Source organism: Rufibacter glacialis, assembly GCF_008271745.1.
Classification (GTDB): Bacteria; Bacteroidota; Bacteroidia; order Cytophagales; family Hymenobacteraceae; genus Nibribacter; species Nibribacter glacialis.
This window is the reverse complement of record NZ_VKKZ01000019.1, coordinates 403,701-461,371: the sequence shown is the minus strand read 5'-3', so window position 1 is coordinate 461,371 and position 57,671 is coordinate 403,701. Positions and strand designations below refer to the sequence as shown.

The 57,671-nt window shown below is 53.6% G+C and carries 42 protein-coding genes (1 of these 42 only partly in view); 18 read left to right on the top strand and 24 right to left on the bottom strand.

From position 1 onward, the window contains the following. The 6 genes from galB to FOE74_RS06560 form a co-directional block, all read right to left on the bottom strand. Positions 1–318, bottom strand: the 5' portion of a protein-coding gene (gene galB, locus FOE74_RS06585; protein WP_149097797.1) for a beta-galactosidase GalB. The gene continues 2,145 nt to the left of window position 1, outside the view; only the first 318 of its 2,463 coding nucleotides appear in the window; the start codon lies at positions 316–318; the stop codon falls past the left edge of the window. 303 nt (positions 319–621) lie between these two features. Continuing rightward, positions 622–2,001 carry a hypothetical protein gene (locus tag FOE74_RS06580; protein WP_149097796.1) on the bottom strand — a complete coding sequence of 460 codons (1,380 nt, stop codon included), beginning with the start codon at positions 1,999–2,001 and terminating at the stop codon, positions 622–624. Positions 2,002–2,102: 101 nt separating this feature from the next. Then, positions 2,103–3,698, bottom strand: coding sequence for a RagB/SusD family nutrient uptake outer membrane protein (locus FOE74_RS06575; protein WP_149097795.1), 1,596 nt, complete (start codon positions 3,696–3,698; stop codon positions 2,103–2,105). Between the two features lie 20 nt (positions 3,699–3,718). Beyond that, positions 3,719–6,790: a SusC/RagA family TonB-linked outer membrane protein gene (locus FOE74_RS06570; protein ID WP_149097794.1), complete on the bottom strand. Its 3,072-nt coding sequence runs from the start codon at positions 6,788–6,790 to the stop codon at positions 3,719–3,721. 57 nt (positions 6,791–6,847) lie between these two features. After that, the gene (locus tag FOE74_RS06565) at positions 6,848–9,703 is read right to left on the bottom strand and encodes a TIM-barrel domain-containing protein (protein ID WP_149097793.1); all 2,856 of its coding nucleotides are present in this window, start codon (positions 9,701–9,703) and stop codon (positions 6,848–6,850) included. Between the two features lie 772 nt (positions 9,704–10,475). Beyond that, positions 10,476–14,618, bottom strand: coding sequence for a hybrid sensor histidine kinase/response regulator transcription factor (locus tag FOE74_RS06560; RefSeq protein ID WP_149097792.1), 4,143 nt, complete (start codon positions 14,616–14,618; stop codon positions 10,476–10,478). A gap of 564 nt (positions 14,619–15,182) precedes the next feature. On the opposite strand from FOE74_RS06560, the gene lpxD reads away from it, so the two are divergent. The 4 genes from lpxD to FOE74_RS06540 are packed head-to-tail and all read left to right on the top strand — an operon-like array spanning position 15,183 to position 19,050. Beyond that, on the top strand, positions 15,183–16,205 hold the full coding sequence (gene lpxD, locus FOE74_RS06555) for a UDP-3-O-(3-hydroxymyristoyl)glucosamine N-acyltransferase (protein WP_149097791.1): 1,023 nt from the start codon (positions 15,183–15,185) through the stop codon (positions 16,203–16,205). A 31-nt stretch (positions 16,206–16,236) separates the two neighbouring features. Next, positions 16,237–17,631: a bifunctional UDP-3-O-[3-hydroxymyristoyl] N-acetylglucosamine deacetylase/3-hydroxyacyl-ACP dehydratase gene (locus tag FOE74_RS06550; RefSeq protein ID WP_149097790.1), complete on the top strand. Its 1,395-nt coding sequence runs from the start codon at positions 16,237–16,239 to the stop codon at positions 17,629–17,631. After that, positions 17,628–18,419 carry an acyl-ACP--UDP-N-acetylglucosamine O-acyltransferase gene (gene lpxA, locus FOE74_RS06545; protein ID WP_149097789.1) on the top strand — a complete coding sequence of 264 codons (792 nt, stop codon included), beginning with the start codon at positions 17,628–17,630 and terminating at the stop codon, positions 18,417–18,419. The genes FOE74_RS06550 and lpxA overlap by 4 nt, the downstream gene beginning before the upstream one ends. Further along, positions 18,409–19,050 (top strand): ABC transporter ATP-binding protein, encoded by a 642-nt coding sequence (locus FOE74_RS06540; protein ID WP_149097788.1) that lies wholly within the window; start codon positions 18,409–18,411, stop codon positions 19,048–19,050. Before lpxA ends, FOE74_RS06540 begins: the two co-directional genes overlap by 11 nt. Positions 19,051–19,323: 273 nt before the next feature. On the opposite strand, the gene FOE74_RS06535 is transcribed toward FOE74_RS06540, so the two are convergent. The 3 genes from FOE74_RS06535 to FOE74_RS06525 form a co-directional block, all read right to left on the bottom strand. Further along, the gene (locus FOE74_RS06535) at positions 19,324–19,668 is read right to left on the bottom strand and encodes an endonuclease domain-containing protein (RefSeq protein ID WP_149097787.1); all 345 of its coding nucleotides are present in this window, start codon (positions 19,666–19,668) and stop codon (positions 19,324–19,326) included. A 363-nt stretch (positions 19,669–20,031) separates the two neighbouring features. Further along, on the bottom strand, positions 20,032–21,312 hold the full coding sequence (locus FOE74_RS06530; RefSeq protein ID WP_149097786.1) for an erythromycin esterase family protein: 1,281 nt from the start codon (positions 21,310–21,312) through the stop codon (positions 20,032–20,034). 386 nt (positions 21,313–21,698) lie between these two features. Then, positions 21,699–22,442, bottom strand: coding sequence for a DUF4197 domain-containing protein (locus FOE74_RS06525; protein ID WP_149097785.1), 744 nt, complete (start codon positions 22,440–22,442; stop codon positions 21,699–21,701). Between the two features lie 69 nt (positions 22,443–22,511). Here FOE74_RS06525 and FOE74_RS06520 point away from each other — a divergent pair, with 69 nt between their 5' ends. The 3 genes from FOE74_RS06520 (at position 22,512) to FOE74_RS06510 (ending at position 26,070) form a co-directional block, all read left to right on the top strand. After that, on the top strand, positions 22,512–23,774 hold the full coding sequence (locus FOE74_RS06520; protein ID WP_149097784.1) for a competence/damage-inducible protein A: 1,263 nt from the start codon (positions 22,512–22,514) through the stop codon (positions 23,772–23,774). A 164-nt stretch (positions 23,775–23,938) separates the two neighbouring features. After that, positions 23,939–25,318: a dihydrolipoamide acetyltransferase family protein gene (locus FOE74_RS06515; protein WP_149097783.1), complete on the top strand. Its 1,380-nt coding sequence runs from the start codon at positions 23,939–23,941 to the stop codon at positions 25,316–25,318. A 209-nt stretch (positions 25,319–25,527) separates the two neighbouring features. After that, positions 25,528–26,070, top strand: coding sequence for a hypothetical protein (locus FOE74_RS06510; RefSeq protein WP_149097782.1), 543 nt, complete (start codon positions 25,528–25,530; stop codon positions 26,068–26,070). A 424-nt stretch (positions 26,071–26,494) separates the two neighbouring features. Here the strand turns inward: FOE74_RS06510 and FOE74_RS06505 are convergent, their stop codons facing one another. Both FOE74_RS06505 and FOE74_RS06500 read right to left on the bottom strand, forming a co-directional pair. Further along, positions 26,495–29,128 (bottom strand): valine--tRNA ligase, encoded by a 2,634-nt coding sequence (locus tag FOE74_RS06505; RefSeq protein ID WP_149097781.1) that lies wholly within the window; start codon positions 29,126–29,128, stop codon positions 26,495–26,497. Positions 29,129–29,876: 748 nt separating this feature from the next. Further along, positions 29,877–30,227 (bottom strand): 4Fe-4S binding protein, encoded by a 351-nt coding sequence (locus FOE74_RS06500; protein ID WP_149089117.1) that lies wholly within the window; start codon positions 30,225–30,227, stop codon positions 29,877–29,879. Positions 30,228–30,352: 125 nt separating this feature from the next. On the opposite strand from FOE74_RS06500, the gene FOE74_RS06495 reads away from it, so the two are divergent. Beyond that, entirely contained in the window at positions 30,353–31,372 is a 1,020-nt protein-coding gene (locus FOE74_RS06495) for an acyl-CoA reductase (RefSeq protein WP_149097780.1), read from the top strand. Between the two features lie 153 nt (positions 31,373–31,525). Next, positions 31,526–31,825: a hypothetical protein gene (locus FOE74_RS06490; RefSeq protein WP_149097779.1), complete on the top strand. Its 300-nt coding sequence runs from the start codon at positions 31,526–31,528 to the stop codon at positions 31,823–31,825. 110 nt (positions 31,826–31,935) lie between these two features. Here FOE74_RS06490 and FOE74_RS06485 read toward each other — a convergent pair whose 3' ends face one another. From FOE74_RS06485 to FOE74_RS06440, 10 genes are all read right to left on the bottom strand, one after another. Then, complete coding sequence (locus FOE74_RS06485; RefSeq protein ID WP_149097778.1) at positions 31,936–32,799, bottom strand: nucleoside phosphorylase; 864 nt, start codon at positions 32,797–32,799, stop codon at positions 31,936–31,938. A 159-nt stretch (positions 32,800–32,958) separates the two neighbouring features. Next, positions 32,959–33,927, bottom strand: coding sequence for an oxygen-dependent tRNA uridine(34) hydroxylase TrhO (gene trhO, locus FOE74_RS06480; RefSeq protein WP_149097777.1), 969 nt, complete (start codon positions 33,925–33,927; stop codon positions 32,959–32,961). A gap of 180 nt (positions 33,928–34,107) precedes the next feature. Beyond that, positions 34,108–34,740 carry a NeuD/PglB/VioB family sugar acetyltransferase gene (locus tag FOE74_RS06475; protein WP_149097776.1) on the bottom strand — a complete coding sequence of 211 codons (633 nt, stop codon included), beginning with the start codon at positions 34,738–34,740 and terminating at the stop codon, positions 34,108–34,110. A 150-nt stretch (positions 34,741–34,890) separates the two neighbouring features. Next, positions 34,891–36,009, bottom strand: coding sequence for a hypothetical protein (locus FOE74_RS06470; protein WP_149097775.1), 1,119 nt, complete (start codon positions 36,007–36,009; stop codon positions 34,891–34,893). Positions 36,010–36,191: 182 nt separating this feature from the next. Continuing rightward, on the bottom strand, positions 36,192–37,493 hold the full coding sequence (locus FOE74_RS06465; protein ID WP_149097774.1) for a DUF2851 family protein: 1,302 nt from the start codon (positions 37,491–37,493) through the stop codon (positions 36,192–36,194). Between the two features lie 95 nt (positions 37,494–37,588). Then, a complete protein-coding gene (gene pyrF / locus FOE74_RS06460) occupies positions 37,589–38,419 on the bottom strand; it encodes an orotidine-5'-phosphate decarboxylase (protein ID WP_149097773.1) in 831 nt (276 codons plus the stop codon). Between the two features lie 761 nt (positions 38,420–39,180). Beyond that, a complete protein-coding gene (locus FOE74_RS06455; RefSeq protein ID WP_149097772.1) occupies positions 39,181–39,834 on the bottom strand; it encodes a LolA family protein in 654 nt (217 codons plus the stop codon). Between the two features lie 37 nt (positions 39,835–39,871). Then, a complete protein-coding gene (locus tag FOE74_RS06450) occupies positions 39,872–42,562 on the bottom strand; it encodes an FtsK/SpoIIIE family DNA translocase (protein ID WP_149097771.1) in 2,691 nt (896 codons plus the stop codon). Between the two features lie 84 nt (positions 42,563–42,646). Beyond that, the gene (locus FOE74_RS06445; protein WP_149097770.1) at positions 42,647–43,675 is read right to left on the bottom strand and encodes a quinone-dependent dihydroorotate dehydrogenase; all 1,029 of its coding nucleotides are present in this window, start codon (positions 43,673–43,675) and stop codon (positions 42,647–42,649) included. Positions 43,676–43,746: 71 nt separating this feature from the next. Continuing rightward, on the bottom strand, positions 43,747–44,406 hold the full coding sequence (locus tag FOE74_RS06440; RefSeq protein WP_149097769.1) for a TetR/AcrR family transcriptional regulator: 660 nt from the start codon (positions 44,404–44,406) through the stop codon (positions 43,747–43,749). A gap of 125 nt (positions 44,407–44,531) precedes the next feature. On the opposite strand from FOE74_RS06440, the gene FOE74_RS06435 reads away from it, so the two are divergent. The 4 genes from FOE74_RS06435 (at position 44,532) to FOE74_RS06420 (ending at position 48,887) form a co-directional block, all read left to right on the top strand. Further along, a complete protein-coding gene (locus FOE74_RS06435; protein WP_149097768.1) occupies positions 44,532–44,828 on the top strand; it encodes a hypothetical protein in 297 nt (98 codons plus the stop codon). Beyond that, complete coding sequence (locus FOE74_RS06430; RefSeq protein WP_149097767.1) at positions 44,801–45,172, top strand: hypothetical protein; 372 nt, start codon at positions 44,801–44,803, stop codon at positions 45,170–45,172. Before FOE74_RS06435 ends, FOE74_RS06430 begins: the two co-directional genes overlap by 28 nt. Positions 45,173–45,257: 85 nt before the next feature. Next, positions 45,258–46,010, top strand: a complete 753-nt coding sequence (locus tag FOE74_RS06425; protein ID WP_149097766.1) for a DUF72 domain-containing protein — start codon at positions 45,258–45,260, stop codon at positions 46,008–46,010. A 369-nt stretch (positions 46,011–46,379) separates the two neighbouring features. Next, on the top strand, positions 46,380–48,887 hold the full coding sequence (locus tag FOE74_RS06420; protein ID WP_149097765.1) for a penicillin-binding protein 1A: 2,508 nt from the start codon (positions 46,380–46,382) through the stop codon (positions 48,885–48,887). 908 nt (positions 48,888–49,795) lie between these two features. On the opposite strand, the gene folB is transcribed toward FOE74_RS06420, so the two are convergent. The 3 genes from folB to FOE74_RS06405 are packed head-to-tail and all read right to left on the bottom strand — an operon-like array spanning position 49,796 to position 52,130. Then, a complete protein-coding gene (folB, locus tag FOE74_RS06415) occupies positions 49,796–50,155 on the bottom strand; it encodes a dihydroneopterin aldolase (protein WP_149097764.1) in 360 nt (119 codons plus the stop codon). Positions 50,156–50,166: 11 nt separating this feature from the next. After that, entirely contained in the window at positions 50,167–51,204 is a 1,038-nt protein-coding gene (locus FOE74_RS06410) for a DivIVA domain-containing protein (protein WP_149097763.1), read from the bottom strand. After that, on the bottom strand, positions 51,201–52,130 hold the full coding sequence (locus FOE74_RS06405; RefSeq protein WP_149097762.1) for a WD40 repeat domain-containing protein: 930 nt from the start codon (positions 52,128–52,130) through the stop codon (positions 51,201–51,203). The genes FOE74_RS06410 and FOE74_RS06405 overlap by 4 nt, the downstream gene beginning before the upstream one ends. An 82-nt stretch (positions 52,131–52,212) precedes the next feature. On the opposite strand from FOE74_RS06405, the gene FOE74_RS06400 reads away from it, so the two are divergent. The 5 genes from FOE74_RS06400 to FOE74_RS06380 all read left to right on the top strand — a co-directional run bounded on the left by FOE74_RS06400 (position 52,213) and on the right by FOE74_RS06380 (position 57,301). Then, entirely contained in the window at positions 52,213–52,854 is a 642-nt protein-coding gene (locus FOE74_RS06400) for a 4'-phosphopantetheinyl transferase superfamily protein (protein ID WP_149097761.1), read from the top strand. 108 nt (positions 52,855–52,962) lie between these two features. Then, positions 52,963–53,556, top strand: coding sequence for a redoxin domain-containing protein (locus tag FOE74_RS06395; RefSeq protein ID WP_149097760.1), 594 nt, complete (start codon positions 52,963–52,965; stop codon positions 53,554–53,556). A gap of 362 nt (positions 53,557–53,918) precedes the next feature. Beyond that, positions 53,919–54,563: an O-methyltransferase gene (locus FOE74_RS06390; RefSeq protein ID WP_149097759.1), complete on the top strand. Its 645-nt coding sequence runs from the start codon at positions 53,919–53,921 to the stop codon at positions 54,561–54,563. Positions 54,564–54,768: 205 nt separating this feature from the next. Beyond that, complete coding sequence (locus FOE74_RS06385; protein WP_149097758.1) at positions 54,769–56,952, top strand: LysM peptidoglycan-binding domain-containing protein; 2,184 nt, start codon at positions 54,769–54,771, stop codon at positions 56,950–56,952. Beyond that, positions 56,918–57,301 (top strand): hypothetical protein, encoded by a 384-nt coding sequence (locus FOE74_RS06380; protein ID WP_149097757.1) that lies wholly within the window; start codon positions 56,918–56,920, stop codon positions 57,299–57,301. Before FOE74_RS06385 ends, FOE74_RS06380 begins: the two co-directional genes overlap by 35 nt. The last annotated feature ends 370 nt before the right edge of the window (positions 57,302–57,671 follow it).

Below are 57,671 nucleotides of genomic sequence, written 5' to 3'. Positions count from 1 at the left end.
CGTGAAGGCTTTGCGGTACCAACCGGTGCCGCCGGGCAAAGCGCCTCCGTTATAGCTGGCCGGGTGTTTCTCATCAAACTTCCCTTCAATGCTCCAGTCATGCGGCAGGTTTAGTTTGCGCCATTGCGTGTCATTGAAATTGGCAACTTTGGCTCCGGCATTTTCGCCCAGGGCGAAGGACCAGTTCTTGGTGAAATCGGTACGTTCCCGCACGGCTGATTTTTCCGTGGTTTTACAGGAAGAAGCACTTAAAAGCAAAAGGAAAGCAAAGGCCCATGAAAAGCCAATGGGGAGAAAAGGAGTAGTAGTTTTTTGCATGTTTTCCTAAAAAGGCATTAAAAACAGACCTTGGTTGAGGTGCTGGAAGTGGAGGTGAAGCGTGCGCTACACTTGACCAGGCCACAGGCAAATTGTCCCCGGCTCCGGGAATATGTGTGCAGACAAGACCTGATATTTCCGTGCGATTTTCTAAAAAGAAATTCAAAACAAGCCATTCCTTCCTGTCAAGTCAGGTACAGGAGTATCAGACCTAAATGGAGTAGGAAAGGGTTGCAAGCCGACTTTCTGCCTATAAAAACCGGTAGCCCCAGACATCAGCTGCGGCTACCGGTTTTTAGCAAATTAGTTTCCTAGCACATAGTGGAACGCGAACCACTCATCTTTGGCGGCATCATAGCTGGTGCCAAACCAGATTCCTTTTGATTGGAAATCCGAAGGGAATGCTTTCACCACTTTGAGTTTGTTCCCGGCAGGGTTCATCCAGGAACCTGGGTTTTGGATCAGGGTATTGCCTACTAACGTAATTTCATTCGTGGCCTCGTCTATGGTGAAGGTACCGGTGGTTTGCACGCCGTTTTGGGAACGGGTGTAGTTCTGGCCGCCAAAGCGGTCGAAACGGATCCAGGAGTTCGTGGCGGCGGCATCCCAAGAGTTATTCCAACCCCAGTCGCGGGAAGAAGCATGTCCGGTGGTCCAGCCATTCCCTTTGCCAATCCAGTCAATCGGGTTACCGGTGGCATCCAGCCTCCATACCCGGCCGGAAGAAGGACCACCGGTCAGCATGTTCAGCAACTCGCCTGGCTTGAACGTGGGGTCAAACCCTTCATCTTTCGGCCTTGGACCCGCATCTACGGGTACGTAATTATCGGCGTATTCTTTGGAGATGTAGTTCCAGACGTAGAGGTAGTCGCCTTCATTGTTGGTTCTTCTTACCCCAATCTGCAGTGATTTTTCGGTCAGTGATAACACCACCAGGTTGCTGGTCCAGTTAGAGGCGTTGGCTATAAAGCCGGGAGACCTCAGAATAGTACCCCCAGAGGTACTGATGGTATGTTCTTTGGCATTGAAGGAATAGGTACCGGTTTCATCCTTCGCCTCTGAAACCTTATGCGTTCTGAAGAAGGGACCGCCTTTCAAGCTGAAGGTCATGGTGCTGGCCATGTCTGCAGCCGGAATAATCCAGCTATTGTCTGCGTACGCCGGGGCCCAGCCTAACTTGGCGGTGCCGTCCTGCATGTTTTGCCAGGTGGTAAGGGGCTCATAGAAATACAAAGGCCCATCAAACACACCGTGCTTGCCATAATCCAGGATCCAGGTTTTCTCTTTGCCCACGCCTCCGGTCAGGAACGTCCAGAGCGGGTCATTCACGTAGTTCAGGTTATCTTCGGTTACCTGTATGGTCACCGGGTCCAAGTCTACTTTTCCGCCCGCGGTCAACACCGAGAGTTGGATGGTGTATTGCCCTTTGAAGGCGTAGCGCACCGTGTCTACCATGCGGGTAGAGGTACCGGTCTCAAAATCCCACATAGAGATGGTGCCCGGCGTTTCATTGATCAGGACCACGGTGTTTCCGCCGGCGTCTGCAGACCGGTCTTGCATCACCCTGAACTTCACATCAGACTTGTTGAGCAGGGCTCCCAGCTCATGGTCATCGTCCTGGCAAGATGCCAGGAAAAGCATCGGGAGGAAGAGGAGGGTAAAGAAGGTTAGTATTTTTTTCATTTCATATAAGGTTATTGGTCAGAGGAAGCTTCCGCGGCCTTTGGTGCTCTACCGGAGGCCTGGAAACGTCAGTTTACTTCTCAAGGAATGTTTGGCCATTATTACCAACCTGCATTTTGCTTCAGCACCCCGTTAGACAGGGTAATCTGGGTGTAAGGAATTTGCTGGAGGCCCCGGGTCTGGGTGATTTTTGCTGCTGAGATGGTTTTGGTGGCCGTTGCCCCGCCGTTCAACACAGTGGTGGTCTCTGCGATGGCGCTGGCGGCAACCTCCACTCCTTGCCGGAGCAGATCCCAGTACCGGATGCCCTCATAGGCGAATTCCAGGTAGCGTTCCTGTAAGAGGCTGCTCTTAGACACGGCCAGGGAAGTGAATTTATCTTTATAGGCGCGCCTCCTCACTTGGTCAAAGTAAGCCTGGGCATTCGGGCTTCCCAGTTCGGCCGCCATCAGCAGGACATCAGCGTACCGGATGGCCGTGTAATCCTGGAACTGCCCAATCATGAAGTTGGTGGCCCCAAAGCTCACGGCAATGCTTTTACCGGTTTCATCTACCAGCGGAGTGTATTTCTTGTTGTAATAGCCGGTGTATTCGCGTTGTTTGCTTTGGTTCACAAACTTGATTTTCTCCTCTGCAATAGAAATGATGGAAGCTCCTCTGCGGGTATCATTGGCGGAATAGGCTTGCCAAAGCTCTGGGTTCACAGTAGCCCCACCCCAGCCGTTGCCATACGGGAAGCTGTACTGTTCCCGCATGCCCAGCATCACCAACCAGTGGTTTCCGTCGGTATTGCCGTTGTAATCACTGGTGTAGGTGTATTTGATGGCAAAAACGGTCTCCTTGTTATCTTCGCCGGCATACTTGGCCAGGGAAGCCGGCCATAAAGAAGCGAAGTCCTCTACCAGGCCATGGCCGCTTTTTGAGACTACGTCTTCCAGGTAAGCCAGGGCTTGGGCCTGGGTCACTACGCCGGCCAGGTCAGGTTTGCCATAATACCCGGTGTAATACAAATACACCCGACCAATCAGTGCCTGGGCGGCCCATTTGGTTACCCTGCCCCGGGTGTTGGCCTGTTGAGCGGCATAAGAAGTAGCCGGCAGGTTATCAGCGGCAAATTTCAGGTCTTGGGCAATCACTTTGTACACTTCTTCTGGACTGGCCTGGGGCACGTTCCCAGAGGAAGGCTCTGTGAGCAACGGAATATTACCCCATAGCCTCACCATGTCAAAGTACAGGAAAGCGCGGAGGTAGCGGGCCTCTGCCTCATAGGTTTTCCTTAGCGCTTCATTGCCGGTCCAGTTGATCTGGTCTATTTTGCCAATCAGCACATTGCACCGGTACACGGCCCGGTAATACGCGTCCCAGTTGGCGCCAAAAAGATCCTGGTCGGCTGGGGAACGGTTTTTGTCAAACTCATCTAGCATCTGGTAGCCAAAGCCGTCTGAGGCTCCGGTACCGCCAAAGGCATTGTCTGACAGTATTTCTGAGGCAACAGGAAAGCTTACCCCGTCTGCCCAGATGATCTGCAGACCGTCATAACACCCAACCAAGGCTTTGTAGGCATCATCAGGAGTCCTGTAGAAATTGCTCTCGGTTAAATCCGTGATGGGCTCCGTATCCAGAAAACTGTCTGTACAGGCACCCAAAGTAAGGGATGACACGCTAAAGGCCAGAATGATCTTATGTATATTTCTCATGTGAAAAGCTTCAAGAAAGGTTAGAATTTGATATTGGCTCCTACTAACATGGTTCTGGGCCGCGGGTAATACCCAAGATCAATCCCAGAGGCGAACCCATTGCTATACCCTATCTCGGGGTCCATGCCTTCATAGGTAGTGAAGGTGTACAGGTTCTGCACAGAGGCATATATTCTCACCTGGTTTATGAAGCTCTTTGGCACCAGGCGCCCCAGGTCATAGCCAAGGGTGACATTGCTGATCCTCAGGAAATCACCGTCATGCAAATACAGATCAGAGAAGTTGGTCCAGTTCCGGTTGTCTGTGGTGACCCGGGGCATGGTGGTGGAAGACCCCGGCCCGTGCCAGCGGTCCAACATGGCGCTGGTATAGTTGGCGTACTGGTTGGCCTGGTTGCGGTAAGACTGCACAATCTGGTTTCCGGCTACGCCCGATGCTAGCATGGAGAAATCAAACCCTTTGTAGTTGGCAGACAGCGTTACCCCAAACGTCACATCTGGGTTAGGATTCCCTATATTGGCCCTGTCTAAGTTATCAATGGTGCCGTCTCCGTTCACATCCACATAGCGCACGTCACCGGGCTGGGCGTTGGGCTGAATAACTTTTTCCTGGGCGTTCCGGTACGCGGCTACCTCTGCTTCCGTCTGGAAGATGCCATTGGTCTTCAATCCCCAGAAGTATCCGATCGGGTAGCCGTTCTGGGCTCTGTAGAACTCCAGCGAGTTATCAAACAACACGTTTTTGTCGCCGTGGATGATACCGTCTGCGGTTGGGATCTTCCCTACTCTGTTTTTATTGTAGGCACCGTTCACCCCAACAGAGTAGTTGAACGCACCAATGTTATCATTAAAGGTGATTCCCAGTTCCACGCCGGAGTTTTTCACGTTTCCGCCGTTGATGAAAGGAGGCCTGGCCCCTGCCGTAGCCAGGATGGGTGCCTCAAGAAGCCAGTCTTTGGTGGTTTTCTTGTACCAGTCAAAGGTAACGGCCATTTTCCCGTTCATCAGGTTGGCATCAAAGCCCAGGTTGGTTTGCTCAGAGGTTTCCCAGATCAGGTCTGGATTGCCCAATCGGCTTGGATACGCCCCAGACACCAATGCTTTCCCGCCTTCTTCCGGGCCAAAAATGTAGTTGGTGTTTTCAAACGTGACCGGAGCCAGGTACTGAAAGAAGTTTATGTTCTGGTTCCCCACCTGCCCCCAGCTGGCGCGCAGCTTAAAGTAATCCATCCAGGGAAGGGTGTTTTCCATGAAGCTTTCATTGCTGACTACCCAACCCACTGAGACAGAAGGGAAATACCCCCAACGGTTACTCTCAAAGAAACGGGAAGAGCCATCTGCCCTGAAAGTGGCGTTTAACAGGTAGGTTTCCTTGAAGTTATAGTTAAAACGGCCGAAGTAAGACATTCTCCGGTCGGCCGGAGAAGGCTCACCAGTCACCGACATGTAAGGAGCCCCGGTTTTATTGGTGGCATTCGCCAACCAGGCGTGCTCCAGGTCCCCTATCACTAGGTTGGCGTTACTGCCATAGAAAGAAGAGCCATCTCGCTGGAATGCTGAAGAACCCACCATCACTTCCACGTTATGGTCTTCTGCCGCCTTGAAATTATACGTAACCAGGTTGTCCCAGATAAGGGATCTGCCTTTGCCCATGGACTGGTTCACGTAGGTAACCGAGTCATTGAAGGAATAGATGGAAAGGGTGTACAAGGGGGTGTAGCCGCGGCTTTCATTCGCGTAATAATCCATTCCTAGGCTAGTCCTGACCTTCAAGTTCTTTATGGGCTCTACCTGCAGGTAGACATCGCCCAGCAACCGTTGGTGGTTTCTTTTGTTCTGGTTGTTGAACACCATTTGGTAATACGGGTTGGCTTCGCCGTTATACCAGGTAGAGGCGCTGTTGTCTATTACCTCTACCCCCAGCAGAGGGCTGGTGTTGAACGCGTTCCGGAGGGTATTGTCATATTGGTTCCCTACCCTGATGCCCTGGTTGTTGGTGTAGGCAAAAGTGAGGTGCTGGCCCAGTTTCACCTTGTTTTGGTAGAAACTGTGCTCTGTGTTGATTCTGAAATTGTAGCGTTCATAATTGGAGAAATCCTTTCCCCCCACAATTCCTTCCTGGTTGGTGTAGGACAAAGCCGTGGAGAAAGTGGAGGTTTCTGACCCGCCCTGCGCGCCCAAAGAATAGTTTTGCGTAAGGGCATCTTTCACCAGCAACCGGTCTAACCAGTCAGTTCCCTCACCCAAGGCCGCCACTTCTTCATTCGTGAACCGGAGCGTTTCTCCTGAATTCACCAAGGCCTCGTTTCTGAGGATGGCGTATTCCCGGGCGTTGAGCAGGTCTACTTTTCTGCCCACGTTCTGCACCCCGAAATACGTGTCAAAGGTAATCTGGGCCGGCTGCCCGGATTTGCCTTGCCGCGTGGTCACCAAGACCACCCCATTGGCGGCCTGTGACCCGTAAATGGCGGCAGAGGCCGCATCTTTCAGCACGTCAATGGATTGGATGTCAGCGGGGTTCAGGTAAGAGATATCTCCCGTTAAAACGCCATCCACCACATAAAGCGGCCCGGCGTTGCCTACGGTACCCAGTCCCCTGATCACCACCCGCATGCCTTCGCCCGGTTGCCCGGAGGTGGAGGTGATCTGCACGCCAGGAGCCTGCCCCTGCAAAGCCTGCAACGGATCTGTCGTGCTCTGTTTCTGCAGGTCTTCCCCTTTCACCTGCACGGTGGCACCGGTCACCAGCTTTTTCTGCTGCACGCCGTACCCTACCACCACTACTTCTTCCAGGGCTTTGGCATCGGTACGCAAGACGAGGTCTACCTGCGACCGGCCGTTGACAGCTACTTCCTGGGTTACGTAACCAATGTAGGTAACCACCAGGGTTTCCTGGCCGGTAGGGAGGTTCAACTGGTAATTCCCGTTGGCGTCTGTGCCGGTGGCCAGGGTAGCGTTGCCTTTCACACTAACGGTAGCCCCAATGATGGCGGAGCCGTCTTCCTGAGCCGTGATCCGACCCTTGACGGTCTGCTGGGCGAAAGCTATTCCGCAGAAACAGAGCAGCCAGATAAGCAGTAGGTATTTTCTCATAGATATGGTTTAAAGTGCTTTACACAAAAAGAGCCCGTAAATAGGAAGGGATCACGGTTAATTGAGTTTCAGGCTTTTCTCACTCCCTGAGTAAGCAATAGTAGCGTCTGGTTTGGCATCATATTGCAGGGGTTTTGCCTTGGTTGGCTGCACGTACACCACCTGGAAGGTTCGGTTCCTCAGCATGCCGTCAAATTCGCCCTGGCGCTTGCCTATCGTTACCGTTTTCTTGGCCTCATTGTAGGTGATGGGAATGGTGGCGAACTTGCCTTTCTCGTAGTTATAGTTCGTGTTCTCGTCTTCATACAGCTCAAAAGAAGCGTCTTTGCCGCCATAGACATACAAGGTGATGGTCTCAGCCGGCTTCTCAGTGGTGTATTGCAGTTCTGGGCCAAACGGCAGAATAGAGCCTTCTTTCACGAACAGGGGCATGCGCTCATACGGGGCATCTGCCTCAATCTGCCGACCACCTTGCTGGTAAGTACCGTCATAGAGGTTGTACCACCCTGTATTGGCGGGCAGGTAAAGGCGGCGCTTGGTGGCGTTTTTGGCGTAAACCGGGTTTACCAGCAAGCTTGGCCCAAACATGAACTGGTCTCCTATGTTGAGCACGTTTTTATCTGTCCCAAAGTCCATGACCAAGGGGCGCATGATGGTGGCGTTCTGGTGGTACACCTGCCCGGTTAAAGAATAGATGTATGGCATGAGGCGGTAGCGCAGCTTGTTGTAGTACACAATGGACTGGTACGCCTTGTGGTTTTCAGGGGCGATGTTGTAGACTTCCCGGAACGGGTATTGCCCGTGCGCGCGGTACAGGGGCGTAAACGTGCCGTACTGGTACCAGCGGGTGTTCAATTCACGCCACTCTTCCTGAGCCTCCGGGGTCATGGGGCCCCGGTCATATTTGTTCTCCACGAAGAAGCCGCCAATATCAGTGGTCCAGTACGGCAAGCCAGACAAGGAAAAGTTTAACCCGGCGGGAATCTGGCGGCCCATCTCCTCAAAAGTAGAGGCAATGTCACCGCTCCAGGTGGCGGCTCCGTAGCGCTGCAACCCTCCAAAGGCGGATCGGGTTAAAATGAACACGCGGTCATTGGGGTTGGTGCCCCGCTGGCCTTCATAAATGCCTTTGTTGTGTTGCAGTACATAGGCATTGAAGTATTTTTCGGCGGAGCCGAGGTACGTGGGGTTCATGAGCGCCTTGCGGTGCGCAATAGAGGAGTTGGATAGGATGTCTGGTTCAGAGGCATCTTGCCACCAGGCGTCAATGCCCATCTTATAGAGCTTCTGGTTGATAAGGTCCCAGAACATATTGCGGCCTTCGGGGTGAAAGGCGTCATAGAAGGTAGACACGTACCCTTTGCCAATCCAGTCTCTGATCTGTTCGTTGATGCTGGTTTTGTAGAGCAGGCCTTTCTGGTCAAACTGTTTGTAGGCGTCAATTCCTTCATAGAACTTGGGCCAGGTGGAAATCATGATCTTGGCATTGTGGGCGTGCACCTCTTTGACCATGCCTTGGGGGTCTGGGAAACGGGTTTCATCAAATTCCTGGCTTCCCCACTGGTCTTCTTTCCAGTAAGACCAGTCCTGCACAATGTTGTCCAGGGGAATCTGGCGCTTCCTGAATTCCCTCACCACCCCCAGCAGTTCCTCCTGGGTTTTGTAGCGCTCGCGGCTCTGCCAGAAGCCCATGGCCCATTTGGGCATCACCTGCGCCGCACCGGTCAAGTGGCGGTAGCCGCCCACCACGCCGTCCAGGTTCTGGCCGTACACAAAGTAGTAATCCATTTTATCCCCGGCCTCAGAAGCGAACGCGATCTTGTTTTGGTCCTGGGCCGGAATAGGCGACAAATACCGCAGGGCCAGGTAAGACACCCCGCCGTCTGGGTTCCATTCCATCTTGAAGGTGTGCTTCTTGCCTTTCTGCAAAGGTGCCTTGAACACCGACAGGCCCGGGTTCCAGGCTTCGCGCCAGCGGTCCAGGAGCAGTTTGTTGTCTATCCAGACTTTTACGTACCCACTGGAGGGCATCTCAAAACGGTGTTCGCCGGTGGCGTCTGACTCCAGGAAACCTTCCCAAGTCATGAGGCCGCCCTCTAACGCATAACCGGCAGGGAAACGCTTCTGGTCTTGCAGAAACTCATAGCTGATCTCAGATTCCTGTCGGGTAATGGGCGTTTTCCCGGTCTTTTTATCAAAAGCATAGGTAGCGGTAAGGCCGCCGGGCTTCTGGTCTTTGCCGTACAGTCTCAGCTTGGAAAGGGGCTGGTACGGCCGCACATCACCGAACTTGGTAATGGAGTTGTTGTCCCAGAGAATGCCGTAGTTTTTGCTGGACACCAGAAACGGCACCACTGCCACCGAGTTATATTGGGTAAGGTCAATCTGCCAGCCACGGTAGTTCATGAGTCCGGTCTGGTGCTGGCCTAAGCCGTAAAACGCTTCGTCTTTGTCTACCGCGAACGCCTTCTGCAGCCGGTAGCTTTGTTCTTGGCCCAAGGTGACCGGTGTAAAGGCTTGGCGGCCCTGGTTACTCTCCTGCAACAGCAACTTACCGTTCTTGTCAAAGAAGGAAACAGCGCCGGTAGCGGCACCTACTTCTACCCGCAGGTCTTTGGTATTCAACACCAGCGTCTCCCCTTTCTCCTGGAACTTCCAGTCGGTTTTGCCTCTCTGATTTTCCAGTACCATCAAACTGGGCTCAGGGGAGAATTTCTCTACCGGGGTAGCCGATACCTGGATGATGTTATCAGTCACTACGCGCAACTTCACATACTGCGGGTCTCCGCTGGCTGGCTTCTCCAGTTTCACAAGAACCCCGTCTTTCAGCTTCTGGTACTTTTTCCCTCCCGGTTGCTGGAAGGAAAAAAGCGTGGCGACAAGGGCCAAACAAAGGGTGTTTCTAATCTTCATTAGACAGTAACGTAAGGGTGGTTTGGGTGCTTTCTGGTAGAGGCCCTGGCTTGGTTACAAGCGTCGCCGAGGCCCAGAAATTGACAGGTTGAAGGTAAGGAGAGCCTCAGGAGGGCATGTGTATCAAATGTTTCCTAAGTATGATGGATCCGTTAACAAATGAAAAAACCGCATTTTTTACCCAAATTGACCGGTTTATTTTTACAAAATGTTAACAAGACTAAGACTGTCCTCCGTTTCAGGGCTATTTTCTTGGAAACAGCCTTGAAACGGAGGGCGGCCACAACGCAGACTCTTGCTTGAGCGGCAAATACAAGAAACCAAGGCGACTCACCCTGCCTTTTGCCAGATTGTGAACCCTGGCGGCCTTCCAGAGGCAGTGGTGCCTGGCTGTTGGTTTCAGCTTGGATTTTTGGCCTTGTTTCTTAGGGGAACCGCAAAAGCAGAGAGGTTTTGAGGGGCAACCGCCCTATACCTTTTGGCCAGTGCGGGCAAATCCCAAAAGGGCAGCGGCACGGCAGCTCCATTTTGAGCGCCGTTCGCTCCCTTGAAAAAGAAGGCAGAAGAATAAGTAAGTTAAGGTGACTGGGTTCACCCGGTGACGCAGGACGCGTGGGTTTGGCACAAATGCCAGAACAGGTTGGAGCATCAACCAAGAGCTTTTCAAGAGAGGGCTGATGTCCTTTTTAACAGGAGGGAAAAAAGCCCGCCTGGTTTTAGCCTCATTTATAGAAAACGAGGCTAAAACCAGGCGGGCTCCAGGAAGCAACTTCTAGGTTATAGGTATTGACTGCCGGCTCTCTGCATAGACCGAGGGCAACATGCCATACTGCTCTTTGAAGTATTTAGAGAAGTAACGGGGGTTGTTGAAGCCAACAGCGTAGGCCACCTCCGCTACTGTCAACTGGCTTTTCTCCAGGAGCTGCGTGGCCCGCTCTAATCTGATTTTCCGGATGAACTCCACGGGTGACTGGCCCGTGAGGGCGACAATCTTTTTGTAGAGGTACACGCGGCTCATGCCCAGCTCTTTGCTCATTAGCTCCACGGAGAACTCTGTACTGTCTATGTTTCGTTCTACCAGCGCAATGGCCCGCTGGATAAGCTTATCATCTAAGGAGACAATATCTATGGCACTGGTCTGGACACTTATTTTCCGTTCATAGGTTTTCTGCAGCAGCTGGCATTGCGTGATAAGGTTAGACATGCGCGAGAGCAGCAACTCAAAGTTGAACGGCTTGGTGATGTAATCATTCGCCCCAATACCCAGGCCTTTTAATTTCTGCTCCTCAGAGGTTTGGGCCGTGAGCAAGATAAACGGGATGTGCGAGGTGCGGGCATCAGCCTTGATCTTCTTGCAGAAATCTATGCCGTTCAGCTCTGGCATCATAAGGTCACTCACAATCAGGTCTGGCCTGCAGGAAAGGGCCTTCTGCCAGCCTTCTTTCCCGTTTTTGCCTTCCAGCACCTGAAAATGCGTGCTCAGGTTGTCTTTGAGGTAGGCCCTGAAATCTTCGCTGTCTTCCACCAGCAACACTACCAGCGGGTGTTCCTGGGCTTCTACGGGGGCACGTTTTACCACTTCTGTCTCTTGGGCCACCAAGATAGCCTCTTCCCCTTCTGTGGTCTCCACCACCGCCCCGGTTACCTGGACAGGCAAGGTCACCGTGAAACAACTGCCTTTTCCTGGCTCGCTCTGCACCCCAATAAGCCCGCCGTGGATCTTGACGAACTCCTTAGTAAGGCATAAGCCAATGCCACTGCCTTGGTTCACCAGGTTATTGGGCACGTCTTCGCGGAAGAACCGGTCAAAGATCTTCTCCTGGTTTTCCGGGGAAATGCCTATGCCTGTGTCAGAAACCTTGATCTCCAGCAAATGTAGTTTGGGGGCGGCTGAGTCATTCGCCTGGCAGTTCACCTCTACTTTGATGGTACCGTCCTCCGGCGTGAATTTGAAGGCGTTGGAAAGCAGGTTGAACAGGATCTTGCCCAATTTGTCCATGTCAAAGACCGTGTGCAGTTCCTGGGTGCCGGATTCAAAGGAGAGCCGGACGTTGTTTTTCTCAGAGAGGTCTGAGAAAGAATACACCGCTTCTTTGATGAATTTGATGATGTTGCCATGGGAGGGCGTGAAAGCCACTTCTTCCACCTCCAGCTTTCTGAAATCCAGCAGTTGATTGACCAGGTGCAGCAGGCGTTTGGCGTTGCGGTTGATCATCTGGAATTGCTTTTGCTGCTCTGGCTCCTGGGTAGTCGCCAGCAGACGCTCCAGGGGCGCCAGAATCAAGGTAAGCGGTGTCCTGAACTCATGGCTGATGTTGGTAAAGAACTTTATTTTCATGAGGTGCAGCTCCCTCACGTGCTTTACCTGGTGGCGCTCCCGCTCCAGCTCAAATCTGGCCTTGGCTTTCTGTTGCTCTACCTGGCGCACCAGCAGCAGCAGCAGGAAGGCCAACAGCACGTAGGCCACATAAGCCCCATCAGTGCGCCAGAAAGGCACCTCCACTTCAATCGCCAGGCTGATGCCCTTCTTGTTCCAGACGCCGTCATTGTTGGCGGCCCTTACCTGGAGCTGGTAACGGCCAGGGTCTAAGTTAGTGTAGGTAATGCGGCGGTTATTCGCGTCAGTTGTATGCCACTCCTTATCAAAGCCTTCCAGCTTGTACTGGTACCGGTTTTTCTCTGAATGGAAGAAGTTAAGGGCGGCAAACTCAACGGTGAACATGTTCTGGTCATGCTGGAGCGTGATCTGCCGGGTATTGGACAGCGCCTGATCAAGGATTACCCGGCCATCTACCTTCTCGCCCACCTTCAGGCTTTTACTGAACAGCTGAAAGTCAGTAAACACAATGGAGGGCACTTCCTGGTTGGTGGATAAGTTATCAGGCTGAAAAAGATTGAACCCGTTGGGACCGCCAAACACCAGCTCCCCTTTTCTGGTCAGATAGGCGGCGTTTTCATTGAAGGCCTTGCCCTGCAACCCATCAAACTCATCATAGGTGCGGGTGACAAAGGAGATTTCGCGGGCCGACCGGCCGCTGATCTCCAGCTTTGAGATGCCGCTGGGGGTACTCACCCACAGGTCATGGTGCCGGTCTTCCAGAATGTTCAGGATGATGTTGTCTGCCAGCCCGTTTTCTTTGGTGAATAACCTGAACGAGTTGCTCTTAAGATCATAGAGGTTCAGGCCTTCGGTGGTGCCTACCCACATGTTCTGCCGGCTGTCTCTGAAGATACTGATGATGCCGTTGCTGCTCAGGCTTTCAGGGTTTTCCGGGTCATTTTGAAAATGCACCACCTTATTAGACGCCACATGCAGTACCTCTACGCCTAAGTCTCCGCCTATCCACAGGTTGCCTTGCTGGTCTTGGGCAATGGCCGCCACATACGCGGTGGTGGTTCCGGGCCTGGTAGCCGTGCGGCGGAAAGACTGAAACGCCCCCGAGGCAGGATTGAATTGCTGTAAGCCTTCCCGCATGGTGCCCACCCATAACCGGCCCTGGTGGTCCTGGAACAGCTCCCAGATATTGTCATCGCCTAAAACCACCCCGTTCTGCGTCTGCCGGCCGAAGCGGGTGAAGCGTTTGCCATCAAATTTGTTCAGCCCACCCAGGTACGTGCCAATCCACAGGTTCTGTTCTTTGTCCAGGAGCAGGCTGACAATCACGTTGCTGCTGAGACTGGCCGGGTCTTGGGGGTTATGCTGGTACCGGGTATATTGACCGGTGGCGCGGTTCCAGTACAGCAGGCCACCCCCGTTGGTGCCCATCCATAGATTTCCCTGGCGGTCTTCCACAAAGCGGTTAATGTCATCATAGGGCAGGCTTCCCTTCACCAGCAACTGGTTCTGGTGGTGCTGGAAACGGAGCAGGTTCTTGTGGTAGTAATTGACGCCTTTTTTATAGGTACCCAGCCAGATGATGCCTTCGCGGTCTTTGTAGATAGAGATAAGGCTGTTGTGCGAGAGGCTGTTCTTCACTTCAGGGTAGTTCAGGACGTACTGCACCGAAAAGTCCTTTTTACTCACAATGTTGATGCCCCCGTGGTCAGTGGCCAACCATAGGGTTCCGTCTTCGTTTTCCACTATCCCACGCACCAAATTAGAATTGAGCCGGGCCTGCGCCGAATTCTCATGAAACTGCCTGAACGTTTTCAAGGCCGGAGAATAAAGGAAAGCGCCAATGCTCTCATAAAGGGAATAAAGCCAAAGCTCATCATCGCGGTCAATGGTGAAGGCATACCCCATGGCCCGTCCTTTGAACTTCTTTTGTAAGCCGGTTTCCCGGGCTTCCACCTGCAACGTCTGCGGGTTTAGTTTTTCCAGCAATCCAGAGGCAAACAGCACCCAAAGGTCACCCTTCCTGCTAAAGGCAATAGAATTTATCTGGCCAGCCTCAGGCGAAGCAGCTTTCACCTGGGTAGAGGTTTTTGTTTTAGGGGTGTATCTTGAAAGTCCCTGCCCCGTCTGCAAAAACCAGTAGTTCCCGGTTTTGTCCTGCACAATATTCTCTACGGGCGCCTGAGGAAGGGAATACTTCTTCAAAAGGGAGGCATACTCCCGGTTAAACCGGTCTTGTCCCGGATAATAGACTGTGATTCCTTTCTGGGAGACAATCCAGATATTGCCCTCCGGGTCTTCAAAAAGCCTGGAGATATTGTTGTCCCGCAGGGAGGCCTTGGAACGGGAATTGTGCCGATAGACTTTCAGGCCGTAGCCATCAAACCGGTTGAGGCCATAGGAGGTACCTACCCAGATATACCCCTGCCGATCTTTCATGAAGCAATTGGCCTGGTTATGGGAGAGGCCGTTATTTACATCTAGGTGCAGAAAACGGCGCTGGTCTGGCAAATTGGCAAACGCTTGCTCCTGGTTCATTCCCAAGATTAGGGCAAGGGCAATAGTTAAAAGAAAGCGCATGACATACGTTGAAATCACCTGTGGAAATACCTTCGCCGTTTGATTTAGTGGCCTGGCGCCTGCTTTTACGGGCTGCCTTTCCTTGCGTACCGGCACCGGCCTTCTGGGCTCACCCTACTCTGTAGCGTTTAAGGAGCAGTTTTGAAAAATCTCTACGCAAGGTAGCCTATTTCGCAAAATAATCCTGCCGTGTCTCCAAAAACCTTAACCAGCTTCAAGAATACCACTCTCATTTTATAAAAAAGGCAAAAAACCAAAGAGTAGCCCCAAACACAGCAGGCCAGTTTGTCACCGCTTTTTCTACTAGTTGACACCGCACGTTGCTTCTGACTTTTGGTGGAGAGAGGCAGGAAAAGCCTTGGTAGAGACATTACACAAAGCCCCTATTGCTGAGAAGAACTGCTAGCAATGAAGCCTCTGTTTTACCGTTCTTTTCAGGAAACAACGTCGAAACGAACCCCTCCCCGTACCAGGCAGCGAGCCCCAGTCCCAGCCTAGGCTCGTCTGGCAGATTGAGTCTGGGCGGCATGCCTCCGTTAAAAATTGTTTCCTTAACTTTGCCTTATGGAATTCACGGTACAACAGATTGCTGATTTACTCCAGGGCCAGGTGCAGGGAGACGGTAACGCCACGGTCAACCAATTGGCGAAAATTGAAGAAGGCACCCCGGGCGCTCTTTCCTTTCTGTCTAACGCGAAATACGAGCCTTTCCTCTATACCACCGGCGCCACGGCCGTGATCGTCTCCAAGACCTTGCAACTCAAAGCACCGGTGGCCGCCAGCCTGATTCTGGTAGAAGACCCCTATTCGGCTTTCTCCACCTTGTTAGAAGTCTACCAACAGGCGGTGGCCGCCGCCCGCCAAGGCGTAGAAGAGCCCTGCTTTTTAGGCGAGAATTCCACCATTGGGGAGCGGCATTACCGCGGTGCTTTCTCCTATATCGGTAAAAACTGCAAGATTGGCCAGGGCGTACATATTTACCCCAATGCCTACATTGGTGACAACGTGACCATAGGCGATAACACCGTGATTTACGCAGGCGTGAAAATCTACCCTGATACCGTGATTGGCAGCCACTGTACCCTAAATGCCGGTTGCGTGATCGGGAGTGACGGGTTCGGGTTTGCGCCGCAGAAAGACGGCACCTACAAAGCTATTCCGCAGACGGGCAATGTGGTACTGGGAGACCATGTGCGCATTGGCGCCAACACCACTGTAGACTGCGCCACCATGGGTTCTACCCTTATTGGAACCGGCACCAAGATAGACAACCTGGTGCAGGTAGCCCATAATGTGGAAATTGGCAAACATACGGTTGTAGCTGCCCAAACTGCTTTTGCAGGTTCCTCCAAGGTAGGCAACTACTGCACCATTGCCGGTCAGGTAGGGGTGGTGGGCCACGTGAGCATTGCAGACAGAACCATTGTAGGCGCTAAATCAGGCATTTCCAAGAACATCAAAGAAGAAGGCACCTTTGTACAGGGCGCCCCCGCTTTTGACTATAAACAAAACCTGAGGGCCATGGCGGTCTTCCGGAAACTACCCGAGTTACAGAAACAGGTAGACGAACTCAGAGAAAAGCTTTAACTTTAGCCCCTCTTTACCTATTTAGTGCTTCATGAACGATAAACAGCATACCATAAAGGCACCGGTAACGGTCTCTGGGATTGGATTGCATACGGGGGTGGTGTCAAATATGACCTTCATGCCTGCTCCTATCAACCACGGGTATAAATTCCAACGCATTGACCTGCCCGAGCAGCCCATAGTAGAAGCCGACGTAGACAATGTGGTGGACCTTTCCCGAGGCACTACCATTGAGCAGAATGGCGCCCGCGTAAACACCGTGGAGCACGTACTGGCCGCTTTGGTGGGGTTAGAGATTGACAACGTGCTCATCCAGATAGACGGACCCGAGCCCCCTATCATGGACGGTTCTTCCATCCTGTTTGTGAGACCCCTGCTGGAGGTAGGCCTGGAAGAACAGAATGCCCTGCGTAACTTCTTTGAGGTACCAGAGGAAATCATGTTCCGCGACGGCTCCCGTGAGACCGAGATCGCGATTCTGCCCCTGGATGACTACCGCGTGACCGTGATGGTGGATTATCACTCTCCGGTATTGGGTTCCCAGCACGCCTCCCTGACAGACCTGAGCCAGTTTAAAGACGAAATTGCCTCTTGCCGCACGTTCTGCTTCCTGCACGAGATTGAAATGCTCTACAAGCAAAACCTGATCAAAGGGGGCGACTTGAGCAATGCCATTGTAGTGGTAGACCGCGTGGTGGAAGACAATGAACTGGATTATCTCTCTGACCTTTTGAAGAAGCCCAAAGTGGCCGTGAAGAAGGAAGGAATCCTGAATAATGTAGACCTGCGCTACAAAAACGAACCCGCCCGGCACAAGCTCCTGGACCTGATTGGTGACCTGGCCTTGGTGGGGCGTCCGTTGAAAGGCCAGATTCTGGCGGCCCGTCCGGGCCATGCGTCTAACGTGGCCTTTGCCAAGAAAATCAAGAAATATATCAAGGAAACGTCTGTGAAGAACGTACCGGTGTATGATCCTAAGAAGACCCCGGTCATGGACATCAACCGCATCATGCAGACGTTGCCGCACCAGTATCCCTTCGTTCTCATTGACAAGATCATCCACCTGGATGCCACCACCGTGACGGGCGTTAAGAACGTCACCATGAACGAGTCTTTCTTCCAGGGGCATTTTCCGGGCAACCCGGTCATGCCGGGCGTGATCCTGATTGAGGCCATGGCCCAAACTGGCGGCATCTACGTATTAAGCACCGTGCCAGACCCTGAGAACTACTGGACTTACTTTATGGGCGTAGACAAGTGCCGTTTCCGCCGGAAAGTGGTACCCGGTGATACTATTATTTTTAAATGCGAACTGTTGGCGCCTATTAAACGCGGCATTGCCAGAATGCAAGGTCAGGCTTACGTGGCCGGACAATTAGTGATGGAAGCCGAGATGTTAGCAAGTATCGTAAGAAAAGACGCATGAACCAGCCCCTAGCTTACATCCACCCGGAAGCCAAGATCGCCACGAACGTGGTGGTAGAGCCGTTCACCACCATCTCTAAGAACGTGGAGATTGGCGAAGGTACCTGGATTGGCCCCAACGTCACCATCATGGAAGGCGCCCGCATTGGCAAGAACTGCCAGATTTTCCCGGGTGCCGTGATCTCGGCCCCGCCGCAGGACCTCAAGTACAAGGGCGAGCCCTCTACCGTCTCTATTGGTGACAACACCATCATCAGGGAATGCGTGACGTTGAACAGGGGTACGGCCTTAGATAAGAACACCACCGCCATCGGCAAAAACTGCCTGGTGATGGCCTACGTGCACGTGGCCCACGACTGCATCATTGGGGACAATGTAATCCTGGCCAACGGGGTGCAGTTGGCCGGGCATATCGTGATCCATGACCACGTGTTCATTGGCGGTACCTCAGCGGTACACCAGTTTGTGAGCATCGGGGCGCATGCCATGGTGTCTGGCGGTTCGCTGGTCCGCAAAGATGTGCCTCCGTTCATAAAAGCCGCCCGTGAGCCTTTGTCCTATGCCGGCGTGAACTCCATCGGCTTGCGCCGCAGAGGGTTCACCAATGAGCAAATCACCGACATCCAACAGATCTACCGCATCCTGTTCATGAGCGGCCTGAACACGGCCTCGGCGGTAGAGAAAATAGAGATTGACCTGGCTCCCAGCTCAGAGCGTGACGAGATCGTGAATTTCGTACGCAACTCTGGCCGGGGTATTATCAAAGGCTATCAAAGAGATGCAGATTAAGCTTTCCTCTTTAGGCAAGCGTTTCAATTACGAGTGGATTTTCCGGAATCTGTCCTTTGAGTTTGTTTCTGGCAAGGCCTACGCCGTGCTGGGGCACAACGGATCCGGGAAATCCACTTTGCTTTCCATCCTGAGCGGTTTCCAATTACCCTCTGAAGGCTCAGTTTCCTATTCTTCAGGAGGAAAGGAGATTCCCGTTGATGAGTTGTACCGCTTTCTCTCGCTGGCGGCTCCTTACCAGGATTTACTGGAGGAATTCACACTGGAGGAGATGATTCAATTCCACACCCGTTTCAAGCCCTTGCGCGGCATCTCCCCTTCCCAACTGCCTGACCTTCTCCAACTACAGGCAGCCAGGCACAAACTGGTACGGGATTTCTCCTCGGGCATGCGCCAGCGCCTAAAACTGGGGCTGGCCCTTTACTCAGAGACCCCGCTCCTGCTGCTAGACGAGCCCACCACCAACCTGGACCAAGCCGGCGTGGCCTGGTACCTGGAGCACCTGGACCGCAACCGGCAGAACCGTCTGGTCCTCATCGGCTCCAACGTACCCCATGAATACAGCTTCTGCGACGAGCAACTACCCATCAACGAATTCCACTACAAAGCCCCGGAACGGAAAAAGCATTAACTAAACCAGCGTTTAGAGGCTGATTTTCTCAAAAAGGCCTGAAATTGCCAGAAAAGGAGTTCCCTCTCCCCCTGGGAGAGGGCTAGGGTGAGGGGGCTGCCTCGCTCCAAGGCTAAAGGCTTCTCTTTATCTGGCAGACGCATTTCCCTCAGCTAGCTGGTGTTGCATAGCAAAGATCCATCATACCGAAAACCTTTTCCCCCTCATCCTAACCTTCTCCCTGAGGGAGAAGGAACAACGTGAAATATTTACTTAAGGGAAATGGCAATGGAATTAATTTCTCTGCCCAAAAGCATCTTCAATGGCCCATAAGACCCGTTCCACGTTCTGATAAATTTCTTCATTGGTAAACCTGAGAACGGTGAAGCCTTGCTCCTTGAGCCATTGGTCGCGGGCCTCATCGGCTAGTTGAGTACCGGTATTATGGTGACTGCCTCCGTCCACTTCTATGACCAATTTCTCTTCTAGACAAAAGTAATCTACAATGAAGTTGCCAAGGGAATGCTGCCTTCTGAATTTCCTGTTGCCAAGGCTCCTATTTCTCAGTCCTTGCCACAAGATAACCTCTGCCGCAGTGGAGTTTCTCCGTAACTCTTTCCTGAAATTCCTTTTGTCCATTTATTGCATTACGTAAGGTAATTTACCATAGTAACGCAATAGTTCCTTCTCCCTCTGGGAGAAGGTTAGGATGAGGGGAAGAAGTCTCTAGTTAGAAAAGCAGTAACTATAGAACAAACAAATGTAGGGACAGGTCGCGACCTGTCCGAAACGGTTCCAGCCTTGATGCCGTCTCCCCTAGAGCGCCGCCGCCCCCTCACCCTACCCCTCTCCCAGGGGAGAGGGAACTCCTGCTTTGCCATTCTGCGGCTGGTTTCTCTAAATCAGCCTCTAAAAGGCAAAAAGCCACCCGAAGGTGGCTTTCCTATATATGTAGTAAGATGGCGCAGATACATCTATAGAACAGCCAACCAGCTGGATTGTTTACTCGTTGGCCGGATACATTTCTGGTGGTTCTTTCTCTTTGGTTTTAACAATGAAGGGCCTCAAGGCTTCGGTTTCGTCCAGGTACAGGAAGGCATCATAGCGCTCTGGGATTATGGTGGGCACGTAGTTGCCGTACTTTTCGCGGTTGGGGTCATAGACCACGCCAATGGCCCGGTGGGCAATCTGCTGCTGTACCTCATTGATTTCCCTCAGTTCGCGGGAAAGGAGAAGCTTATCGGTGGCACCCAGGCTGTGGAGCCAATGCTCCCAGGAGCCTTCGCGGGCGGGCGGTACTTCCATCTTCTTCATAGGCGCTCCCCAGGAGTCGCCGGCAATCACAGAGCCCGAGTATGACCCGAAACCAGCCAGGTATACGTTCTCGCGCCCATACTGCTCGCGGGCCAGCTGGCCAATGTTTACCATGCCGGCGCGGGCCATGTCTGTGAAGCGGGCATCGCCTATGTGGGTGTTGTGCTCCCAGATGATGGCTTTGGCGTTTGGTCCGTGGAATTCCAGCAGGCGGTTCAGGGTTTCCATCATGTGCTCGTCGCGCACGTTCCAGGAACTGCCGCCACCCCGTACCATGGCTTTGTAATAGCGCTCCGCGTTCACCGCCACCAAGGCATTCTGCTCCGCGTTAAAGACGGCCTCAGGATTGGCAGGTTCGCCCTGTTCACGTTTGCCCAGTTCCTGCAGCATAGAGATCACCTCGTTTTCACAGTCTTCAGAGACGTAGGCCACCGCGCGGGCGTATTCCTGCGGGTCTGAGCTGTAGGGCTCAAAGCATTTGAAGGCTTCCTTGGCGGCTTTCACCGCTTGGCCATCCTTCTTCTCCAGGTACTTCATGATCTGCTGCAGGGAGTCCCAAAGGCTGTAAACGTCCAATCCGTAGAAGCCCACTTTATTGGTGTTGGGCCGGTCATTGTTTTCCTTGAGCCATTCTACCAAGGCTGCCACTTCCCAGTTGCCCCACATCCAGGTGGGCCAGCGGTTGAAGTGCTTGAGTACATCAGACACTTTGGTGCCCGGTTTGCCATAACCCCGTATGAACTTGTTGATTTGGTAGCAATCGGGCCAGTCTCCTTCCACCGCAATTAACGTGAAGCCTTTTTCCTCTATGAGGCGTTTGGAAATGGCGGTGCGCCAGGCATAGTATTCTGAAGTTCCGTGGGAGGCTTCTCCCAGCATTACAATACGGGCATCTCCAATATCATCCAGCAGAACGTCTAAATCTGCTTTGTTCTCCAGCCGGTGGTACGGCAGTTTTGTATATGTCATGGAATAAGAGGCAAAAATGAACTCCCTGCCTTTTACCCTTCCTCCCTTTTAAAAGTTGGCCCGTTTTTGCCCTATTTTTTCAGAAAAAGGCCCATAATCCGCCGGCTCCCTTTCTGGTTCTTAGAATAACAAAATTCTGCCTTTACCCTTTGGCCCACCTGTTTCTAAGTGTGATTATTCTGCCCTAACCAAGGGCTTTCCCGGTCCAACCTTCACCATAAAGCCCATCCATTGGCACCTCCTCCTTCCCTTGAGGCATCTTATCAGATTCTCCTCCAGACGAACAGGCGCCACCATATTGGGGAATGGCTCTTTCACTCAACTACCATAAAAAAGGGCGGCCGCACATAGTACAGCCGCCCTTTTTATGAGCATAATGCTAAAACCTATCTGGCCCCGAACACGCGCTTCAGCAGCTCAGTCGTGCGGGCTATCGGGTTTTCCCGGATGTTGGCTTCTTCCTGGGCCACCAGGGTGAACAAGCCATCAATGGCCCGCTGGGTGGCGTAAGACTCCAGATTAGGGTCTGCTTTCTTTACCAACGGAATCTTGTTGTAGCGGTTCACCAGTTCAGTATAATACCGGGTGGCGTTCACCTTGTCCAGCGACTGTCTCATGATGGGGCTGAACGCCGCCGTCAGTTGCGAGGTGGTGGTCCGTTTCAGGAATTGGGTGGCCGCATCTTTCTCGCCGCGCAGGATATTCCAGACATCATTAAAGGTGAGCTGCTTGATGGCGCCCAGAAAAATAGGGGCGGCACTCTTGGCGGCATCCTCGGCCCCGCGGTTGAGGGTAAGAATGAACTTGTCTACCTCAGAACCCAGACCCAGGGACCTTAACGTGGTCTCCACGCGCTGCACGTCGGGCGGGAAGGGGATCCGGATGAGGCTATTCTTGTAGAACCCGTCGGTCTGCGAGGCCTGGGAGGCCCCTTTGGTGACCCCCTGTGACAAAGCCTGCTTCAACCCCGCCGCAACTTCCGTTTGGGTGAGGGTACCAGTCTGGCCGGTTTGCCCGGTTTGCTGCGCCACAGTACCCAAAGCCTGTTCTATCTGAGCGGTGGTGCAGGACGTGAGGCTTACAAATAAGAAGCTGCCTAAAACAATGGCCGGGGAGACTAGTTTCTTCATACGTGCGTACATGTGTATTACTTTTGTTCAAGGATGGTCCAAAGGCCATTCGCACAAATCAAGCCAAAAATGAAACAGGAAATATCGGCAGAGATCATGACCATAGGCGATGAGCTGTTGTACGGGCAGGTCATTGACACCAACTCCGCGTGGCTGGGCCAGGAACTAGGCAAAATAGGCATCAGGGTAAAGCAGATCACCAGCATCTCAGACAACCCAGACGCTATCTGTGAGGCCCTCACCCAGGCCATGGCGCGGGCCCAGGTGGTGTTGGTCACCGGCGGCCTGGGCCCCACCAAAGACGACCTCACCAAACACACCCTAACCCGGTACTTCAAATCTGAACTACAACTGCACCAGCCCTCCCTGGAGGATGTGGAGAATATCTTCCGGAAGTACAACCGCCCCATGCTGGAGGTGAACCGCCAACAGGCCTTTTTGCCGGCGTGCTGCACCCCGGTGAGGAACATCCTGGGCACCGCACCCGGCATGCTGTTCCAGGAACAGGGCACTTTGGTGGTGTCTATGCCCGGCGTGCCGTTTGAGATGAAGCGCATGATGACCGATACCGTGCTGCCCTACCTGCAACAGCATTTCCAATTACCCCAGATCATCCACAAAGTAGTGCAGACCATTGGCCAGGGCGAATCGTTCCTGGCGGAAAGAATCGCTGCTTGGGAAGACAACCTGCCGAACAACCTGAAATTGGCTTATTTGCCGCATCTGGCGGGGGTTCGCCTGCGCCTGACCGGCTTTTCTGACGGCCAACATGACCTGGAAACCCAATTGCAGGAACAGGTACACCAGCTAAGCATTCTTTTACCAGACAACATCTTTGCCTACGGCGAAGTCACCCTGGAAGAAGCCATTGGCCAGCTGTTGAAAGAACGGAACCTCACCATTTCCACCGCTGAAAGCTGCACCGGCGGCCTGGTGGCCCATAAGCTGACCAGTGTACCCGGCAGCTCCGCCTACTTCATGGGCAGCGTAGTGGCCTACAGCAATGAGGTGAAGAAAGCACAGTTAGGGGTGCCGGCAGAAACCCTGGACAAACATGGGGCCGTGAGCGAGGAGACCGTGCGGGCCATGGCCCAGGGAGTGCGCCAGCGCCTCCACACGCACATCGGCCTTGCCACGAGCGGCATTGCCGGCCCAGACGGCGGCACCCCGGAGAAACCCGTAGGCACCATCTGGATCGCTTACGCAGATGCCCACCAGACCATAGCCCGCCAGCTCAGCTACAACAAAACCCGGCAGCTCAATATAGAGTACACTGCCCTGCAGGTGCTGGACCTGATCAGGCAAAGTTTGCGACACCCGGTTGACGAGTAAGCAAAAAAAGCTAAATTTGCCTAACAACGGTTAGGTTCACAGGAATCAGTTGCAGTCAAGCAGTGATCATTCACGGTTTTTCTGTAACATTGTACAGACCTGTACCCTGCCTGACTGGGGTAATCACATCCTTGTTTTAACCTAAAACTGACATACTCATACATATGGCTCTTGTAGAAATGGTGATGCCCAAAATGGGCGAAAGTATCATGGAAGGCACCGTGCTTAAATGGTTAAAGCAAGTAGGTGACACCATTGAGCAAGACGAATCTGTGCTGGAAGTAGCCACCGACAAAGTAGACACCGAAGTACCGGCCATACAAGGGGGTACTTTGAAAGAGATTCTGGTACAGGAAGGCCAGGTAGTGGCCGTAGGTGCCCCTATTGCCATCATCAATACCGGCGGCGAGGAGCAACCCACTTCTTCTGCCCCGGCCCAGGAAGCTGCTCCGGCCGCTCAACCAGAAACTCAACCCACTGCCCACCCTGCTCAAGAACCACAGGCATCGGCGCAGACCACGCAACGCTTGGAGCAGCCAGCCTCTGGCCGGTTCTACTCCCCGCTGGTCATGAACATAGCCCGTGAGGAAGGCATTTCCATGCAGGAACTGGAATACATTCCGGGTACAGGCAAAGAAGGCCGCGTGTCTAAAAAGGATATCTTGGATTATGTGGCCAACCGGCAGGCAGGTGGCGCTCCGGCCGCTCAGCCAGAGACGGCTGCACAGGCCCCCACTCCAGGTCCAGCCCAGCAGGCCCCTGCTCCTCAGCCGCAGGCTGCTCCGGTGGCACCGGCTGCGCAGGTTTCTACTGCTCCGGCCCAGTCTTACAGCGGCAACGTGGAAATCATTGAGATGGACCGCATGCGCAAGATGATCTCGCAGCGCATGGTAGACAGCAAGCGTATTAGCCCGCACGTGACGTCTTTTGTGGAGGCAGATGTGACCAACATTGTGAACTGGCGGAACAAAACCAAAGACGCCTACAAGAAACGCGAGGGTGAGAACCTGACCTTCACGCCTATCTTCATTGAGGCCATTGTGAAAGCCATCAAGGATTTCCCTATGATCAACGTGAGCGTAGACGGCGACAAGATCATCAAGAAGCGGGACATCAACATCGGCGTAGCCGTGGCCTTGCCTAGCGGGAACCTGATTGTGCCCGTGATCCACAACGCCGACCAGATGAACCTGAACGGCATCTCCAAGCGCCTGAATGATCTGGCCAACCGCGCCCGCATCAACAAACTCACCCCCGCTGACTTAGCTGACCCTACTTATACCGTTTCCAACGTAGGCTCCTTCGGGAATGTGATGGGCACGCCTATCATCATGCAGCCGCAAGTGGCCATCATGGCCGTGGGCGCCATCAAAAAGAAGCCGGCCGTGATTGAGACCCCAGAGGGTGATTTGATCGGTATCCGGCAGTTCATGTTCCTGTCGCACAGCTATGACCACCGCGTGGTAGACGGCTCACTGGGAGGCATGTTCGTGCGCCGCGTAGCGGATTACCTGGAAGCGTTTGATCCTAACACCAGCATCTAATTGGAAGATGTGACAATAGGGAGATTTGAAAATGATCTCTAACCACAAGAAAGCCCTTCCCTTACCGGAAGGGCTTTCTTGTGGAAGGTGTTTTTGGGATGAATTGTCAAAAACCGGTAGAAAACAGAAAGGCACAACCCGCACCTGTAGAACATAGTAAAAGTCTTATCTTACCACGTCATTCTCTTTCCTGACCCTTTACACACGCTATGAAAAATGCCCTTCTTTTGCTGTTGATCGCCGTTTTGTTGTTCTTGGCTATTTTCTTCTATTGGAAACAAAGCCAGGCCGAAAGCCAGTTGGTCATGGCCAACGAGAAAATCAACAGCCTGGAGCAACAGGTGCTCCGGTTTACCCAGCCTGCCCCCATTGATTCGCTCCGGCCCACCCAATCGGTGCAGCCTCCCCTGCAAAGCCCTGACTCAGTAGAGAAAGTACCTTTGCCAGAGTCCACCACCTTTGAGGAAGAAGTAGGCTCGTTGAGTGACAGCGACATTCAGCGGTTAAAACGCAAAGGCTTGAAGAACCCGGAAGCCGACCTCATGAACGACCTCATGCGCAAACAGAAAACCCTGCTGACCACCCCCGGTACCATGGGCGGCACCATGGCCATCCAGGATGTGCGTATCCTCAACGACCGTCACGCCCTGGCCTACTTTGAAGACGGGCACAACGGCGGTTACCTTCTTTTAAGATACGCAGTAAATAACGGTGCCATCACCTGGACCAGGTTAGATTCTTACACCATGTAGGGTTTAGGGGCTGGTTTTGGAAAAAAGGCTTTAATCGAAAGACCTGTGAGGTTTCGAAAACCTCACAGGTCTAACAAAACCAACTGGCCCAACTGGCGCGAGATTCCAGTCTGGTGCTCTGAATAACGCGAGCCTAGCGATTCACGGGGAGTTATGAGAGGAATGCTATAGTCCCAAGTGTCCGCTGTAACTGCAGGCTATTTGATCAGGAATGCATGTTTACCAGGAATGCGTAAGGACAGGTCGCGACCTGTCCCTACTTTATCTGCTAGGTAAATCCGCCCCATTGTTTGTTTTGCGGCTCAAGGCAGTGAGAGTAGCCTGGAGGCTCGCGCCAGATAACTTAATATCTTAACCTTGCAAAAAAGAAAGCGGCTGCCCCTTTGGGAGCAGCCGCTTTCTTTTTTATCAATTCAAGTTAAGGCTATTCAGCCGGCAAGGCGGAGAGGCTTTGCTCCAGGGCCGCTATTTTGGCTTCAGCGTCAGATTGCTTCTTGCGCTCTGCGGTGATCACGGCTTCTGGGGCACCGCTCACGAAGCGTTCGTTGCTCAGCTTTTTAGCCACACTGGCCAGGAAGCCTTTGGTGTAGTCCAGTTCCTTCAAGATGCGCTCGCGTTCAGCAGCAGCGTCAATATTGCCCTCCATGGGAATAAAGAACTCAGCGCTCTCTACCACAAAGGACAGGGAATTGTCCAGCGGCTGTTCGGTCTCCTGGATCTCACTCAGGTTGGCCAGTTTGCTCACCAAGGTCTCGTAGCCGGCAATGGCGCTCTTACCTTCCGCCAACCGCACGTACAGCGCCAGCTTTTTGGCTGGTGAAATATTTTTGCTGTTGCGTTGGTTTCTGATCTGGCCTACCACGTTGAGCACGTATTCGGTCTGTTTCAGCAAATCAGCCTCAATTCTACCTTTCTCTGGCCAGGCGGCTACCACCAGGCAATCTTTAGGCGCGCGCTCTTTCATGGAGTTCCAGATTTCCTCTGTGATGAACGGCATGAACGGGTGCAGCACTTTCATCAGTTTCTCCAGGAACTCATTGGTGGCCTGCCAGGTATCTGTGTCAATGGGTGACCCGAAGGCAGGTTTGATCATCTCCAGGTAGTTAGAGCAGAAATCATCCCACACCAGTTTGTACACGGTGAGCAAGGCGTCTGAGATCCGGAACTTGTCAAAATGGTCTTCCAGCACGTTGAGCGCCTCGTTGAACTTGGAGTCAAACCACTTGATGGCTTTCTCGTTCGGGTTCTCCAGGTTCTCCTCTACTTCCCAGCCGTTGATGAGACGGAACGCGTTCCAGATCTTGTTGCTGAAGTTACGGCCCTGCTCGCAGAGTTTCTCGTCAAACAACAGGTCGTTCCCGGCGGGAGAACTGAACAACATACCGGCCCGCACCCCATCTGCGCCGTACTGCTCAATGAGCACCAGCGGGTCTGGCGAGTTGCCCAGGGATTTAGACATCTTGCGGCCCTGCGCGTCACGCACGATCCCGGTGAGGTACACGTTCTGGAACGGCAGTTCCTTCCGGAATTCATAGCCCGCCATGATCATGCGCGCTACCCAGAAGAACAGGATCTCCGGGGCGGTCACCAGGTCATTGGTGGGGTAGTAATAGTTGATATCCTCGTTGTCCGGGTCTTGGAAACCGTCAAACACGGAGATAGGCCACAGCCACGAAGAAAACCAGGTATCCAGCACGTCTTCGTCCTGGCGAAGATCGGTTAACTGCAGTTCTGGGTTCCCGGTTTTGGCACGGGCTTCTTCCAGGGCTTCCTGGGCGGTGCGGGCCACCACAAAGGTGCCGTCTGGCAGATAATAGGCCGGAATCTGCTGGCCCCACCACAGTTGGCGCGAGATACACCAGTCGTGCACGTTCTCCATCCAGGAACGGTACATGTTCTTGAACTTGGCCGGGTGCAGCTTGATGGTGTCGTTCATGACGTTCTCCAGCGCCGGTTTGGCCATGGCGTCCATCTTGCACCACCACTGCATAGACAGCTTGGGCTCAATCACGGCATCAGTACGCTCAGAGAAACCTACGTTAGACACGGAATCCTCTACTTTCTCCAGCAGGCCCTGGGCATCCAGGTCTTTGGTGATTTTCTTGCGCACCACAAAGCGGTCTTCGCCTACGTACAGGCCGGCGCGCTCATGGATGGTGCCGTTGTCGTTGAGCACGTCAATACTAGGTAGGTTGTGCTTTTGGCCCAACTCGTAGTCATTGATGTCGTGCGCCGGGGTTACTTTCAGTACGCCCGTCCCGAACTCGCGGTCTACGTATTCATCAAAGATGATAGGAATGGCGCGGTTCACCAGCGGGATAATGGCTTTCTGGCCCGCGAGGTGCTGGTAACGCGGGTCTTCGGGGTGCACGCAGATGGCCACATCGCCCATGATGGTCTCCGGGCGTTTGGTAGCTACGGTGAGGACTTCGTCTGAACCTTCTATGGCGTAGCGCAGGTAGTACAGTTTGCCGTTTACCTGCTTGAAATTCACTTCCTCGTCAGAAAGCGCGGTCATGCCCTGCGGATCCCAGTTCACCATGCGCACACCGCGGTAGATCTGTCCTTTGCGGTACAGGTCCACGAATACCTGAATCACGGCATCGGTCAAGGCTGGCTCCATGGTGAAACGGGTGCGGTCCCAGTCGCAGGAGGCACCTAGTTTCTTGAGTTGCTCCAGAATGATGCCGCCATATTTCTCTTTCCACTCAAAGGCGTGTTGCAGGAACTCCTCGCGGGTAAGGTCACTTTTGCTGATGCCTTTCTCCTTGAGCATGGCTACTACGCGGGCCTCGGTGGCAATAGAGGCATGGTCGGTACCGGGTACCCAGCAGGCCTCTTTGCCCTGCATGCGCGCGCGGCGCACCAGCACATCCTGAATGGTATTGTTGAGCATGTGGCCCATGTGCAGCACGCCTGTTACGTTGGGCGGCGGAATAACCACGGTGTAGGGCTGCTTCTTGGGGTTAGGCTTCGACTTGAAAAAGCCGCGCTCCAGCCAGGTGGCATACCACTTGTCTTCTACTTCTTTGGGGTTATAGGTCTTAGGAATGGACATCTTGGGTAATGTGCTAATTTTTTAAGGTGCTGATGTGCTATGTTGGCAGAACCGGCACCTGTCACGTGTGTCTGCAAAAATAGTAATTTGTAATTAGAAGCCGGTAGTTGCGGCAGATTAGACCTTCTACTTTGAGTGAGAAATCAGTTTCAGGCTTGTTTTGCTAAAAACAAAGGGTAAACGGGGCTGGGTGAGACACTCGTAGGACCTCCGGACACTACGAGGTCTTTTCTCCGCTGGCGCGAGCTTGCACCTTATGTTGGCGCGTATTGCAGATAAAAGCCCAACTCCCTTTTGTCATCCTGAAAGGATCTTGGTAACGAACGGTAGTACCTCATGAGTCAATGCCTTTCTAGTTCGCCTTTCCCCTGACAGGACAAAGCATCTTCCGAGGCGGCATTACTTCGGTCTTTCAGGGGACAGACCGAAGCGAATGGGAAACTCTCCCACTATCTGTCATTTTGTAAAGATCTTGTGGGCGAACTAGAAAGGCGCTGAAGAAACGACTTTACCGCTTGTGCACAAGATCCTTTCAGGATGACAAAAGAGGGTGAGTTTTGATTTGCAATGCGTACGGACGCGAGCTGCCAACTTGCGCTAACGGGTTAAGACCTCGTAGTGTCCGAAGGTCCTACGAGTGTCATTGTTCAGCTAGCGTTTTGCGGTTGTTTTACAGAAAACAGCCCCATAACGCCTTACAACAAAAAACCCGCACGAGGCGGGTTTCCTGAATAGCTTTATGGAAAGTTTAGCTGGCGGCGTGCAACCACTCTTTCTTGGCTAACAAGGCTTCCTCGGTCTCGCGGTAGTCTGGGTCATCTACGCAGCAGTCTACGGGGCAGACGGCGGCGCACTGGGGCTCCTCATGGAAACCGCAGCACTCCGTGCACTTGTCAGAGACTATGTAATAGAATTCGTCAGAGATAGGTGGTTGCGGGGCTTTGCCGTCCACTGTTTCTCCGCCGTCAATCTCTACCTTGGTCAGAGATGTACCATCTCCCCACGTCCACTGCACACCACCTTCGTAGATAGCTGTGTTGGGGCACTCCGGCTCACATGCGCCGCAGTTGATACACTCATCCGTGATCATTATCGCCATAATCGTATCTCCTGTTTCTTTTTAGTAATTTTGCACCCACTAGCAGGTACGCCATCCTGCGCGCAAAAGTAATACCTAGCGCGCATTGTATCAAACGTTTCTCACGCATCCACTGTTACCCCTTCATGTTAACTTTAGAACACAGACTCTCCGCCTTCATAAAATTAGGCGAATACCTCCGGGACCTTCCGCAGGAGGAGCGCGAATACCTGGCCCGCCGGGCCGGCCAGCACAATAACTTCTTTGACGTACCTAATGTTTCAGCGGCGCTGGACGGACTGGCCGGCATGCTGGAGAAAAATCAGTTGACGGCCTGGATTGCAGGCTATGGTTTCCCTCAAGTCAATGAAGCCCCTAAGAAGGTAGGCGTGGTGATGGCGGGCAACATACCGGCCGTGGGGTTCCATGACGCGCTGTGCATTCTTCTGGCCGGCCATATCCTGCACGCCAAACCCAGTTCAGATGACCCATTCCTGGTGCCGCACCTCCTGGACAAACTGGTAGAGCTCGAGCCTGGTTTCCAGGAGCAGATCCAGTTGGTGCAGATGCTGAAAACCGCTGATGCCATCATTGCCACCGGCTCAGACAACACTGCCCGCTACTTTGAGTATTACTTCGCCAAAAGGCCGCACATCATCAGAAAGAACCGCACCAGCGTGGCCGTGCTCACGGGCAAAGAAACCAAAGAGGAACTCACCGCCCTGGGAGACGACATTCTGCGGTACTACGGCCTGGGCTGCCGCAACGTGGCCAAAGCATTTGTGCCCGAAGGCTACGACTTCTCTCCTTTGTTTGAGGCTCTGGAATACAAGAAAGAGGTAGTAAACCACCACAAATACCAGAACAACTATGACTACAACAAGTCTATTTATCTGGTAAACGGCGTACCTCACCTGGACAACGGGTTCCTGATGGTGACGGAGAGCCAGGCGCTGGTCTCTCCTATTTCGGTGCTGTTTTATGAAACCTACGCCCATGACCAGGAACTGGCGCAGAAGTTGGAGGCCATCAAAGAGAAGCTCCAGTGCGTGGTTTCCCAGGAAGCCCTCTGGCCTAACAGCTACGCTTTTGGGCAGGCGCAATGCCCCGCCGTCAGCGATTATGCCGACGGGATAGATACCTTGGAGTTCCTGAAGACACTTTAATTGGTTTTAGGGCTGGTTCTAAAAAACTACCCTAAAACACCATATAAGACCCTTTGCCTTGATTTTCCATAGCCAAATTGTGTTAAAAACCGTTTGTATAGGTAGAATTCGTTTTTTCACCAAGCTTACAGACCAACTTTAAACAAGCGTACCATGGAAAATACCGCGCCCCATTACCAACTGATTGAGAAGGAAATGATCCCACGCTTACAGTTTGGCCCAGATGACGTGCTTCAAGACAAAGAACAGAAAGTGAAGCGGCAGCACAGCCTGGAAAGAGCCAGCCTTCTGGGCAACGGCTACCAGGGAAAGGTGGAGCTTACGTTCCAGGTGGCCAGCGGCGAGGTGCTGCGCATGCAAACCACTATCTGGCAGGCAGACAAAGAGTTCACCACCATCAAATCTGGGGTTACCTTGCCCACGCACGCTATTCTAGGGGTAGAATTCTTCTAAGGCTTCTCCCAGCTGAAATGGCTGCAAGATTGGCACCTATAAACGGAAGGGCCTTTGGTAGTTCATTACCAAAGGCCCTTCCGTTTATAGGTTGATTTTTGAAAAAAACCCTAAATACGGTCCAGCACCTTCACAATAAGGTCATCAACAACGGCCTCAGGGTTGGGGGCGAACTGATGGTTGATGCGGTTGGCCACAATAGCGTTGAGGGATAGCACCTCATGGCCCAGCAAGCGGCCCAGGCTGTAGATACCCGCGGTCTCCATCTCAAAATTGGTGAAGACCACGTCTTCAAACCGGAAGTTGCTCATCTTCTGGATCACGTCTTCAATCTTAGGCTGCAGGCGCAGCAAGCGACCTTGCGGGGCATAGAACCCCGGACAGGTGAAGGTATGGCCATGGATCATGTCAAAGGCGATCTGCTCCCGCAGCAGGTCTGAGCCTTTGGCGCAGTAGGGCAAGAATCCCAGGCCCAGCGCCAGTTGCAGGTTCACGGCGATCTCTGTCTCATAGCCGGTTTCCATGAGCGGGTAGAACTGCATGAGCGTGTCCAGGCCTACCGCGTATTCTGTGGCCAGATGGCTACCCAGGGGCACGTCTTGCTGCAAGGCGCCCGATGTGCCGATGCGCACAATCCTGAGCGAGATCCGGTCTTCCGCCTCCAGGGCCTCGCGGCTCACGAAGTCTATGTTCACCAGCGCGTCCAGCTCATTCATCACAATGTCAATGTTGTCGGTGCCAATGCCGGTAGACACCACGGAGATGCGCTTGCCTTTGTAATAACCGGTGTGGGTCACAAACTCCCGCTTGGCTACCTGCACCTCCAGCGAATCAAAATGGCGGCTCACCCGCGCCACCCGGTCCTGGTCCCCCACCGTGATAATGGTATCAGAGATCTGCTCGGGCAGCAGGTTCAGGTGGTAGATACTGCCATCTGGGTTCAGGATTAATTCAGATTCTGGAATACGGGCCATGGGTTCAGGTATAAAGTATAGTGAGACAATAGGACAGAAAACGCAGCAAGGCCACCTTCGCCCAACGCAGGCCGATGATCTTCCGCTAAATGTATAAAAAAAGCGCCAGCTCCTTGCTTTGCAGCAACAAGCGGCGCTATCCACTTTGGTGGGTATGGTTTATCCGGCTTTGGGCTGCTCTGCCTTGCGGCGGTTCAGCCCTTTGTACGGGTTATAACCGTTGGTGTTTTTCTGATAATAGCCTGTGCCGTCATAAGGGCGTCTATCAGGGTGTTCCTGGCAGGTAGAGGAACAGGCACCGTCCATTCTGGTGCCGCAGCTCTCGCAGATAGGCACGTGCAGGTTGCAGTGCGGGTTGGCGCAGTTCACCATTCTGGCCGACGGGGTTTCGCACACATGGCACCGGGAAATGACCACCGGGTTCACCTTGTTCACGTCTACGGCCACGCGGTTATCAAAGACATAGCACTTGCCCTCGAAGTCCTCGCCGCCGGCCTCCATGCCGTACTTGATGATGCCGCCATGCAGTTGGTACACGTTCTCAAAGCCTTTCTCCAACAGGAACGCGCTCGCTTTCTCGCACTTGATGCCCCCGGTACAGTAGGTCAGGATCTTCTTGCCCTCGTACTTCTCCTTCAGCTCGTCAATCTTCTCCGGGAATTCCCTGAAGTTCTCAATGTCCAGGGTGACGGCGTTCTTGAACTTGCCCATGCTGTGCTCATAGTCAGAGCGCACGTCCAGCACCACCACGTCTTCCTGGTCTTTCATCTCCTTGAACTCCTGCGGCGACAAATGCACGCCGGTACGTTCCGTAGGGTCAATGTTACGAAGGCCCGCATGCACGATCTCGGGCTTGTGGCGCACGTGCAACTTGGTAAACGCGTGCTCGTCAACATAATCTACCTTGAAGTCAATGCCGGTAAACCGGGGATCTGCTTTCACGGCGGCCATGTAGGCCTCGCAGTCCGCTACCAAGCCAGACACCGTGCCGTTCAACCCTTCCGGGGCCACAATGATGCGGCCTAGCAGGTTCAGTTCCAGACACAGCAGGTGGTGCTCCTCGCGGAACAGTTCCGGATCTTCAATCTTGGTATAATGGTAATAGAGTAAGATACTGTACTTTTTCATACGGCTTAGTTTCAGACTAAGTGTGTGGTTGGTTAGACATAAGACGCAGGATGTAAGACATAAGACTTTCCTCCCGAGTTCTATTTAAGGGCAAATTTAAGGAAAACAGCCCGAAATCAGAAAATGACAAAAATCAGTCCTATGTCTTGTGTCTTACGTCTTATGTCCTGTGTCTTAAATCTAAACAGGTTTGGCAGGGTTCCCGAATACCGTTTGCTTGGCGGCCACATCTGCCACCACCACGGCTCCGGCGCCTACGCGGGCATTCTTCCCGATCTTCACCCCCGCCACGATCACGGCCCCAGTGCCAATAAAAGCACCTTCGGCGATGGTGACCCCGGCGTTGACCATGGCGCCGGCTCCCACCTGCACATGGTCTTCCAGGACCGCGTTGGCATCTACCACGGCCCGGGACCCGATGATGCAGTTGTCCCCTACTCTGGCGTTGGAATTTACGATGGCCCCTGCCTGAATGAAGTTTCCGTGACCCAGCCAGGCGTGCTCAGAGACATAGCTGAACTTATGGATAGCATTGACCGGCATCACCTTGTACTCGTCCTTCAACATCTTGGTCAGGCTCTTACGGGTGGCGTTGTCCTCGGCGGCCACGAACACGTCGCATTTCTTGCCTAATAGCTTCAGGATGTTCTCATCCTCGGTGTTTCCCATGACCGTAATCTCGTTCACTTCTTTCTGTTGCAGGGCTACCTGATCATCCAGGAAACAGTACACCACAACATCATTGCTCTGAAAGGCGTCTAACGCCAACACACCCAACTCCTGGGCGCCTAATATGATTACCGGATTTTGCATAAGCTTCTTTATTGATTATGGTGGCCCAAAGCCCCCTTAAAAAAACGCTTTTCCTGATGAAGGAGAAAGCAGCCACACATTAACGTCAGTTTTAGAAAACAAAGCAGGAAACGGGGCGTCCGCAAAAATAGGCAAAGAAAACGGAATAGCTTATTCTCGCCTTCCCACCACCCTGTCCAGCCAAACCGGGATTGGTCCCCAAGCCAGCACCACCGTCAGAAAAAATGGCAGCAGCGGCGCCCGGTACCGGTGCAAGGAGCCCAGGTTGGGCGTGGGCAACGTGACCAGCACCGCAGAGAGGAAAAAGAAAACCAATAGCACCCCTAGACAAGAAGGAAGCCTTGGCAACTGCCTTCGGCGCAGCAAATAAAGGACCGTGGTGGCTGTCAGTAATTGCAGAAACAAGTTCTCTAAGGCCATGAACTTATAAAATAAAGGAGCCGGCTCCCAGAGAAAAGGCCGAAACAAAATCTGCAAAATAGCCGATGGGGCGTGCCAGAGAATGGAACCCAGACTTGGCTGGAGGTGCGGGAAAGAGAGCACCGGGTTGCTTGGGTCCGTCATCTGGGAGAGGCTTCGGTAATTGTGTACCAGATGCTCAACAAAGAAGTTAATTGTGAAAGCGGGGTGCGCAAAAGAGGCTACCAAAATCCCAACTAATAAAATACTTGCCCACAAAATTCCCTGGCGGGTCTTGGAGGAAACCCAGGGAAATTGCCCCGTCGCCCATTTGGTCAACAGGAAGGTTCCCATCAATACCACCAGCACGGCCGCTAAAAAGAATTTTATCCGCCAGAACAGGTAGAGGCACGGCAAAAGCAGGAGAACCTTCAAAGCCACGGAAGGCGCGCTCCTCGCATGATATAGCTGAAGGAGCAAACCAACGGAAAGACAAAGGCTTCCCATTAACACACTGTCTTTCAAGACCCCACTCGTCCAGAACACCACCGAGGGGAAAAACAGGAAACTTATTATTGCCGACGAGCCGAATGCCGGATAATACTGCCGTAACTGCAGCACCAGAAACCAGCAACCCCAGAAACTAAATAAGGAAAGGTAAACCCCGCTCCACCAGTACGAGTTCCCCGTGAGCATATACAGCAACGCCAGGGGCTTCAGGAAAAAGAAGGAATTGGAGTACTCCCTGAATTCCAAGATAACTTTACTGGTATCATCCAAGACCAGAAACCGCAGAAACCATTCTGGCTCCTGTTTTGTGGCGGCTATCACCTTAAGCACCTCTGCTTGATAGGTCCAGGTGTCTCCCATGTCATATGGCCCAGGCCCCGCATTCAGGTAATTCTGATACAACCAGCCCAGCAACACGCCACAGCTAATCTTAAAAATGAGCGCAGGCCAGAAGACCAACTCTATCTTTTTCCCCTTTGCTGGCTTCCACAGCAGGTATACCAAAAACAAAAAAAGTGGAAGATGCAGCCAGTTAAGCAGGTTCATGCAAGGGAAAGGTTCTGTTTCATCAGGCGATGCCCAATGGCGCAATGTACGCATTTCCGGGGAGCACAGTATGCGTGGTGCAGGCCTAAGAGCGCCTGCGAATCGGCGGCGCTGCGGTGCGGGAACCCGAGGCCGGTAAACAAGCGGGTAACTTTGTTTTGTTCTTTGGGAAGAGTCTCCAGCAGTTCCACCGCCTTTTCCTGATACGTGGCATTGTCCATGCGCCGGCTGTAAGCCACTAGCAGTGGGGCGACCACGTTGATCAATAGCCCCTGGATACTTTCACTCCCTATGATAGAAAATGGGCGAGAGGCCATTTTTCCGGGGTTCGTATGGGTCTGCCAGTATGAAGGGGCTGTCTGCTTGAAAAAGCGAAAATACTCGTCCAGGGTGGAACATTCTACCATAGCCGACCAAAGGTGTGGGTGCGCCCGCAGCACCGCATACCACTGCCCCAACCTAACCGCCGGAAAATTGGCGGGCCTGAGCCGAAGGAAATTCCAGGCACTTCGTGGCAGCGGCTCAGACAGGGAATGTTTCTGCCGAAGATAGTGGTGTTCTTTCTGTAAGGCCTCTACATTCGGGTCTGGCATCTCCCCTTCCTTCTCCGTCAAAAGCCCGGCCTGCCCAAACACCAGGGCCTCCAGTTGTTTGGGCACCGGCCGGTATTTGTTCGCGATATTCCAGGGAAGCACTTGCGTGAGCTGCAGAAAAGCCTCCTGGTTGATCTTGAACCCAAACCCGGCTGCCAATGTCTGGTAGACGGTGCTCTCCCAGTCCTGCCGGTTCTGGGCCAGGCGCTCCAGCACCAGACCTGCTTTGACCTCCAGCCGGCTTAACAAGGCCTGGTCCATCATGGAAGATTTATAAACCGGGTCCACGGAAGAGGCTTGGGCCGCACAGGGAAGGACTTCCTGGCTCCAGAGCAGTTCCTGGTAAGCCGCCTGCAAGGGCAGGGCCACCCGCCCCCTCAGCTCCAGGGTAGGCATCTCGGAACCGTCTTCGCGGTAAACGGGCGCATCATTTTCCCACACCACGTGCAACACCACCTGGTTGTATTTGGCATCTTGATGGTGTTGGTGCCGGCGCCAATCAGAAGCTTTGAGGTGGATTTCCACACTGCCCACCCATTCTGTTGGACCTACCCGTACCCGGGCGCCGAAGAAGTCTGGGCCAGCATCTGATTTATTGTACAAGCCCGGCTGCAACACCACCACTTCCTGGCCCGCGGTGGTGACTAAGCCCTCCTTTTTATAGTACTGAAAACGCCAGACGTAGTGCAGGAAATCTTCTTTCATAGAAAACGGGAACAAGGGTCAAAGCCTTCCTGCGCATACGCAACTGACCCTGTTCCCGTTTATGGGCTATTTATTTCAGAATTAAGCAATAACGCCTACTTAGGAAGATATTCGTTCAGATACCGCTCCATTTCCTGCTGCACGGCCAGAGCTGCGGCCCGAGCCTTCTCTGCGAAGTCTTCCCCTTGGGAGGCATAGATAATCTGGCGGGCAGAGTTGACCAAAAGACCACATTGCTTGTTCATGCCGAATTTAGAGACTTCCTCCAGGCTGCCTCCCTGCGCACCAACGCCGGGCACCAGCAGGAAGTGGTCGGGGGCCAGGTAACGCACCCGCTCCAGGTAATCATGGCGGGTAGCCCCCACCACATACATCATGTTGTCTGGGGTTCCCCAGGCTTTGCTGTTCTGGATCACCTTCTCAAACATAAAATACGATTTGCCTTCAGACACCACGCTCAGCAACTGGAAATCATCATGCCCTGGGTTAGAAGTCAGCGCCAGAAGAATGACCCATTTGTTGGGGAACTGCAGAAAAGGCGTCACTGAATCTATGCCCATGTACGGGGCCACGGTGAGCGAGTCAAAAGACATCTGGTCAAAGAAGGCCCGGGCATACAGCTCAGAGGTATTGCCAATGTCGCCGCGCTTGGCGTCTGCGACGGTGAAAATATCCTGAGGAATAACTTTTAAGGTGCGCTCCAGGCTTACCCAGCCTTTGGGACCGTGCGCTTCATAGAAGGCGATGTTGGGCTTGTAGGCCACGCACAGGTCTGCCGTGGCTTCAATGATTTGCCGGTTGAACTCAAAAAGCGGATCTTCTTCTTTGAGCAAGTGCGGCGGGATCTTTTTGATGTCTGTATCTAACCCGATGCACAAATACGAGCGCTTGCGCTGGATCTGTTCAAATAGTTCCTGTCTGGTCATGAGGCAAAACGTAAGTCTACACAAAGCTAAAGTGTTTTCGCTTTGTTTCAGGGAAAACAGGCGAAAAATAGACGTTGAAGATAATGACCTAGGGGAGCTGGAGCTTTGCTGTCTCCAAGCGGTCGCTAGGAGTTCATGGTTTCTGGGCAATAGCGCCTTTCCTTTATTTTTTCCATTATGGATTTTATCTTTTGTGATGTATGGTAGAGACAAGGCACTGCCTTGTCTCACGCTCGCAGAGGAAAAGGCTCCTCTAAATGATGGACTGTCGTAGATGGCGGTTCCTGCACCAATTGCCTCTGCCCTTCCTCTCTGCTTCTGCTTATAGCTGTTTTGTGCATGCGATACGCTATTCCCTTGGTATTTCCGCTGCTGGCGTTGATCCAAGTACGGCTCTTTGCATAGCCGCCGCTAAGCGCTCACGGCCGCGAGGCCCTGTCTTCCCTTCTCGCACTGCCCTTTCGGCCTGAGCTGTCTGTTCTGCTTAGCAATCGTTTATCCAGGGCCAAAAGCGAGGCGCTCGAAGGAAAGACTGGAATAGGTTATGCGTGAGTAGACAATGGTAGACCTCACAGGTAAACCTGTGAGGTCTTTGCCGTTTCAGGGGGTTCCTGTTCCTTGAGGCTGGCAGGCAGGCAGGTATATTGAAGCAACAGATTTCATGGCTACTTTTTTGAAAATGGCCTCAAAACAGAGAGGCTCCTGCTTTTCAGCGGGAGCCTCTCTGTTTTTATGAAGGATTCTGTTGGTGATGTTCAGAATTACCGAAGGTCTACCACTTTCAGGCCTTTGTACTTGGCGCGGTCAAAGGCAAAGGTGCCGGCATCTACGGGCGGGTTGGCCGTGAACTTGTTGATCTTGTAGGAATACCGGTTCCCGTTCTTGCGGAACATCTTCCAGGACTTCAAGGAGTTGTCTTTTTTACTGATGTGGAGGCGCACCTTGAAAATCTGGTTCTCCCGGTCATTGGGGGTCAAATCAATCACATGCACAGCCTCACCACCCTCTTTCTCCTCGCCGGCATATACGTAGCGGTAGCCATTCTTGTAGAGCGTGTAGATTTGGTTAGGGGTCATCTCCTGCTCATCTGGGTCATTGTCTGAGATGGTCACTTCGCCCTCCTTCTTCATGATGGTCCAGACGGTGGCGCCGTTGTTGATGATCTCCTGTCCGGCCACGGCCAGGCGGTACTTGTTGCCTGACACTGTGATGTCTCCGTTGATGGATTCCTTCACCTTCGCTGATGGGCTCTCTACGGTTTGGGTAAAACCAACCTTAAAGGCGTTCATGGCCTGGTATTTTTTGCTCATGGCATCCAATACCTTTTCGGCCTGCGGGTCTTTCTGCACGTTCTGCGCCTGGGCCAAGGGTACCAAGGTTATCAGCGCGAGCAGAAATGAGAATATTCGTTTCATGGGTAGTTCTTTAGATGGAATAACTGCTAAGCGTTGCTTACGGTTGCATGTTATTCAATAACTGTTCCAAACTGTACTCATCCGGAATTAAAACCTCGCGCGCCTTGCTGCCCTCAAACGGGCCTACCACGCCGGCAGCCTCCAATTGGTCAATCAAACGGCCGGCGCGGTTATAACCCAGTTTCAGGCGGCGTTGCAGCAAGGAGGTGCTTCCCTGCTGGTGGGTGACCACAATGCGGGCGGCCTCCTCAAACATGGCATCCTTGTTACTAGGGTCAAACTCGGCTTTGTCGTTCCCGCTCTCATCACCCAGGAACTCCGGCAGCAGGTAGGCATCTGAGTAGCCTTGCTGCTCGCCAATGAAATCACAGATGCGGTCTACTTCCGGGGTATCCACGAACGCGCACTGCACCCTGATCAGGTCAGAACCTAGCGAGAACAACATGTCACCCTGGCCTATCAACTGATCGGCCCCGCCGGTATCTAAGATGGTACGGGAGTCAATCTTGGACGTTACCTTGAAAGAGATCCGCGCCGGGAAGTTGGCCTTGATGATACCCGTGATCACGTTCACGCTGGGGCGCTGCGTGGCCACTACCAGGTGAATCCCAATGGCGCGGGCCAGCTGGGCCAGACGCGCGATGGGCGTTTCCACCTCTTTTCCGGCAGTCATCATCAAATCGGCTAACTCGTCAATCACCAGCACGATGTACGGCATGAACTTGTGGCCCTTCTTGGGGTTGAGGCGGCGCTCCACAAACTTGAGGTTATACTCCTTCAGGTTCCGGCACCCGGCGTCTTTGAGCAGGTCATAGCGCTGGTCCATCTCCATACAGAGCGAGTTCAGCGTGTGTACCACCTTCTTGGTATCAGTGATGATGGCCTCATCAGTATCAGGCAGTTTGGCCAGGAAGTGGCGCTCAATCTTATTGAAAAGGGATAATTCCACTTTCTTGGGATCCACCAACACGAACTTCAATTGCGAAGGGTGACGTTTGTACAGCAGGGAAGTAAGAATGGCATTCAAACCAACAGACTTTCCTTGACCCGTGGCCCCTGCCATGAGTAAATGGGGCATTTTGGCCAGGTCGGTGATGAAGACCTCGTTGGTGATGGTTTTCCCGAAGGCGATGGGAAGCTCCATCTCGCTCTTCATGAACTTCTCGGTGCTCAGGATGGACTTGATGGAGACCATCTCCTTTTTCTTGTTCGGCACCTCAATACCAATGGTACCTTTGCCCGGAATAGGTGCGATGATCCGGATACCCAGAGCCGCTAAGCTCAACGCGATGTCATCTTCCAGGCTTTTGATCTTGGAGATCCGCACGCCGGCCTCCGGTACAATTTCATATAAGGTCACAGTCGGCCCAATGGTGGCTTTGATAGAGGCAATCCCGATGCTGTAGTTGCCCAGGGTCTCTACGATCTTGTCTTTGTTGGCTTCCAGCTCCTCTTTGGTCACCTGCACCTTACCCACGCCGTAGTCGGTGAGCAAGTCAATGGACGGGTATTGGTACCGAGGCAGGTCCAAGGTGGGGTCATAGTTCTCGCTTACCGCCAGGTTGTCTACTTCCTCCTCAGAAGGCACCTGAGCAATATCCAACTCCAGGTCTTCCTCCAGCAGTACCTCGTTGTCCTGGCCTACCTCCAGGGCTAAGGGAACAGAAGCCATGGGAACGGAAGCCCTTGGCGTCACCGGCAGTTCATTCACGGAGAACAGTTCTTCCTGAGGCTCCTCTACTTCTTCCTCCTGAGGCTCGTCGTCTTCTAAGTACTCTTCCTCGTCATACGGTTCCTCGTCGTAGTTCTCGTCTTCGTCGTAGGCTTCTTCTTCCTCCTCTTCCTGCTGCTGTTGCTGCACTAAAAACGGGGCCGGAAAAGCAGGTTCCTCCTCTGGCTCAAAAGTACCGGAAGGATTGGTGAGGTGGTTCATACCCGCCGAAGGCGAGGCGTATACCCCGGTTTCTGGTTTCTCTACCGGAGCGGCGGCTTCTGCCGGGGCCGAGGTCATCATCTTAGGGAACCTTGGTCTGCCCAGGGTAGTGATGTTGAAGAAGAACATGATAAAGGCGATGAGCGCAAAGCCCATCAACAAGCCGGTTCCCCAGCCTAGCAGGCTCTGCAGCCACAAGGCAGTTTCATAGCCAATACCACCGCTCAAAAAACCATAGGTAGCGGTAGCCTGGTTCAGCAGTACCAGGTAACCCGCGGTGACACAACCCCACAGCAGCCCGAAGAGGCAAAGGGTGACCACGGAGGAAAGCGTAATGGACGTGCGGCGGAAAACGATCTTATACCCCACGTAGAATACCACGGGCACAAAGAAAAACGAGGCAATGCCAAACCACCGGTTAATGAAGTAATCAGAAATCCAGGCGCCAAAAAGGCCCAGCCAGTTCTCTGACTCCAGACCGGCCGCCTTCACATCCTCGGTGGTCACAGATTCCACCACGCTCTGGTCAGCAGTACCGGTGAACAGGTAAGAGACAAAGGCAATGGTGAGGTACAAGGAAGACAGCAGGAAGAAAAACCCGATGAACAGCTGCAGCCGCCGGTCTTTGAGGAAGTTGAAAGAAAGCTGGGGAACTTTGGGGAGCGACCGCTTGGGTTTGGGCTCTTTGGGGGCACGCGCCTCGGTCTTTCCCTTGGGTTCATTCTGCTGCGTTCTCGGCGCATTCTTAGGCCGCGGACCAGTCCCTACTTCCCGTTTATATGTGTTCGTTGCCATGCTGTCTCCAAACTTCAAATCTACACTATTCCGTTCAATTAGCCTTGAACATTTTGCCTGTATCTACTTATTGAAATATAGTAGTTAGCTGAGCAACCGCTGGTTAATCTGCTTGATCAGACCGGGCCCCTCATAAATAAAACCGGTGTATAATTGTACCAAATCGGCCCCGGCCGAAAGTTTCTCCAGCGCGTCTTCTGGGGTCATGATGCCGCCCACCCCTACCAGCCGCACCTCTTCCGGCAGATGCTGGCGCAGGTACCGCAGCACCTGGGTAGAGGCGCTGGTGAGGGGCTTGCCGCTGAGTCCTCCGGCCCCGATCTCGGTGATCTGGGTTGGGGAAGCATGCAGCCCGGACCGGCTAATGGTGGTGTTGGTGGCAATCACCCCGGCCAGATGGGTCTGGGCCGCAATCTCTACTATGTCGTCTAGCTGGGCCTCGTTCAGGTCTGGGGCAATCTTGAGCAGCAGGGGCTTGGGCTTGGCTTTGCCTTGGTTCCGGTTCTGCAGGTTGCTCAACAAGTCAAGCAAGGGCTCCTTTTCCTGTAACGCGCGCAGGTCTGGGGTATTGGGCGAACTCACGTTCACCACAAAATAATCTACCACGTCATAGAGCGCATCAAAACAAAGGAGGTAATCTTGCAGGGCCTGCTCATTGGGCGTCACTTTGTTCTTACCGATGTTACCGCCCACAATCACGGTGCTTTTGCGGGCCCTGAGCCGTTCCACCGCCTTTTCCACGCCTTCATTGTTGAAGCCCATGCGGTTGATGATGGCGCCGTCTTGCGGCAGCCGGAACAACCGGGGCCGGGGATTGCCCGCTTGCGGCTTGGGCGTGAGCGTGCCAATCTCTATGAACCCGAAACCCAGCTCCGCGAACTCATCAATCATGCGGGCATCTTTGTCAAAACCGGCGGCCAGGCCCACCGGGTTGGGGAACGTGAGTCCGAAGACTTTGCGCTCCAGCCGTGGGTCAGTGACCTGAAACATGCCCCGGCTGATGGATTTGGCCAAAGGAAGCTGGAATCCGGTTTTCAGCGCGGAGGTGGTCAGGTGGTGTACCTTTTCAGGGTCTAGCTGGAACAGTAACGGACGAATGAGATTTTTATACACGGCGGTTCGGGTTTAGGCAAAGATAAAAAAGAATGGCTTGTCCTCTTCAGCGTTTCGCCTGGCAAAGCATTTTAAAGCTTGGAAGAGAGCCCTTGCGCCACCTCCCTAAGCCAATCTGCCACCTCGGTTTTCAACCGGGCGTTGAGGTAAGGCAGGAACAAGGCGATGGTGACTGCCACATAATGTTGGATCTGCGCCGCCTCTGAAAGGGAGTTATTCTTGGGCAACCTGGCGTATTTCACCCAATTGTCTGAAAGAATGAACACTTGCTCAAACAACAAGGGAAACAGGTTGGCATCCACGTCCCCGGCAAAGTCTCCTTTTCTCTTGAACTGCTCAAAAAGGGCCAGAAACATGTCGCGCCGGTTTTGGAAGAGCTGCTGGTAGGCGGCATATACCCGGGGGAATGTCTCCAGGATAGCCGTAGATTCTGTGAAGAGAAAGACGTAGCGGTACATGACGCCGTAGGTTTTGGTAAGGGCCTGTACCAGGAGTTGCGCGGTCAATACCGGGGCTGCCCCCTGCGTATCATACAATTGGGTAGCCTGCGAAGCGATTTCCTCGGCCATGCCAGAAAAGATAGTGAGCACCAACTCCTCCTTCGTTTTAAAATAATACCGCAGGTGCCCATCACTGATGGATAACTCCTGGGCTATATCCCGAAGGGAGGTGTTGCTAATCCCTTTCCGGTTGAAGGCCGCTACCGCCTGGGTCACTATCTCTTCTCTCATCTTAGCTCTTTGGAGCTAAAGTAAGAAAAATTCTATATCTTTGCCTTAGCTCCATTGAGCTAAAGTATATTTTACCATAGGCTCCCACCACGGCAACCCTGGAAGCCACGTTAAACAAACCAGACATGAAAGCCAGCAAGAAATGCCCTCACTGCGGCCATTGGTCGGCCTGGAACCGGCAAATCACCGACCTTTGCGAGAACTGCGGCCAGTTCCTGGACCCCACCGCCCTGGAACGCCAGCAAGCCCAGGAAGAACGGATAGAGGAAGAAAAGAAGCGGTTCACTATTGACCTGATTCAGATCAACCCAGATGATTCTGCCTTTACCAAGCTCTGGAAAGGGATTGGGCTAGGCTTTCAATTGGCCTTTGTAGGCATCATGTCCTTCCTGTTATGGCTCATCGCGCTTTTGGCCGGTTGATCTGGCGTACCTTCACCCCGCTTTTCTGGTGTCTGCTGGTCTTGTACCTGGCGCACAGAGTGCTGGTGTGGAACCAAATTCCCCGGCCCGCGTGGGTACGGTTCTATCTGGATGACCTGCTCTGCCTGCCCATTATCCTTACCGTGGCCTTGTTCCTGATGCGGTTCTTCTTCGGGGCCCGGGTCAGGCTTTCAAAGTACCAGATTGGGTTTGCCGTGCTGTATGTGGCGCTCGTCTTTGAGGTAATCCTTCCTCTTTTTATGCCCCGCTATACCGGTGACTTCTTTGATGTGCTGCTGTACGCGGGCGGCGGTTGGTTCTTTTACTTCTTCCTCAACAAGTAAAGCCGTTTAAAGGGCGGTTTCCTGAAAAGGCATCCAAAACGTTCCCGATATGAACCTGGGCGCACCTTTCCGTATAAGAAGGGCTATGCAGGAAAAAGGAAGGATACACATAGGCACCTCTGGGTGGCACTACAACCACTGGAAGGGAAACTTCTACCCGCCGGGGGTCACCTCAAAGCAGTTCACCGACTATTACGTGCGGTTTTTCGGCACCGTAGAGATCAACAACTCGTTTTATCGCCTTCCCACGGCCCAGACCTTTGCCGCCTGGCGGGAGAGTGTGCCCCAGGATTTCTTGTTCGCGGTGAAAGCTAGCCGGTACATCACGCACATGAAGAAGCTCATAGACCCGCAACAGGGCTTGGGGCAGCTGCTGGGGAACGCCCAGGCGCTGGAGGAGAAACTGGGTCCTATCCTGTTTCAACTGCCGCCTGCCTGGCGCCTGAACCTGGGGCGCTTCCAGGATTTCCTTGCCGCCTTGCCGCCCTACCACCGCTACACCTTTGAGTTCCGGGACCCCAGCTGGTACCACCCGCAGGTCTATGAGCTGCTACGGCAGGAAAACCACGCCTTCTGCATCTATGACCTGGCGGGCCACCAATCGCCCCTGGAAGTCACCGCCGATTTCGTCTACATCCGGCTGCACGGCCCTGAAGGCAAATACGACGGCAGTTACTCTGAGGCCGCCCTCCAAACCTGGGCGTCTCATTGCCGCCACTGGGCCCAGGCAGGAAAAGACGTCTATATCTACTTTGACAACGACATCAACGGCCACGCCCCTGTGAACGCACTTAGATTGCAGGAATTGGTAAAAGAAGTCTTGAGTTCTGAGTCTTGAGTTCTGAGTTGTGAGTCTTGCCAACGAGAACGTTTTCTGGCGCGAGTCTCCAGACTTGTGCCTCCAGATGCCGGGTAGTCTCCAGACTACCCTCGCCGCCACTGCGGCGAAAAGCGGCAAGTGGTTTCAAGTCTCAACTTGGGTTCTCTACACCCCAACCTTTCTGCCCTGATTTGGTAAAAGCAGGCCTAAAGCTCCCCACCTACATCTTCTCAAAGTTACACTGACTCAGGACTCTATACGCAGGACTCTTTTGCCCCCTCGTGCCGTTTTGGGGGCTTTTTTGGAAAACGGACCGGAAAGTGCGTAACCTTGCCGGTTTCATTGGGGTAAGCATAGCTTTTGCCTCGGTTTATACGTTCTTAGCGCATGCCCTTTTTCAACTCTTACTTTGGAAGCTTCTCAGATTGGATCAACACCCGCCGTCGGCGCTGGCTGGCCAGGCATGGGCAAAAACTTTCGTTGCGCTACTGGAAAGCCTTGGACCGGCGGGGCTGGGGAAGGGTGATAGGCAAAGCCGTAGCAGCAGTGTTCCTGGTGTTGTTCGTGTTTTACCTGGCGGTCTACTTTGGGTTGTTTGGTTGGTTGCCCACCAAACGGCAGCTGAAAGCCGTGCAAAACGACATGCCTTCTGAAGTCTACACCGCCGACAGCGTGCTCATTGGCCGCTACTTCATCCAGGACCGCACCAACGTGGCGTATAAGGACATTGCGCCTTCGGCCATTCAGGCCTTGATTGCTACGGAAGATGCCCGCTTCTATGAGCACGGCGGGGTAGATTACCGAAGCGTGGCCCGCGTCTTCTTCAAAAGCTTGCTTTTGCAGGAAGAAGGCTCCGGCGGGGGCAGCACCCTAAGCCAGCAGCTGGCCAAGAACCTGTTTCCCCGCAAGAACCTGGGCTTTCTTTCTATGCCCGTGAACAAGCTGCGCGAGGTGATTTTGGCCCGGCGTTTTGAGGCCATTTACACCAAAGAAGAGATTTTACAGCTGTACCTGAACACCGTGCCCATGGGCGGCAACGTGTACGGCATTGAATCAGCGGCGCGGCGTTTCTTCAACACCTCTGCTGACTCGCTCAAGACCGAGGAAGCGGCTGTGCTCATTGGCTTACTGAAGGGCACCACTTCCTACCACCCCAAATTGTACCCAGAACGCTCTCTGCTACGCCGGAACGTGGTGCTGGCCCAGATGGCCAAGTACGGCTACCTCACCCCAGAACAGAAAGACGCCCTCCAAAAAAAGCCCCTCAACCTCCGCTACAACCCCTACTCGCACCACAGTGGGCTGGCCCCTTACTTTAGGGAACACCTGCGCGAGGAACTGGGTAAATGGGCCGCCCAACAGAAAGACACGGAAGGCGAACCTTACAACCTGTACAATGACGGCCTCAAGATCTACACCACCCTTGACAGCAAACTGCAGCGCCACGCGGAACTGGCCTTGCGGCAGCGCATGAAAGCCCTGCAGGTAGACTTTGACAAGCACTGGGGCAACAAAGCGCCGTGGTCGGGCCAGCCGCAGATCCTGAAGGCTGCTAAGGAACGGTCGCTCCGGTACCGGCGCCACAAAGCCGCCGGCATGTCAGACAAAGAGATAGACGAGGCCTTCAACACCCCCCGCAAGATGCAGGTGTTCCGGTGGCGCGGCGAGGTTGCCCGCACCATGAGCCCCATGGATTCCATCAGGCACTACCTGCGCTACCTGAACGCCGGGTTTGTGGCCATGGAACCTACCAGCGGCTATGTACGAGCCTGGGTGGGCGGCATCAACCATAATTACTTCCAATATGACCACGTGCGCTCGCGCCGGCAGGTAGGTTCTACCTTCAAACCCATTGTGTATGCCGCCGCCATGGAACAAGGCATTGCCCCCTGCTCGTACTTCCCCAATGACCGCCGCGTCTTCCCCGAATACGAGAACTGGTCGCCGCGAAACGCGAACGACGAGTACGGCGGGTCTTATTCCATGCTGGGCGCGCTCACCCATTCGGTGAACACCGTGTCAGTGAATGTGGCCTTGCAGGCGGGCATCCCGAAGGTGGTGCAATTAGCCCACAGTCTGGGCATGACCGGTGAACTCCCTTCCACCCCTTCCCTGGCCCTGGGCACCGCTGATGCCAGCCTGCTGGAGATGGTGGGGGCCTACGCGGCGCTGGCGAACGGTGGCTACCAGATCAAGCCCCGCTACCTCCTGCGCATTGTAGACCGCCAGGGTCGGGTGCTGCTGGACCAGACCAACCGCAACGGACAAGGCAACCATGTGATATCCAGCCAAACCACGGCTCTGCTGCGCCCCATGCTGGAAAGCGTGATAAATGAGGGTACCGGCCGCCGCCTTCGCAATGAATTCCATCTGGCCATGGACATTGCGGGCAAGACGGGCACCACCCAATCACAGGCAGATGGCTGGTTTGTGGGCTACACCCCAGATCTGGTGGCCGGGGCCTGGGTAGGCGGTGAGGATCGCCGCATCCGTTTCCGGGACCTGGAAAAAGGTGGCGGCTCCAACACCGCGCTTCCCATCTGGGGCGGCTTTTTCCAGCGCCTCAGCAAAGACCGCGACTTCCGCCGGTATGCTTACAGCCGTTTCGCCCCGTTGCCCGCGCACCTGCAAGGATACCTGAACTGCCCGCCGTTTCAACCGCCCTTTATAGAAGCCCCGGTGGAACAGGTGGACAATGGTGGCATTGAAGACTTTTTCAGAAAAGGAGGCCGTAAATTCAAAGACCTCTTCAAACGGAAAGGCAAAAAAGATAAGGACAGGGATAGGGAGAAAGATTGGCAAAAGGACCTGGAGAAGGAGATTGAGAAAAGAAGGGAAAGAGAGAAGGAACGAGAAAAAGACCGAGAAAAAGGACGTTGGGGCCGGGATGATTAGCGGGCAACGGGAAACAGACCTGTTTTCTGAAAAGAGAAGCAAAACCTGGTGCGTTCACCTGCGCTTTTCTGTCCCACTCAAGTTCTAGCCTGCACTGTAGAGGACGTGAATTAACTACAGGAATTCTTACGCCGCTGGTAGCAACATCTCCATCTTAAATTGCTCTATCCAAAATGTAGCATCCTCTGCCCTCCGGTAGAGAAAACCCGTTGATATGCACACGTTTGCCGGAGCCGTAGATGGTGATGGACAATTCCATGCTAAAGGTCCTTAAATAGAAACTTCTGAAGGCCTAGATGCTTCTGATCATTCACAAAGGAATTGATTTCAGGGCCGCTTTCGCAGAAACAGCCCTGAAACCAATTCCCTTTTCCTTCCTTCTTCTCTATAAGGCTAACGCGAAGCGAAACGGGGAAAGCCTTTGCCTAATAGGAGCTATTGGCTATCAATTATCTAACCCTTACCACGCATTCCGTCCCCCTTTGAAGGGGGGAGGGGGATGATTTTCCTGCAGATCATGCCATTCCAGAGAATCATTTTTTATCTTCTATGGCTCGGTTATACGCCGTGACTCTCTAACACGAGTGGAAGTAAATCCAGGCCATTGATGGCTAATAAGAAGTGGAGGAATGATGATTCTTCTGACCAACTGTGCCTGAGAATCATTTTTCTCCTTCGCCTATGATCTGTAGATGGTTCTTCTACTGCCCTGGTCATCCCCCTCCCCCCTTCCAAGGGGGACGGAATGCATACTCTATTTTGAGCAAAGAGCGAGATTGGCAGGTTTAGAGGCTTCAGAAACAGAAAAGCCTCACCCGTCTTTCAACCGGTGAGGCTTTTACTTTTATTCTGATTTGTTTTACCTCTGATTTCTGAAAATAAGAGGTAAAACCAAGGCTTCTATCTATCTACTTCCGGTTCTTTTCCAGCGTTACCTTGGCCCGGTGGCAGATGCCTCCCAAGGGCGGGTTGAACTTGGAAACGCTTACTTTGACCTGCTGCACAAACGGGAATTCCTGCATGATGGCTTCCATGATGCGGTGGCCCAGGTGCTCTAAGAGGCGGGCCGGAAGGCTCATCTCGTGCAGCACCAGTTTGTAGAGCCTTTCGTAATTCACGGTCTCGTCCAGGTTGTCTGAAGCAGCGGCGGCGTGCAAATCCGTCTGGATGTAGAGGTCTACCCCGTACTTGTTGCCTATCTTCTGCTCTTCGTCATAGAACCCGTGGAAGGCAAAGAACTCCATGCCTTCCAGCGCAATCTGGCCCATAAACGTCTGAACTAGATCTCGTCAAAGAAAGAACCGCGGCTGCTGGCTACCGCCGGGGCCGGTTTGGCCTGGGTAGTCATGGGCGGCTGCACCTCTGGGGTGGTAGGCACCGGGCTTTCCCGCTCTGGCTCTGGCTCCTCTATGGGGCTAGGGCTGGGCGAAGGAACGGTATCTGGCCTAGGCTCTTCAATCTCCGGGGCCGGGGTAGGCGTGTTAGGCACTGATGGTCTGGGGGGCACAATCTCAGGGGTGCGCGGGTGCACATCTGGCGTAGGGTTGTGCATGGGCGTGGCCGGAATAGTGCCGGGCGTAGCCGGAATGGATTCGCGGCTTCCGCCACCGCCTATTTCGTATCCGCCGTCCTGCGGCTGGTCAGTGAAGGCAGAGGCCGGTACGTTGGCCGGTTTGGAAACCGGAGTGGCCGGGGCTATGGGTGCTGAGGTGAATGTGTTCATGGCAGTATCGTTTTCGTCATCGGGCCGCTGCGCTTTGATTTGGGCGGCTCTTTGTAAGATACTGGCAAGCGAGGCTTTAGGTTTTGACCTGGTTTTCTCTACCTTGTCTAGGGCGTCAGAGGCAAGGTTCTGCAGGTCGCGCACCATGTTCTCCAGGTAATCTTCCAGGCGCAGGTAGTCCTGCTCCAGGTTCTTTACCTCGGCGTGCATTTCTGCCACCGTTTTGTCAGCCTGCAGGTAGGCGCTTTCCAGTACGCTGCGGGCCTTCTGGCGGGCAGCCTCCAGCACCTGGTCGGCTTTGAGCTGGGCCTCGCGCACCTGCAGGTCAGCGGCTTTGGAGGCCTGCTCTACAATGCTGGTACTGGTGTCCTCGGCGGTCTTGAGGGTTTTGTAAAGAGAAGATTCCACCTCGCGTAGTTTCTGGACTTCGCGGCCGGCCACTTCCAACTTCAGGCGCAGGTCTTTGTTCTCGTCCTGCAGTTTTTCCCATTGCTGGGAGAGCGTGAGCAGAAACGCCTGCACCTCCTCTTTGTCCAGGCCCCTAAACGCTTTCTCAAACGTTTTCTGTCTGATTTCTAATGGTGTAATCTTCATACTTCCTTCAAGGTTAACGCCCAAACCGCAATGCTGCGGTCATCACTACACGAAACTAACTGATTCAAATGAGCCGACCAAAACAATTTGTTGACAGAGGTACCATGGCCGGCGTGGCGGGCTTTGTCTATCACTTTCAATAATTTGAACGTCTGGGCATCCCACACCTTCACAGATTTGTCCATGCTACAGGTGGCAAACAGCCGCCCGTTGGGGCTGAACGCGAGGTGGTTCAACGTGAACAGATGCGCGATGATGCTGCGGTGCTCCCGGTACTGTTGGCCTGTTTCCCACACCCGCAGGTGGGCGTCACGGCTGCCGCTGAGCAGGTATTGTCCGTCTGGAGTATATGCCATGGTGAACACTGAGCCGGTATGTCCTTCTAACGTCTGCCTTACCGCCAGCGTCTCCCGGTCCAGAATTAAAATCCGGTGGTCGCTCAAGCCCAGGGCCAACTCAGCCCCTGAAGGGTGCAGGGCCAGGCACCGTACGCTCTTCTCAGAGAACGGCAGCACCTTGAGCACCACCAGCTTTTCCAGGTCTACCACTGCCAAAGAACCGTTGCCCAGGGCCAGGAAAGCACGCTGGCTTGGCCAGTCATACTGGATGTCAAAAATGGCGGCGGGCGGCAGCGGAATGGTTTTCACCATGGTTTTCGCCGCCAGGTCCAGCACCTCCAAGCTGTTGTGGTTGTGCCCGATCAGGAGCCAGTTGCGTTCCGGGATGTATTTGAGGGCGTACACGCTGGAGCTGACCTTGGCCACCAGTTCCCCGTTTTCGGGCTGGGTCAGGTCCCAGAGCGCCACCATGCCATCGGCCCCGGCCGAGAAGAATTTCTGGGGCTCGGGAGCCCGTTCCAACGTGTACACGCAGTCGCGGTGCCCGGTGAGGGTGGTGATTTTCTGAACCTGAAACGGGCTGGCCATGGCAAAGGGGAAAAGTAAGGGAAGCTATTTTTGCCTAAATTTACCAAAAACAGCCCAATAACCGTTTCTTCCGTTTGTACCTATGCCGCTCCTTCCACCCAAGCCCCTGTCTTCCATTTCGCTTCTTGGACTTTGGCAGGTAGAAGAGCCCGAGGAGGCGCTACGCGAACAGTTGCTTTCCCGCCGGCCCGGCCATGAGATACCGGCGTTCAAAGCATTAAGCCGCACCAGAGAATGGCTGGCGGCGCGTGTGCTGGCCTATACCCTGCTAGACCAGCTGGGCGCCCCGCCCCTGTCGCTGCACACCCAGCCAACCGGCGAACCGGCTTGCTCGGTGGAGGGCTGGGAGGTTTCGCTCACGCATTCGGGGCCGTGGGTGGGGGCGCTGGTTTCGGGCTCGCACAGAGTTGGCATAGATATTGAAATACTGGGAACCAAAGCCCCCCGGCTGGCCCCCCGCTTCCTGACCGAGGAAGAATTGGCCGCCGTCGCAGAAGACCCCGAGAAAGCCCACCTGTACTGGAGCGCTAAGGAAACGCTCTACAAAGTGTACCGCCATCGCAAGCTGGACTTCCAAGAGAATCTGCGGCTGCAAGACTTTGAACGGCAACCGTCGGGCACCTTTACCGGCCGCATCTGCACCGAGTCATTTGACCAAAATTACGACGTGCACTATGAGGTGCACCCGGCGTTTGTGCTGACGTACGTGCTGGCTTCTCTGTAAAAATCGCTTTCTTGCCCAGATGGGGCCGGTGCTACTGCCGTTTTACTCCCTTTTTTCAGGAAATAGCCCTAAAAGGCCAACCTGCTGTTACACCTTGAACTGACCACTATGAAAAGATACCTTACCTTCTTCCTCGCCCTGCTTTTGACCAGCACTGTTTTTGCGCAAACCGGTTACCGCGTAGGCGGAAAGGTGGAGAATTTCACCCTCAAAGATGCCCAGAACCAGGCGGTGGAACTGGCCAACTTCAAAGACGCCCCCTTGCTGGTGGTAGTGTTCACCAGCGTGAGTTGCCCCTATGCCCGGCTCTATGAAGGCCGCCTGCAAACCCTATCCCAGAACTATGCCGGCAAAGGCGCGCGCTTTGTCTACGTAAATACCACCATTGGCCTGGAAGAAGGCAGCCAAACCGACAAAGCCCAACCAGACCGCCCCAGCACCCAGAACTTCCCATACCTCATTGACGAAGGCCAGCAACTGAGCAAGCAGTTCGGGGCCACCAAGGCTCCTGAGGTGTTTGTGCTCCAAAACTCCCCGGACGGTTTCTACCTCCGCTACAAAGGCGCCATTGACGACAATCCGCAGGCTGAGAATTACGTGAAAGAACGCTATCTGGCAGGGGCATTAGATGCCTTATTAGCTGGCCGATCCGTGGCAAATGCCGAACGCCGGGCCACCGGTTGTCTGATCAAGCGGTTCTAAACCCGGTTTCTGGGGTTATTTTTAGAAAAAGCCTTAGAATCGGAAATCATAGAACAAGCCTGCTGCTTCTGCGGCAGGCTTTTCTTTTTGCCGCAGGTTGATTGATAGATTACCCGCCGTGGTTAGTGTTCTCACCAACAACTTGTACTGCAGAGGCAGACGCAAGGGCAACCACAAGGGATTGCCCCTACCTTCTGGAATCGTGGTCATACGTTACTTCCAACGCAAAAAATCCGCTGCCACAAAGGTCAAACCAGACTACTGTTTTAGGCATGTTTTCAGAAAACAGCCCAAAAAAAGGACTTCTAAGAATCCACGGTTTTACCTTTGTCATTCTTAATTCCTAATTCTTAATTAAAAAGATGGATTTCCTGGACCCAGCCCTGAATGCCTACAGCGAGGCCCATACCACCCCAGAGACGCCGCTGTTGCACCGCCTCAACCGTGAGACCCACCTGAACGTGATGAAGCCGCGCATGCTCTCGGGACACTTGCAGGGGCGCACCCTGGCCATGTTCTCGCAGATGCTGCGGCCGCGCCGGATTCTGGAGATTGGCACCTACACCGGCTACTCGGCTCTGTGCCTGGCCGAAGGATTAACCGAGGACGGGGTGCTCCATACCATTGACGTGAACGATGAACTGGAAGACATGGTGCGCGGCTATATCGCAGAGGCTGGGTTGGAGCAAAAGATACAACTCCACTTGGGCCAGGCCGCTGACGTGATTCCCACTTTAGACGAAGTCTGGGATCTGGTCTTCATTGACGCCGACAAGAAAAGCAACGGCCTGTACTATGACCTGGTACTGGACAAAGTACGCCCGGGCGGCTTTATCCTCATTGACAACGTGCTCTGGAGCGGCAAGGTGGTAGAGAAATTCCGGCCCCGCCTAGACAAAGACACCGAGCTGGTGCTGGACTTCAACCGCAAGGTGCACGAAGACCCACGGGTAGAAAACCTGCTCCTGCCCATCAGAGACGGTATTCTGGTGGCCCGTAAAAAGTAATCCACAACTTGTGGATAAGCCCGTGGAAAAGACCGTGGATAAATTTTTACGGGCCCTTTGCTTCCTTCGCCTTGTCAAAATCGACTACTTTGTATAGAACCTACCAGTACAACCCATTACCGGTTAGCTATTTAGCCCACGGCAATTCCAACTTTACTAGAACATAGGTTTTCTACTATTCTTTTACCTTTCCCACGATAAATAGATGAAAAAATCTTTATCGCTCCTGTTACTCAGCCTGTTGTGTCTGGTAGCGCAAGCCCAAAACCCCGTAGTTCCCAATAACCTGTATTTCGCTGACATCCACCTGCAGATCAAGGATGAAGCGCGCGCCGATATCCAGAAGCTGGTGGATGCCCTGATCAAGCACCCGGGCTACTTCCAGAAGAAGGTAGAACTGGCCGATGCCTATTTCCCTTTCGTGGAGCAGGCGTTCAAGCAGGAAGGCGTGCCCACCGATTTTAAATACCTGGCTTTGCAGGAAAGCGGCCTGGTTTCAGACGCAGTTTCCACCTCTAACGCGGTAGGTTTCTGGCAGTTCAAGGAAGGGTCAGCCACGGAGCTGGGAATCAGGGTGAACGGTTTGGTAGATGAGCGCAAGCACATCATTGAGTCTAGCCGTGGGGCCGCCAAGTACCTGTTGCGCAGCAACGCCTACTACAAGAATTGGTTCAACTCCCTGTTGTCTTACTACCAAGGCCTCAACGGTACCAAAGCCCTCACCAAAACCTCAGACATTGGGGCCAAGAAAATGGAGGTCACGAGCCAGACAAACAAATACCTGCTTACCTTCCTGGCGCACAAAGTGGCCTATGAGAACGCCATCGGCAAAAACCCCAACCCCACCATTACCCTGCAGCCGGTAAAAGCCACCCCTGGCCAAACCTTGATGGAGATAGCCATGGCCGCCCAGGCAGATGCCGCCGAGGTGGAACGCTACAACAAATGGCTCATGGCTTCCACGGTACCATCAGACAAAGAGTATACCGTGATGATACCCTATGTTTCCGGGGTTTCGCGCCCCGTTCTGGCCCAGGCGGCCGGACCAGTTAGGAAATCAACCAGGATCACCACAGCTGCCGTGCGTAAACCGCAAGACAGCGTAGGCAGAATCAAAGGCTTCTTCCACACGCTGAAAGCGAAGCTGAACAACACCTACACCCCACAAGCCGTAGTAGCCCAACCCGGTGACACCAAAGACATGCTGGCCCTGCAGGGGAATATCTCTACCAGCAAATTCCTGCGCGTGAACGATTTGCAGAGCACAGACCAAATTGAGGCGGGCCAAACCTATTACGTACAGGGCAAGCGAGGCAAAGCCAAAGACAAGGAGTTCCACATAGCTCAGCGCGGCGAAACCCTGCATGATATTTCCCAGAAATACGCCATCAAATTGAGCAGATTATTGGCCAAGAACCGCATGCAAAAGGGAGAGACCCTGGAACCAGGCCGCGTGGTGTGGCTGCAGGAAACCCGCCCTACCAGCATTCCGGTAGAGATCAGACCGCTGGAGGAAGAGGAAGAGCCAAAAGAGATCTTGTCTCTGAAATTAGACCCTGTTGCCCAACCAGCCACCACCAAGACACCAGCTGCAGGCACCCCTAAAGCAGGTGCCGTGAGCGTGGAAGTAGAAGACCCAGCCGCTGCCCCGTATGTAAAGAAGACCCCGCAGGGCGAAGAAGCCGCTGCTGCCTATCCGGCCAAGAAACCAGCGGCCACGGCCAAACCAGCTCCGGTTTTAGAGCGCAGAGCCCCGGAAGAAGCGGTGATCAATGACGTACAGGTATCAGCGACATCTGCTGCTGACCGCCACGTAGTAGAAAAAGGCGAGACCCTGTATTCCATCTCCAAGAAGTATTCCGTTTCCATGGAAAACCTTCTGGCCTGGAATAACTTGGAGGTGAACGCGCCTTTGGCCCTGGGCAAAGAATTGGTGCTCACCGGTTCCGCCACTTCGGCCAAACCAGCTACTGCCCCTGCCGCTACGCCTGCTCCTGCTACCGCCGCCCCGGTTTCTTCGGCCACCCAGCCTGCTTCAGGCGCGCACACTATAGCCCCCGGTGAGACGCTTTACTCTATCTCCCGCAAATACGGCGTATCAGTGCAAGACTTGCAGACCTGGAATAGCCTGGGCACAGGCGCCATCTCCATCGGACAGAAATTAACCGTTTCTGCCCCGGTTTCAGAAAACGCCGCGCAAACGGAAACCACCGCCCCTGCCCCTGCTACCCCCACCGATACCGTTACCCACAAAGTAGCCCCCGGTGAGTCTATGTATGGCATCTCCCGCAAATACGGGGTCACCCTGCAGGAAATCATGGAGTGGAACAACAAAACCGACTACAACGTGAGCATTGGCGAAAGCCTCCTCATCAAACCGAAGAAATAAAATTCATATTTTCTTTCACCTGCATAAAAGAGAAGGGCCAGCGTTAAAAGCTGGCCCTTCTCTTTTAGCGGGACTTTTTGAAAATCAGGCCATAAAAGGACATTCTAAGGCTTCACTTTTGTCAGCTCTTGTTGCCATTTTGCTATTAGGCCTGGGGTTTCAGGTTTGTCCGGTTGTGTTGTTCTTTTTGAGGCTGTCGCCTCACTGTAGTTTCAAACTTCAGGCATTTTGGGTTCAAGTTGAAAACTTGAACCCTGGGTTAATTTTGTTGGGGGAAGGATTGTATATGAGTCAGGAAAGGCGGCTAAGGTTGAAAGGTTTCTACTATGGCGCGGATTTACTTCCGTGACTAACAATACAGGAAGGGAAAGGCACGGAAATAAATCCGCGCCATAAAGGGGAGCCAAGACCTCACAGGTTTTCAAAACCTGTGAGGTCTACCACCGCCATCTTTCCCAGGAAGGGAACACCTTTGCAGGAGAAAGGAATGCGTAAGAGACAAGGCGGTGCCTGGTCTCTACAGTTGTCTATATAACCACCTTTCCTAACTTTTCCCTGTTCCAGTCATTCCCGAGCGCGCCTCGCTTTTGGCCATAGATAGACACATGCTAAGAGAAACAGACTGTTCAGGCCGAAAGGGCAGTGCGAGCGGGGAAGACGGGGCCTCGCGGCCGTGAGCGCACGGAGGGCAGCAATGCAACCAGGCGGCATAAGGGCCT

What these genes read in the sequence shown, in the direction of transcription:
- FOE74_RS06385 (WP_149097758.1), top strand. Translation starts at nt 54,769, where the DNA reads ATGAAAAAATCTTTATCGCTCCTGTTACTCAGCCTGTTGTGTCTGGTA.
- FOE74_RS06420 (WP_149097765.1), top strand. Translation starts at nt 46,380, where the DNA reads ATGCCCTTTTTCAACTCTTACTTTGGAAGCTTCTCAGATTGGATCAAC.
- FOE74_RS06455 (WP_149097772.1), bottom strand. Translation starts at nt 39,834, where the DNA reads ATGAAACGAATATTCTCATTTCTGCTCGCGCTGATAACCTTGGTACCC.
- FOE74_RS06440 (WP_149097769.1), bottom strand. Translation starts at nt 44,406, where the DNA reads ATGAGAGAAGAGATAGTGACCCAGGCGGTAGCGGCCTTCAACCGGAAA.
- FOE74_RS06405 (WP_149097762.1), bottom strand. Translation starts at nt 52,130, where the DNA reads ATGGCCAGCCCGTTTCAGGTTCAGAAAATCACCACCCTCACCGGGCAC.
- FOE74_RS06550 (WP_149097790.1), top strand. Translation starts at nt 16,237, where the DNA reads ATGAACGATAAACAGCATACCATAAAGGCACCGGTAACGGTCTCTGGG.
- FOE74_RS06565 (WP_149097793.1), bottom strand. Translation starts at nt 9,703, where the DNA reads ATGAAGATTAGAAACACCCTTTGTTTGGCCCTTGTCGCCACGCTTTTT.
- FOE74_RS06505 (WP_149097781.1), bottom strand. Translation starts at nt 29,128, where the DNA reads ATGTCCATTCCTAAGACCTATAACCCCAAAGAAGTAGAAGACAAGTGG.
- FOE74_RS06435 (WP_149097768.1), top strand. Translation starts at nt 44,532, where the DNA reads ATGAAAGCCAGCAAGAAATGCCCTCACTGCGGCCATTGGTCGGCCTGG.
- FOE74_RS06520 (WP_149097784.1), top strand. Translation starts at nt 22,512, where the DNA reads ATGAAACAGGAAATATCGGCAGAGATCATGACCATAGGCGATGAGCTG.
- FOE74_RS06390 (WP_149097759.1), top strand. Translation starts at nt 53,919, where the DNA reads ATGGATTTCCTGGACCCAGCCCTGAATGCCTACAGCGAGGCCCATACC.
- FOE74_RS06450 (WP_149097771.1), bottom strand. Translation starts at nt 42,562, where the DNA reads ATGGCAACGAACACATATAAACGGGAAGTAGGGACTGGTCCGCGGCCT.
- FOE74_RS06580 (WP_149097796.1), bottom strand. Translation starts at nt 2,001, where the DNA reads ATGAAAAAAATACTAACCTTCTTTACCCTCCTCTTCCTCCCGATGCTT.
- FOE74_RS06475 (WP_149097776.1), bottom strand. Translation starts at nt 34,740, where the DNA reads ATGCAAAATCCGGTAATCATATTAGGCGCCCAGGAGTTGGGTGTGTTG.
- FOE74_RS06495 (WP_149097780.1), top strand. Translation starts at nt 30,353, where the DNA reads ATGTTAACTTTAGAACACAGACTCTCCGCCTTCATAAAATTAGGCGAA.
- FOE74_RS06530 (WP_149097786.1), bottom strand. Translation starts at nt 21,312, where the DNA reads ATGACATATACAAAACTGCCGTACCACCGGCTGGAGAACAAAGCAGAT.
- FOE74_RS06510 (WP_149097782.1), top strand. Translation starts at nt 25,528, where the DNA reads ATGAAAAATGCCCTTCTTTTGCTGTTGATCGCCGTTTTGTTGTTCTTG.
- FOE74_RS06500 (WP_149089117.1), bottom strand. Translation starts at nt 30,227, where the DNA reads ATGGCGATAATGATCACGGATGAGTGTATCAACTGCGGCGCATGTGAG.
- FOE74_RS06535 (WP_149097787.1), bottom strand. Translation starts at nt 19,668, where the DNA reads ATGGACAAAAGGAATTTCAGGAAAGAGTTACGGAGAAACTCCACTGCG.
- FOE74_RS06540 (WP_149097788.1), top strand. Translation starts at nt 18,409, where the DNA reads ATGCAGATTAAGCTTTCCTCTTTAGGCAAGCGTTTCAATTACGAGTGG.
- FOE74_RS06395 (WP_149097760.1), top strand. Translation starts at nt 52,963, where the DNA reads ATGAAAAGATACCTTACCTTCTTCCTCGCCCTGCTTTTGACCAGCACT.
- lpxD (WP_149097791.1), top strand. Translation starts at nt 15,183, where the DNA reads ATGGAATTCACGGTACAACAGATTGCTGATTTACTCCAGGGCCAGGTG.
- lpxA (WP_149097789.1), top strand. Translation starts at nt 17,628, where the DNA reads ATGAACCAGCCCCTAGCTTACATCCACCCGGAAGCCAAGATCGCCACG.
- FOE74_RS06470 (WP_149097775.1), bottom strand. Translation starts at nt 36,009, where the DNA reads ATGGGAGACACCTGGACCTATCAAGCAGAGGTGCTTAAGGTGATAGCC.
- FOE74_RS06560 (WP_149097792.1), bottom strand. Translation starts at nt 14,618, where the DNA reads ATGCGCTTTCTTTTAACTATTGCCCTTGCCCTAATCTTGGGAATGAAC.
- FOE74_RS06525 (WP_149097785.1), bottom strand. Translation starts at nt 22,442, where the DNA reads ATGAAGAAACTAGTCTCCCCGGCCATTGTTTTAGGCAGCTTCTTATTT.
- FOE74_RS06430 (WP_149097767.1), top strand. Translation starts at nt 44,801, where the DNA reads ATGGCTCATCGCGCTTTTGGCCGGTTGATCTGGCGTACCTTCACCCCG.
- folB (WP_149097764.1), bottom strand. Translation starts at nt 50,155, where the DNA reads ATGGGCCAGATTGCGCTGGAAGGCATGGAGTTCTTTGCCTTCCACGGG.
- FOE74_RS06400 (WP_149097761.1), top strand. Translation starts at nt 52,213, where the DNA reads ATGCCGCTCCTTCCACCCAAGCCCCTGTCTTCCATTTCGCTTCTTGGA.
- pyrF (WP_149097773.1), bottom strand. Translation starts at nt 38,419, where the DNA reads ATGACCAGACAGGAACTATTTGAACAGATCCAGCGCAAGCGCTCGTAT.
- FOE74_RS06485 (WP_149097778.1), bottom strand. Translation starts at nt 32,799, where the DNA reads ATGGCCCGTATTCCAGAATCTGAATTAATCCTGAACCCAGATGGCAGT.
- FOE74_RS06515 (WP_149097783.1), top strand. Translation starts at nt 23,939, where the DNA reads ATGGCTCTTGTAGAAATGGTGATGCCCAAAATGGGCGAAAGTATCATG.
- FOE74_RS06465 (WP_149097774.1), bottom strand. Translation starts at nt 37,493, where the DNA reads ATGAAAGAAGATTTCCTGCACTACGTCTGGCGTTTTCAGTACTATAAA.
- FOE74_RS06570 (WP_149097794.1), bottom strand. Translation starts at nt 6,790, where the DNA reads ATGAGAAAATACCTACTGCTTATCTGGCTGCTCTGTTTCTGCGGAATA.
- FOE74_RS06490 (WP_149097779.1), top strand. Translation starts at nt 31,526, where the DNA reads ATGGAAAATACCGCGCCCCATTACCAACTGATTGAGAAGGAAATGATC.
- FOE74_RS06425 (WP_149097766.1), top strand. Translation starts at nt 45,258, where the DNA reads ATGCAGGAAAAAGGAAGGATACACATAGGCACCTCTGGGTGGCACTAC.
- FOE74_RS06575 (WP_149097795.1), bottom strand. Translation starts at nt 3,698, where the DNA reads ATGAGAAATATACATAAGATCATTCTGGCCTTTAGCGTGTCATCCCTT.
- trhO (WP_149097777.1), bottom strand. Translation starts at nt 33,927, where the DNA reads ATGAAAAAGTACAGTATCTTACTCTATTACCATTATACCAAGATTGAA.
- FOE74_RS06410 (WP_149097763.1), bottom strand. Translation starts at nt 51,204, where the DNA reads ATGAAGATTACACCATTAGAAATCAGACAGAAAACGTTTGAGAAAGCG.